The 56649-nt window shown below is 73.3% G+C and carries 48 protein-coding genes (1 of these 48 only partly in view); 29 read left to right on the forward strand and 19 right to left on the reverse strand.

Translation table 11 applies throughout. From position 1 onward, the window contains the following. From ACFV46_RS25235 to glgB, 4 genes are all read left to right on the forward strand, one after another. A partial coding sequence (locus tag ACFV46_RS25235; RefSeq protein WP_385499786.1) for an alpha-glucosidase C-terminal domain-containing protein occupies positions 1 to 505 on the forward strand: 505 nt, incomplete at its 5' end. Further along, entirely contained in the window at positions 502 to 2220 is a 1719-nt protein-coding gene (treS, locus tag ACFV46_RS25240; protein WP_361933443.1) for a maltose alpha-D-glucosyltransferase, read from the forward strand. The genes ACFV46_RS25235 and treS, both read left to right, overlap by 4 nt. A gap of 41 nt (positions 2221 to 2261) precedes the next feature. Continuing rightward, positions 2262 to 3623, forward strand: coding sequence for a maltokinase (locus tag ACFV46_RS25245; protein ID WP_151787467.1), 1362 nt, complete (start codon positions 2262 to 2264; stop codon positions 3621 to 3623). Positions 3624 to 3626: 3 nt separating this feature from the next. Beyond that, positions 3627 to 5840, forward strand: a complete 2214-nt coding sequence (glgB, locus tag ACFV46_RS25250) for a 1,4-alpha-glucan branching enzyme (RefSeq protein ID WP_385499790.1) — start codon at positions 3627 to 3629, stop codon at positions 5838 to 5840. 31 nt (positions 5841 to 5871) lie between these two features. Here the strand turns inward: glgB and ACFV46_RS25255 are convergent, their stop codons facing one another. Next, positions 5872 to 6141 (reverse strand): DUF6480 family protein, encoded by a 270-nt coding sequence (locus ACFV46_RS25255; RefSeq protein WP_283292040.1) that lies wholly within the window; start codon positions 6139 to 6141, stop codon positions 5872 to 5874. A 151-nt stretch (positions 6142 to 6292) separates the two neighbouring features. Here ACFV46_RS25255 and ACFV46_RS25260 point away from each other — a divergent pair, with 151 nt between their 5' ends. The 5 genes from ACFV46_RS25260 to ACFV46_RS25280 all read left to right on the forward strand — a co-directional run bounded on the left by ACFV46_RS25260 (position 6293) and on the right by ACFV46_RS25280 (position 13006). Next, positions 6293 to 8200 (forward strand): AMP-dependent synthetase/ligase, encoded by a 1908-nt coding sequence (locus ACFV46_RS25260; protein WP_376728072.1) that lies wholly within the window; start codon positions 6293 to 6295, stop codon positions 8198 to 8200. A 133-nt stretch (positions 8201 to 8333) separates the two neighbouring features. Continuing rightward, positions 8334 to 9716, forward strand: a complete 1383-nt coding sequence (locus ACFV46_RS25265; RefSeq protein ID WP_361933455.1) for an NAD(P)/FAD-dependent oxidoreductase — start codon at positions 8334 to 8336, stop codon at positions 9714 to 9716. A 30-nt stretch (positions 9717 to 9746) separates the two neighbouring features. Further along, positions 9747 to 11993, forward strand: a complete 2247-nt coding sequence (locus ACFV46_RS25270; RefSeq protein WP_361933458.1) for an FUSC family protein — start codon at positions 9747 to 9749, stop codon at positions 11991 to 11993. A 33-nt stretch (positions 11994 to 12026) separates the two neighbouring features. Then, positions 12027 to 12248, forward strand: coding sequence for a hypothetical protein (locus ACFV46_RS25275; RefSeq protein WP_361933461.1), 222 nt, complete (start codon positions 12027 to 12029; stop codon positions 12246 to 12248). A 302-nt stretch (positions 12249 to 12550) separates the two neighbouring features. Further along, entirely contained in the window at positions 12551 to 13006 is a 456-nt protein-coding gene (locus ACFV46_RS25280) for a cyclic nucleotide-binding domain-containing protein (protein ID WP_361933464.1), read from the forward strand. A 6-nt stretch (positions 13007 to 13012) separates the two neighbouring features. On the opposite strand, the gene ACFV46_RS25285 is transcribed toward ACFV46_RS25280, so the two are convergent. Both ACFV46_RS25285 and ACFV46_RS25290 read right to left on the reverse strand, forming a co-directional pair. Then, complete coding sequence (locus tag ACFV46_RS25285; protein ID WP_385499793.1) at positions 13013 to 14311, reverse strand: MFS transporter; 1299 nt, start codon at positions 14309 to 14311, stop codon at positions 13013 to 13015. Positions 14312 to 14389: 78 nt separating this feature from the next. Continuing rightward, positions 14390 to 15004: a LysE/ArgO family amino acid transporter gene (locus tag ACFV46_RS25290; protein WP_361933470.1), complete on the reverse strand. Its 615-nt coding sequence runs from the start codon at positions 15002 to 15004 to the stop codon at positions 14390 to 14392. A 66-nt stretch (positions 15005 to 15070) separates the two neighbouring features. On the opposite strand from ACFV46_RS25290, the gene ACFV46_RS25295 reads away from it, so the two are divergent. Next, positions 15071 to 15979 (forward strand): LysR family transcriptional regulator ArgP, encoded by a 909-nt coding sequence (locus tag ACFV46_RS25295; protein ID WP_385499794.1) that lies wholly within the window; start codon positions 15071 to 15073, stop codon positions 15977 to 15979. Between the two features lie 12 nt (positions 15980 to 15991). On the opposite strand, the gene ACFV46_RS25300 is transcribed toward ACFV46_RS25295, so the two are convergent. Further along, positions 15992 to 16699, reverse strand: coding sequence for a TetR/AcrR family transcriptional regulator (locus ACFV46_RS25300; protein ID WP_385499796.1), 708 nt, complete (start codon positions 16697 to 16699; stop codon positions 15992 to 15994). Positions 16700 to 16808: 109 nt separating this feature from the next. Between ACFV46_RS25300 and ACFV46_RS25305 the strand changes: the two genes are divergently transcribed. Beyond that, positions 16809 to 18026 (forward strand): saccharopine dehydrogenase family protein, encoded by a 1218-nt coding sequence (locus ACFV46_RS25305; protein ID WP_385499797.1) that lies wholly within the window; start codon positions 16809 to 16811, stop codon positions 18024 to 18026. Positions 18027 to 18130: 104 nt separating this feature from the next. Next, entirely contained in the window at positions 18131 to 18364 is a 234-nt protein-coding gene (locus ACFV46_RS25310; RefSeq protein ID WP_361933482.1) for a WhiB family transcriptional regulator, read from the forward strand. Between the two features lie 35 nt (positions 18365 to 18399). Here the strand turns inward: ACFV46_RS25310 and ACFV46_RS25315 are convergent, their stop codons facing one another. The 3 genes from ACFV46_RS25315 to ACFV46_RS25325 are packed head-to-tail and all read right to left on the reverse strand — an operon-like array spanning position 18400 to position 21696. Next, the gene (locus ACFV46_RS25315; RefSeq protein WP_385499798.1) at positions 18400 to 20220 is read right to left on the reverse strand and encodes a sensor histidine kinase; all 1821 of its coding nucleotides are present in this window, start codon (positions 20218 to 20220) and stop codon (positions 18400 to 18402) included. Beyond that, a complete protein-coding gene (locus ACFV46_RS25320) occupies positions 20217 to 20921 on the reverse strand; it encodes a response regulator transcription factor (RefSeq protein ID WP_385499799.1) in 705 nt (234 codons plus the stop codon). Before ACFV46_RS25320 ends, ACFV46_RS25315 begins: the two co-directional genes overlap by 4 nt. Positions 20922 to 20952: 31 nt before the next feature. Further along, complete coding sequence (locus ACFV46_RS25325) at positions 20953 to 21696, reverse strand: L,D-transpeptidase family protein (protein ID WP_385499800.1); 744 nt, start codon at positions 21694 to 21696, stop codon at positions 20953 to 20955. 87 nt (positions 21697 to 21783) lie between these two features. Between ACFV46_RS25325 and ACFV46_RS25330 the strand changes: the two genes are divergently transcribed. Continuing rightward, positions 21784 to 22134, forward strand: coding sequence for a DUF488 domain-containing protein (locus ACFV46_RS25330; RefSeq protein ID WP_385499802.1), 351 nt, complete (start codon positions 21784 to 21786; stop codon positions 22132 to 22134). A 23-nt stretch (positions 22135 to 22157) separates the two neighbouring features. On the opposite strand, the gene ACFV46_RS25335 is transcribed toward ACFV46_RS25330, so the two are convergent. Then, a complete protein-coding gene (locus ACFV46_RS25335) occupies positions 22158 to 23831 on the reverse strand; it encodes an FAD-binding dehydrogenase (RefSeq protein ID WP_361933497.1) in 1674 nt (557 codons plus the stop codon). A 15-nt stretch (positions 23832 to 23846) separates the two neighbouring features. After that, complete coding sequence (locus tag ACFV46_RS25340) at positions 23847 to 24488, reverse strand: TetR/AcrR family transcriptional regulator (RefSeq protein ID WP_361933500.1); 642 nt, start codon at positions 24486 to 24488, stop codon at positions 23847 to 23849. Positions 24489 to 24615: 127 nt separating this feature from the next. Between ACFV46_RS25340 and ACFV46_RS25345 the strand changes: the two genes are divergently transcribed. The 4 genes from ACFV46_RS25345 (at position 24616) to ACFV46_RS25360 (ending at position 28592) form a co-directional block, all read left to right on the forward strand. Next, on the forward strand, positions 24616 to 25245 hold the full coding sequence (locus tag ACFV46_RS25345; protein WP_385499804.1) for an alpha-ketoglutarate-dependent dioxygenase AlkB: 630 nt from the start codon (positions 24616 to 24618) through the stop codon (positions 25243 to 25245). Between the two features lie 109 nt (positions 25246 to 25354). Continuing rightward, on the forward strand, positions 25355 to 26539 hold the full coding sequence (locus tag ACFV46_RS25350) for an acyltransferase (RefSeq protein ID WP_385499806.1): 1185 nt from the start codon (positions 25355 to 25357) through the stop codon (positions 26537 to 26539). Between the two features lie 49 nt (positions 26540 to 26588). Further along, entirely contained in the window at positions 26589 to 27335 is a 747-nt protein-coding gene (locus ACFV46_RS25355) for an MBL fold metallo-hydrolase (protein WP_385499807.1), read from the forward strand. 33 nt (positions 27336 to 27368) lie between these two features. After that, entirely contained in the window at positions 27369 to 28592 is a 1224-nt protein-coding gene (locus ACFV46_RS25360) for a DUF4032 domain-containing protein (protein WP_361933510.1), read from the forward strand. Position 28593: 1 nt separating this feature from the next. Here ACFV46_RS25360 and ACFV46_RS25365 read toward each other — a convergent pair whose 3' ends face one another. Next, the gene (locus tag ACFV46_RS25365; protein WP_376728056.1) at positions 28594 to 29466 is read right to left on the reverse strand and encodes a universal stress protein; all 873 of its coding nucleotides are present in this window, start codon (positions 29464 to 29466) and stop codon (positions 28594 to 28596) included. Positions 29467 to 29668: 202 nt separating this feature from the next. Here ACFV46_RS25365 and ACFV46_RS25370 point away from each other — a divergent pair, with 202 nt between their 5' ends. Genes ACFV46_RS25370 through ACFV46_RS25385 form a run of 4 tightly spaced genes read left to right on the forward strand, consistent with a single transcriptional unit; the run spans position 29669 to position 36124 of the window. After that, positions 29669 to 31345: an FAD-dependent oxidoreductase gene (locus ACFV46_RS25370; RefSeq protein ID WP_385499808.1), complete on the forward strand. Its 1677-nt coding sequence runs from the start codon at positions 29669 to 29671 to the stop codon at positions 31343 to 31345. Beyond that, entirely contained in the window at positions 31342 to 32781 is a 1440-nt protein-coding gene (locus ACFV46_RS25375; protein ID WP_385499809.1) for an ATP-binding protein, read from the forward strand. Before ACFV46_RS25370 ends, ACFV46_RS25375 begins: the two co-directional genes overlap by 4 nt. Beyond that, positions 32778 to 33131 (forward strand): UBP-type zinc finger domain-containing protein, encoded by a 354-nt coding sequence (locus ACFV46_RS25380; RefSeq protein WP_361933521.1) that lies wholly within the window; start codon positions 32778 to 32780, stop codon positions 33129 to 33131. Before ACFV46_RS25375 ends, ACFV46_RS25380 begins: the two co-directional genes overlap by 4 nt. A 53-nt stretch (positions 33132 to 33184) precedes the next feature. Continuing rightward, a complete protein-coding gene (locus tag ACFV46_RS25385; protein ID WP_385499810.1) occupies positions 33185 to 36124 on the forward strand; it encodes an ATP-binding protein in 2940 nt (979 codons plus the stop codon). Between the two features lie 9 nt (positions 36125 to 36133). Here ACFV46_RS25385 and ACFV46_RS25390 read toward each other — a convergent pair whose 3' ends face one another. Genes ACFV46_RS25390 through ACFV46_RS25405 form a run of 4 tightly spaced genes read right to left on the reverse strand, consistent with a single transcriptional unit; the run spans position 36134 to position 42788 of the window. Then, complete coding sequence (locus ACFV46_RS25390) at positions 36134 to 37327, reverse strand: SGNH/GDSL hydrolase family protein (protein ID WP_385499812.1); 1194 nt, start codon at positions 37325 to 37327, stop codon at positions 36134 to 36136. Beyond that, positions 37324 to 39702, reverse strand: coding sequence for a glycoside hydrolase N-terminal domain-containing protein (locus ACFV46_RS25395; RefSeq protein WP_385499813.1), 2379 nt, complete (start codon positions 39700 to 39702; stop codon positions 37324 to 37326). Before ACFV46_RS25395 ends, ACFV46_RS25390 begins: the two co-directional genes overlap by 4 nt. A 59-nt stretch (positions 39703 to 39761) precedes the next feature. Further along, on the reverse strand, positions 39762 to 41576 hold the full coding sequence (locus ACFV46_RS25400) for an alpha-galactosidase D (protein ID WP_385499814.1): 1815 nt from the start codon (positions 41574 to 41576) through the stop codon (positions 39762 to 39764). A gap of 24 nt (positions 41577 to 41600) precedes the next feature. Continuing rightward, the gene (locus tag ACFV46_RS25405) at positions 41601 to 42788 is read right to left on the reverse strand and encodes an ROK family transcriptional regulator (RefSeq protein WP_361933535.1); all 1188 of its coding nucleotides are present in this window, start codon (positions 42786 to 42788) and stop codon (positions 41601 to 41603) included. A 214-nt stretch (positions 42789 to 43002) separates the two neighbouring features. Here ACFV46_RS25405 and ACFV46_RS25410 point away from each other — a divergent pair, with 214 nt between their 5' ends. The 5 genes from ACFV46_RS25410 to ACFV46_RS25430 all read left to right on the forward strand — a co-directional run bounded on the left by ACFV46_RS25410 (position 43003) and on the right by ACFV46_RS25430 (position 49342). After that, a complete protein-coding gene (locus ACFV46_RS25410) occupies positions 43003 to 44235 on the forward strand; it encodes a serine hydrolase domain-containing protein (RefSeq protein WP_385499815.1) in 1233 nt (410 codons plus the stop codon). Positions 44236 to 44461: 226 nt separating this feature from the next. Continuing rightward, the gene (locus ACFV46_RS25415) at positions 44462 to 45541 is read left to right on the forward strand and encodes a tetratricopeptide repeat protein (protein ID WP_385499816.1); all 1080 of its coding nucleotides are present in this window, start codon (positions 44462 to 44464) and stop codon (positions 45539 to 45541) included. Beyond that, complete coding sequence (locus ACFV46_RS25420; RefSeq protein ID WP_385499818.1) at positions 45538 to 46581, forward strand: polyprenyl synthetase family protein; 1044 nt, start codon at positions 45538 to 45540, stop codon at positions 46579 to 46581. Before ACFV46_RS25415 ends, ACFV46_RS25420 begins: the two co-directional genes overlap by 4 nt. Before the next feature lie 94 nt (positions 46582 to 46675). Beyond that, positions 46676 to 47635, forward strand: coding sequence for a pyridoxal-phosphate dependent enzyme (locus ACFV46_RS25425; RefSeq protein WP_385499820.1), 960 nt, complete (start codon positions 46676 to 46678; stop codon positions 47633 to 47635). 162 nt (positions 47636 to 47797) lie between these two features. Further along, on the forward strand, positions 47798 to 49342 hold the full coding sequence (locus ACFV46_RS25430; RefSeq protein WP_385499822.1) for a serine/threonine protein kinase: 1545 nt from the start codon (positions 47798 to 47800) through the stop codon (positions 49340 to 49342). A gap of 20 nt (positions 49343 to 49362) precedes the next feature. On the opposite strand, the gene ACFV46_RS25435 is transcribed toward ACFV46_RS25430, so the two are convergent. Continuing rightward, positions 49363 to 50790, reverse strand: a complete 1428-nt coding sequence (locus ACFV46_RS25435) for a serine hydrolase domain-containing protein (protein ID WP_385499825.1) — start codon at positions 50788 to 50790, stop codon at positions 49363 to 49365. A 113-nt stretch (positions 50791 to 50903) separates the two neighbouring features. On the opposite strand from ACFV46_RS25435, the gene ACFV46_RS25440 reads away from it, so the two are divergent. Then, positions 50904 to 51875 carry an LLM class F420-dependent oxidoreductase gene (locus ACFV46_RS25440; protein ID WP_361933553.1) on the forward strand — a complete coding sequence of 324 codons (972 nt, stop codon included), beginning with the start codon at positions 50904 to 50906 and terminating at the stop codon, positions 51873 to 51875. A gap of 24 nt (positions 51876 to 51899) precedes the next feature. Here the strand turns inward: ACFV46_RS25440 and ACFV46_RS25445 are convergent, their stop codons facing one another. From ACFV46_RS25445 to ACFV46_RS25455, 3 genes are all read right to left on the reverse strand, one after another. Next, on the reverse strand, positions 51900 to 52400 hold the full coding sequence (locus ACFV46_RS25445) for a DUF6328 family protein (RefSeq protein WP_376728044.1): 501 nt from the start codon (positions 52398 to 52400) through the stop codon (positions 51900 to 51902). Between the two features lie 104 nt (positions 52401 to 52504). Continuing rightward, positions 52505 to 53488, reverse strand: coding sequence for an aldo/keto reductase (locus ACFV46_RS25450; RefSeq protein WP_385499827.1), 984 nt, complete (start codon positions 53486 to 53488; stop codon positions 52505 to 52507). 23 nt (positions 53489 to 53511) lie between these two features. After that, positions 53512 to 54747 carry an FAD-dependent monooxygenase gene (locus tag ACFV46_RS25455; protein WP_385499897.1) on the reverse strand — a complete coding sequence of 412 codons (1236 nt, stop codon included), beginning with the start codon at positions 54745 to 54747 and terminating at the stop codon, positions 53512 to 53514. Between the two features lie 358 nt (positions 54748 to 55105). Here ACFV46_RS25455 and ACFV46_RS25460 point away from each other — a divergent pair, with 358 nt between their 5' ends. Both ACFV46_RS25460 and ACFV46_RS25465 read left to right on the forward strand, forming a co-directional pair. Next, a complete protein-coding gene (locus tag ACFV46_RS25460; protein WP_385499829.1) occupies positions 55106 to 55480 on the forward strand; it encodes a tyrosinase cofactor in 375 nt (124 codons plus the stop codon). A 34-nt stretch (positions 55481 to 55514) separates the two neighbouring features. Beyond that, a complete protein-coding gene (locus ACFV46_RS25465) occupies positions 55515 to 56339 on the forward strand; it encodes a tyrosinase family protein (protein ID WP_385499830.1) in 825 nt (274 codons plus the stop codon). A gap of 19 nt (positions 56340 to 56358) precedes the next feature. Here the strand turns inward: ACFV46_RS25465 and ACFV46_RS25470 are convergent, their stop codons facing one another. After that, a protein-coding gene (locus ACFV46_RS25470) for a ribonuclease H (RefSeq protein WP_385499831.1) crosses the window boundary here: on the reverse strand, positions 56359 to 56649 show its 3' end. 399 nt of this gene lie beyond the right edge of the window; the window shows 291 of its 690 coding nt (coding positions 400-690); the start codon falls outside the window, past its right edge; its stop codon occupies positions 56359 to 56361.

The following is a 56649-nucleotide window of genomic DNA, read 5'->3' on the forward strand; positions in this document are numbered from 1 at the left end:
CTGGGGCGTCTACAGCGGCTACGAACTCTGCGAGAACACCCCCCTGCGCGACGGCAGCGAGGAATACCTCGACAGCGAGAAGTACCAGCTGCGCCGGCGGGACTGGGCCACCGCCGAACGCGAGGGCCGCACCATCACCCCCCTCATCACCCGGCTCAACAGCATCCGCAGGTGCCACCCGGCTCTCCACCGGCTGCGCAACCTGCGCTTCCACCACACCGACAACGACGCCCTGATCGCGTACAGCAAGCGCACGGGTCCGGACACGGTGCTGGTGGTCGCCAACCTCGATCCACGCAACGCCCAGGAGGCCACGGTCTCGTTGGACATGCCGCAACTCGGCCTGGACTGGGACGCGTCCCTGTCCGTGCTCGACGAACTGACGGGTGAGACCTACCGCTGGGGCAGGACCAACTACGTACGGCTGGAGCCCGGAAGGGCCCCCGCGCACGTGTTCCACGTCCAGGCATCGCCACCGCAGATCGGAGGGTCCCCCACGTCATGACCGTCAACGAGCCCGTCCTGGACACTTTCGAGGACACCCCCGTCAAGGACCGTGATCCCGACTGGTTCAAACGTGCCGTCTTCTACGAGGTCCTGGTCCGCTCCTTCCAGGACAGCAACGGCGACGGCGTGGGCGACCTCAAGGGCCTGACCACCAAGCTCGACTACCTGCAATGGCTGGGTGTCGACTGCCTGTGGCTGCCGCCCTTCTTCAAGTCGCCGCTGCGCGACGGCGGTTACGACGTCTCGGACTACACCTCCGTGCTCCCCGAGTTCGGGAACCTCGCCGATTTCGTTGAGTTCGTGGACGCCGCCCATCAGCGCGGGATGCGGGTCATCATCGACTTCGTCATGAACCACACGAGTGATCAGCACCCGTGGTTCCAGGAGTCCCGCAAGGACCCCGACGGTCCCTACGGCGACTACTACATGTGGGCCGACGACGACCAGGCCTACCCCGACGCCCGCATCATCTTCGTGGACACCGAGGCGTCCAACTGGACCTTCGACCCGGTCCGCAAGCAGTACTACTTCCACCGCTTCTTCTCCCACCAGCCCGACCTCAACTACGAGAACCCGGCCGTGCAGGAGGAGATCCTCTCCGCGCTGAAGTTCTGGCTCGACCTCGGCATCGACGGCTTCCGCCTCGACGCCGTCCCCTACCTCTACGCCGAGGAAGGGACGAACTGCGAGAACCTCCCGGCCACGCACGCCTTCCTCAAGCGGGTGCGGCGCGAGATCGACGCCATGTACCCCGACACGGTGCTGCTGGCGGAGGCCAATCAGTGGCCGGAGGACGTGGTCGACTACTTCGGCGACTACAGCTCCGGTGGCGACGAGTGCCACATGGCGTTCCACTTCCCCGTCATGCCCCGCATCTTCATGGCGGTGCGCCGCGAATCGCGCTACCCCGTCTCGGAAATCCTGGCGAAGACCCCGGCGATCCCGTCCGGCTGCCAGTGGGGCATCTTCCTGCGCAACCACGACGAGCTGACCCTGGAGATGGTCACCGACGAGGAACGCGACTACATGTGGGCCGAGTACGCCAAGGACCCCCGCATGCGGGCCAACATCGGCATCCGCCGGCGCCTCGCCCCGCTCCTCGACAACGACCGGCACTCCATCGAGCTGTTCACCGCGCTGCTGCTGTCCCTGCCGGGCTCGCCGATCCTGTACTACGGCGACGAGATCGGCATGGGCGACAACATCTGGCTCGGCGACCGCGACGCCGTGCGCACGCCGATGCAGTGGACGCCGGACCGCAACGCCGGCTTCTCCACCTGCGACCCCGGGCGGCTCTGCCTGCCGACGATCATGGACCCGGTCTACGGCTACCAGGTCACCAACGTCGAGGCGTCGATGTCCTCGCCGTCCTCGCTGCTGCACTGGACCCGGCGCATGATCGAGATCCGCAAGCAGAACCCGGCCTTCGGACTCGGCTCCTACACCGAGCTGCACTCCTCCAACCCGGCCGTCCTCGCCTTCCTGCGCGAGTACGAGGACGACCTGGTGCTGTGCGTGCACAACTTCGCCCGCTTCTCGCAGCCCACCGAACTCGACCTGCGCGAGTTCAGCGGACGCGTCCCCGTCGAGCTGTTCGGCGGCGTGCGCTTCCCCGCCATCGGCGAGCTGCCGTATCTGCTGACGCTCGGGGGCCACGGCTTCTACTGGTTCCGGCTCACCCGAGTCGCATCCCGCATCGGCAGACGATCTTGAGCCTGAGCTTCGAGCGACTGCCGAGGAAAGGACGCGTCACCATGCAGAAGACCGCAATCGCCCGACCGGGCCGTACGGCCGACGCCGGCCCCATGGCGTCGCTCTCGGGCCTGCTGCGCGAATGGCTGCCGCGGCAGCGCTGGTTCGCCGGCAAGGACCGGCCCGTCACGGACCTCGTCCTGCTGTCCATGACCGAGCTCTTCCCGGGCTGTCTGCACCTGCTGGTGCACGCCGGCCACTCCGCCGTCCCCTCACCCGGCGGCGCCCCGCCGGCCGGCGACTGCTACCAGCTGCTGCTCGGCGTACGGCAGCATCCGTCGCCGCGGCTCGGCCGGGCCCTGATCGGCCGGGCGGAGGAAGGCCCGCTGGCCGGGATGACGGTCTTCGACGCGCTCCAGGACCCCCGCTCGGCCCAGCTGCTGCTCGAGCGGCTGCGGCACCCCGGGGAGGCGGGCCCGCTGCGGTTCGAGGGCGACCCGTCCGTGCCCGTGCCGGCCGGTCTCGTGCCCCGGCTGCTGGACGCGGAGCAGTCCAACTCCTCCCTGGTGTACGGCGACGCGTTCATCCTGAAGCTGTTCCGGCGCATCCAGCCGGGGGTCAACCCCGATCTGGAGCTGTCCGGGGCACTGGCCGGGCAGGGCTGCCGGCGGGTGCCGGCCCCGGTGGCCTGGTTCCGTACGACGAGCCCCTGGGAGGCCACGCTCGGGGTGCTCCAGCCCTTCCTGCGGGACGCCTCCGACGGCTGGACGCTGGCGCTGGCCGCGCTCGCCTCCGGTGACGACTTCACCGCCGAGGCGCGCCAGCTGGGCCGGGCGACGGCCGAGGTGCATCTGGCGCTGGCGTCGGCGTTCCCGTCCCGCGCGCACGGCGAGAACGGCCGGATGGCGGCTGCCATGACCGAGCGCCTGGAGCTCGCCGCGCACTTCGTGCCCGCGCTGCAGCCCCATGTCCCCGGGCTGCGCACGGCCTTCGGCGCGCTCGCCGGCTGCGACCCGGGCCCACCGGACCAGCGCATCCACGGTGATCTGCATCTGGGTCAGGTGCTGCGGGCCGGGCGCGAGTGGTTCGTCATCGACTTCGAGGGCGAGCCGTCCCGCCCGCTCGCCGAGCGGCGGGGCGTGCACTCCCCGGTGCGCGACATCGCCGGGATGCTGCGCTCCTTCGACTACGCCGCCCGGCAGCGCCGGCCGTGGCGCCCCGAGTGGGCGCGCCGCTGCCGCGAGGCCTACTGCGCGGGCTACGCCTCGCTCGCCGGGTGGGACCCGCGCAAGAAGCACGGACTGCTCCGTGCCTACGAGACCGACCGCGCCGTGTACGAGGTGCTGTACGAGGCCCGGCACCGACCCGACTGGTTGCCCGTACCTATGGCGGCGATCGAACGCCTCGCCGTGAGAGGAGCCTGACCGATGGCCCTGCACGAGACCTCACGTCCCGAGCCGGCCGGAGCGGGCCGGAGCACGACCGCTCCGACCCTGGATCCCGGCGACCGTGACCGCCTGCTGGCGGGCACCCACCACGATCCGCACGCCCTGCTGGGCGCGCATCCCGTCCCCGGCGGGATCGCGGTGCGGGCGCTGCGCCCGTTCGCGCGGGCGGTGAGCGTCCTGGTGGACGGCGAGCGCACCGCGCTGGTCTCGGAGGGCGGCGGTCTGTTCTCCGCGCTGCTGCCGCTGCCGGCGATCCCCGCGTACACGCTGCTGGTGTCGTACCAGGAGGACGGCGGCGACGAGCAGGAGACGCACGACCCCTACCGCTTCCTGCCGGCCCTGGGCGAGCTCGACCTGCACCTCATCCGCGAGGGCCGGCACGAGGAGCTGTGGAAGGCGCTCGGCGCCGAGCCCATGGAGCACGAGGGCGTGCGCGGCACCCGCTTCACGGTCTGGGCACCGAACGCTCAGGGCGTGCGGGTCGCCGGGGACTTCTGTCACTGGGACGGGACGGCGTTCCCGATGCGGTCCCTCGGCGCGTCCGGGGTGTGGGAGCTGTTCCTGCCCGGTATCGGCGAGGGCACCCGGTACAAGTTCGAGATCACCTCCCGCTACGGGGACCGCTTCCTGCGGGCCGACCCGATGGCGCGGTGCGCGGAGGTGCCCCCGGACACGGCCTCGGTCGTGCACGCCTCGCACTACGAGTGGGGCGACGCGCGGTGGATGGCGCACCGCGGTGACGTCCCGGTGCACGAGGCCCCGTTCTCCGTGTACGAGGTGCACCTGCCGTCCTGGCGGCCTGGCCTGACGTACCGTCAGCTGGCCGAGGAGCTGCCCGCGTACGTCGCCGATCTGGGGTTCACCCACGTCGAGTTCATGCCCGTGGCGCAGCACCCGTTCGCCGGGTCCTGGGGCTACCAGGTCACCGGGTTCTACGCCCCCATGTCCCGGCTGGGCGGTCCCGACGACTTCAAGTACCTGGTCGACTCGCTGCACCGGGCCGGCATCGGCGTGATCATGGACTGGGTCCCGGCGCACTTCCCGAAGGACGACTGGGCGCTGGCCCGGTTCGACGGGGACCCGCTGTACGAGCCCGGGGACGCCCGGCGGGCCGAGCACCCGGACTGGGGCACGCTGGAGTTCGACTTCGGACGCACAGAGGTGCGCAACTTCCTGGTCGCGAACGCCACGTACTGGTGCGAGGAGTTCCACATCGACGGGCTGCGCGTCGACGCGGTCGCCTCGATGCTCTACCTGGACTACTCGCGCGAGAACGGGCAGTGGGCGCCGAACGCCTTCGGCGGGCGGGAGGACCTGGCCGCGATGGCGTTCCTGCAGGAGATGAACGCGACGGTGTACCGGCGCAATCCGGGGGTCGTCACGATCGCGGAGGAGTCGACGGCCTGGGAGGGCGTGACCCGGCCGACGGACAGCGGCGGGCTGGGCTTCGGGCTCAAGTGGAACATGGGCTGGATGCACGACTCGCTGGAGTACATCGCCAAGGAGCCCGTGCACCGCAAGTACCATCACAACGAGATGACGTTCTCGATGGTGTACGCCTACAGCGAGAACTACGTCCTGCCGATCTCGCACGACGAGGTCGTGCACGGCAAGCAGGCGCTGGTGTCGAAGATGCCGGGCGACTGGTGGCAGCGCCGGGCGAACCACCGCGCGTACCTGGGCTTCATGTGGGCGCACCCCGGCAAGCAGCTGCTGTTCATGGGCCAGGAGTTCGCGCAGGGCGCGGAGTGGTCGCAGGAGCACGGCCCGGAGTGGTGGCTGCTCGATCCCGGGTACGCCTCGGCCGGCGACCACCGGGGCATGCGCGATCTGGTGCGCGATCTGAACACCGCGTACCAGGCGACGCCGGCGCTGTGGCAGCGCGACACCGACCCCGGCGGCTTCCAGTGGTCGCTGGGGGACGCCGCCGACGACAACGTCTTCGCGTTCCTGCGCTACGACGCCGAGGGTGTGCCGCTGTTCTGCGTCTCGAACTTCTCTCCCGTGGTCCGGCACGACTACGGTCTGTGGGTCCCGGACCACGTCACGGCGTGGCAGGAGACCCTGAACACCGACGCCGCGCGGTACGGCGGCAGCGATGTCACCAACCCCGGCCCGCTCAAGCCGGAGGACGGGCGGCTGCGGCTGACGCTGCCTCCGCTGGCCACGGTGTGGCTCACACCGGGTCTGTGACCGAGGGCCGGTCCGGTGCGAGGAGGCCGGGTCAGAAGATCAGGATGAGGGCGTAGACGAGGAAGAAAGCGGCGATCAGCGCCGTGACGACGAGGATCAGGGTCAGCGGGGCCTTCGCCCAGCCGGTGGTCGGGTTGTGGGTCTCGCGGGGGCCCGCGCCGGGCATGCTGCTCTCGGCGGGCGGGGTCTCGCCGGGCGGTACGGAACCGCCCGGTTCGAGGCCCGTGGTGCGCTCGGGCTCCGGGTCGGGGTTCGGAGGCCGGCTCGGTTCTGAGTTCGGTTGGGGGGTCGCGTGTGTCATGCGCTCCGGGTTCCCCCATCCGGCCGAGATCACCGAACGACGTCAATTGTCAGATCAGGGCACCACGCGCTCCCGGCTGGGCTAGATTCGGGCGACGCCGATAACGGAACTCATCGGTGATGTCACACCCGGTACATATCAGGAGCAGCGCATGCGCGACCTCGGCCTCGCTCCCCCGCCCGTCCGGCCTCTGACAGGAGGGCTCGCCGACAGCCTCTTCGAGACGGCCGCCGCCGACCCGACGCTCCCGTTGCTCGCGCGCCGCCCCCACCCCTCCGCCCCCACCTGGGAGGAGGTGACCGCCGTCGAGGTCCGCGACGAGGTGACCGCCCTCGCCAAGGGACTGATCGCGTCCGGCATCTCCCCCGGCCACCGCGTCGCGGTGATGGCGCGCACCCGCTACGAGTGGACGGTGTTCAGCTACGCGCTGTGGGCGGTGGGCGCCGAGGTGGTGCCGATCTACCCGACGTCGTCGCGCGACCAGGTCGAGTACATCCTGCGGGACGCCGAGTGCGTGGCGGTCGTCGTCGAGGACGAGCAGGCGATCATGACGGTCGGGTCGGTGTGCGGGACGCTGCCCCGGCTGAGGCATGTGTGGCAGCTGGACGCCGGCGGGCTCCAGCAGCTCGTCGAGGCGGGCGAGTTCGTGCCGTTCGCGACCGTCGAGTCGCTGCGCCGCATCGTGCTGCCGGACTCCACCGCGGCGATCATGTACACCTCCGGTACGACGGGCCGCCCGCTGGGCTGCGCGCTCAGCCACCGGGGTCTGGCGAGCGCCTGCGACACGCTCCTGGCGGGCTGGGGCCACACGGTCGTCCCGCCCGGTGAGCGGCAGGGCTCGGTCCTCGCCTTCCTGCCGTTCTCCCATGTGTACGGGCTGCTGGTGCAGGGGCTGTGCATCCGCGGCGGGCTGCTGATGGGGCACGAGCCGGATCTCAGCGGGGAGGCGCTCGCCGCGGCGCTGCGGACGTTCCGGCCGACGTACTTCACGGCCGTCCCGTCGATCTTCGAGAAGATCTACAAGAACTTCCTGCGCACGGCGCAGCAGTCCGGCCGCGGTGCCCTGTTCGAGCGGGCCGCGGACACCGCGCGGGACTTCGCGGCGGCGCTGGAGCGGCACCGCCTGGGCGGCGGGCCGGGCCCCGGCTTCGACCTGCGGCTGCAGCACGCCCTGTACGAGCGCACGGTGTACCGCAAGCTCCGGGAGGCGCTGGGCGGCCGGGTGTGCCGGGCGACCTCCGGCGGTTCGTCCCTCAACCGTGAACTCTCACTGTTCTACGAGGGCATCGGCATCTACGTGAACGACGGCTACGGCCTGACCGAGACCTGCGGCGGGGTGACCGCGCAGCCGCTGGGCCGGGAGATGTCGGGGACGGTGGGCCAGGCGCTGCCGGGCGTGGACATCAGGGTGGCGGACGACGGGGAGATCCTGGTGCGCGGGCCCTCGGTGTTCCAGGGCTACGTCAACAACGAGGCGGCGACGCGGGCGGCGCTGCGCGGCGGCTGGCTGGCGACGGGGGACCTCGGACGGCTGGACTCCGACGGCTATCTGACGATCACGGGCCGCAAGAAGGACGTCATCATCACGAGCAGCGGCAAGAGCGTCTCACCGGCGCTCCTGGAGCAGCGGCTGCGGCAGCATCCGCTGGTGCACCAGGCCGTGGTGGTGGGCGACAACCGGCCGTGTGTCGGGGCGCTGATCACCCTGGACCCCGAGTTCCTGGCGTTCTGGCGGGACTCCCTGGCGGCCCGCAGCGACGCGCGGGCCCGCGAGGCACGGGAGGAGAACGCGCTGCGGGAGGAGATCGGGCGGGCGGTGGCCGCCGCCAACAGCGCGGTGTCGCGCCCGGAGTCGATCCGGGTGTTCCGGGTGCTGCCGGAGCCGTTCGACGTGGCCAGCGGTCTGCTGACACCGTCGATGAAGCTGCGCCGGGACGCGATCGTGCGGCACTACGAGGCGCAGATCGACGCGATGTACCAGGCGCGGTCGCGGGTGCCGCGCGAGCAGTTGTCGGACGACGTGGCGCACTGGGACGACGGCGACAGCGTGTTCGGCTGAGCGACGGCGTTCATCTGCCTGCCGCTCCCGGCTGGCGGAAGGTCCCGGGGCGCGATGGGATCGAGGTGTGCGAAGCAGCGATTCAGGGGCAGGCGAACGACATCGAGGCAGACCGCCTGGAGCCGCAGAAGGGATGATCAGCGTGACACGACCCAGGATCCTGGTGGTTGGCGCGGGCTTCGCGGGAGTCGGATGCGTACGCCGGCTCGAACGCAGGCTCTCCCCCGACGAGGCCGAGATCACCCTGGTGACCCCGTCCTCCTACCAGCTCTACCTGCCGTTGCTGCCCCAGGTGGCCTCCGGTGTGCTGACCCCGCAGTCCATCGCCCTGTCGCTGCGCCGCAGCCGCAGGTACCGCACCCGGATCATCCCGGGCGGCGCCATCGGCGTGGACCTCGCGTCGAAGGTGTGCGTCGTGCGCACCATCACCGACCGCATCGTCAACGAGCCGTACGACTACATCGTGCTGGCGCCCGGCAGTGTCACGCGCACCTTCGACATCCCGGGGCTCGTCGACCACGCGTTCGGCATGAAGACGCTGGCGGAGGCCGCCTATCTGCGCGACCACGTCATCTCGCAGCTCGATCTCGCCGACGCCTGCCAGGACCCGGCCGAACGGGCGGCCCGGCTCCAGTTCGTCGTGGTCGGCGGCGGATATGCCGGCACCGAGACGGCGGCCTGCCTGCAGATGCTGACCCACAACGCGGTCAAGCGCTATCCGCGGCTCGACCCGCGGCTGATCAAGTGGCATCTGATCGACATCGCGCCGAAGTTGATGCCGGAACTCGGCGACAAGCTGGGCCGGGACGCGCAGGAGATCCTGCGCCGGCGCGGCATCGAGATCTCCCTCGGCGTGTCCATCGCGAAGGCCGGCCCTGACGAGGTCACCTTCACCGACGGCCGGGTGGTGCCGACGCACACGCTGATCTGGACCGCCGGTGTCGCCGCCAGCCCGCTGATCGGCACGCTCGGCGCGGAGACGGTCCGCGGGCGGCTCGCGGTGACGTCGGCCATGCGGCTGCCCGGGCACGACGGCGTCTTCGCGCTCGGCGACGCCGCCGCGGTGCCGGACGTGACCAAGGACGAGGAGGGCGCGGTGTGCCCGCCCACCGCGCAGCACGCCATGCGCCAGGGCAAGGTCGCCGCCGACAACGTCATCGCCGCCATGCGCAGCCAGCCGCTGCGGCCGTATGAGCACAAGGACCTCGGACTGGTCGTCGACCTCGGCGGCTTCGACGGTGTGTCCAAGCCGCTCGGGGTGGAGCTGAAGGGTCTGCCCGCGGTGGCGGTGGCCCGTGGCTACCACTGGTCGGCGCTGCGCACCAACGTCGCCAAGGCCCGCGTCATGACGAACTGGGTCCTGAACGCCGTCGCCGGCGACGATTTCGTGCGCACCGGGTTCCAGGCGCGCCGGCCCGCCAAGCTGAAGGACTTCGAGTTCACCCACGCGTATCTGACGTCGGAACAGCTCAAGAAGCAGGTCGCCGCGCAGGACGGGGGCGCGGGCGCCTGCTGAACGAGGAAGCGGGGAAGTGAGCGGGACGGCGTGAGGGCGGCGCAGGAGACGGTCCGGGCGCGGCCGAGGGACCGTGTCGCGGCCTCGGACCCCGGTCTGCTGAGGCTGGCGGCGGCCCTGCGGACGGTGGGGTCGATCGCCCTGACGGTCACCGTGCTCGGCGTCCTCGGCACCGATCTGCCGCACCTAGTGACCGGGGCGCTGGTGGCGATGGTCTCCACCTTCGCCATCCGCGAGAAGCAGCGCTCCAAGCAGGCCGTCACCCTGGCGCTCGGCCTGCCGGTGACGCTGGCGTCGATGTCGCTCGCGTCGCTGCTGCACCACCGGGTCGTGGGCGGCGACCTCGTCTTCGTCGCGCTGATCTTCTGTGCCGTCTACCTGCGCAGATTCGGTGACCGGGGCACCGCGCTCGGCCTGATCGGCTTCCAGACGTACTTCGTGGCGCTCTTCGTCGGGGCCACCCCCGACGGACTGCCCGAGCTGTACGCGGCGGCCGCGGTGGCCTTCGGGTGCAGTGCGCTGATGCGGTTCGCGCTGATCCCGGAGACGCCGGTCGGTGTGCTGGAGCGCCTGCGGAGCGCCTTCCGGGCCCGGATGGCGCAGTTGCTGTCGGCGCAGCTCGACCTGCTCGACGCCGGACCCGACGACGCGGACCGGGCGCTGCGGCGGGTACGGGAGGGCACCGCGCGGCTGCACGAGACGGCGCTGCTGATCCAGGGACGGCTGGCGGACGGGACGGCCGACGAGGCCGTGGCCCGGCTCGTCCAGCGGCGCATCGCGGACGCCGAGATCGCCGCCGAGCGGCTCGGTCTGGCGCTGCTGCGGGCGCGCGGCGCCGAGCGCGTGGACACGCTGGCCCTGCATCTGCCGGGTGCGCCCGTGCCGTCGGGTGGCCGGCAACCGGTGCGGGAGGAGGCGACGACGGCGCTGCGCCGGGACCTGGAGGCCCTGCGGGTGCTGGTGCTGCGCCCGGCGGAGGCGGCCGGCGGGACCGGCGTGGCCCAGCTGCGCAACCGGCTCCTCGGCTACCGCGACGAGGAGAACGTGCCGGTCGCGTCCCCTGCCGTGCAGGACGCCTTCCGGGCCGTCGGCGAGACGGCGCGGGCGGTGCTCGGGCTGCGGATCGCGCTGGGCGGTGCCCAGGACGAGTCGGACGACTCCCCGGCCACGGCGCGTTCCCGTGAGGAGCTGGACGCGGAGGACGCGGTCCTCGACGCGGAGGACGAGGAGGAGTCCAAGGAGGAGGCCACGGGGCTGGAGCGGCGCACCACGCGGGCGGCCGTACAGGTCGCGGTGGGGTCGCTGCTGGCCATCGTCGGCGGGGAGCTGCTGTCACGGGACCGCTGGTACTGGGCGGTGCTGACGTGCTGGATCGTGTTCCTGAACACCGCGTCCACGGGCGAGATCCTGATCAAGGGCTCGCGCCGGCTGGTCGGGACGGTGCTGGGGGTCCTGGCGGGCATCGTGCTGGCGGGAGCGGTCGGGCACCACACCTGGACGGCGTTCGCGCTGGTGCTGCTGTTCGTGTTCGCGATGTTCTACTCGGCACCGCTGTCGTACACGCTGTCGTCGTTCTTCGTGACGGCGGCGCTCGGGCTGCTCTACACGCTGCTGCACACCTACAGCCTGTCGGTGCTCCTGCTGCGGATCGGGGAGACGGCGCTCGGCGCGGTCTGCGGGGTGATCGCGGCGGCGTTCGTGCTGCCGGTGGGGACCGACCGGCGGACCAACGACCTGCTCGCCACGGTGCTGCGGCGGCTCGGGGAGGTCACGAACAGTGCCGTGGACCAGCTCGGCGGCGGGCCGGCCGGGGACCTGATGGACCAGGCCCGCGACCTGGACCAGGCGCTGGCCGATCTGCGGTCCGCCGTCCAGCCGCTGACGCATCCGGCGACACCGCTGCGGGCCCGCCGGGAGACCGCCCGCTATGTCGTGGCGCTGCTGGAGACGTGCGCGTACCACGCGCGCACCCTGGCCGCGACGGCCGAGCTGCTGCTCAGCCGTCCCTCGATCACGCCCGATCCCCGGCTGCGCGACGCGACGGGCCGGATCGGGCGGAACCTGGAGGCGATCACCGCGCACGTCACCGACGAGCACGCCGGCGCCACGGTCGAGACCGGTCCGAGCATCGCCTCCCTGCTGGGGCCGAGTCCGCCGGCCGTCCCGGGCAAGAGCCGGGTCACCGAGCACGTGCTGCGGCATCTGCAGCGCCTGGACGAGGCCGTGACCGGTCTGGCCCGTCCGCTGGACGTGCCCGTGAAGGCCTCGGAGGGATGAGCGCATCGGGCCCGGGCGGGGTAGGCGGTGTGCATGACCGATGTGGTGGACTCAGACGAACTGTTGCGACGGATGCAGCGCGCGCGGGCGTGGGCCCGGCAGGAGGAGCGGACGTGGCGGGGGCGGAGCGAGGAGTTGCGCGCCACCGACCCCGAGGGGGCGCGGGACGCCGCCGTACGGACCCTCACGTACGAGGCGGTGCTCACCGTGCTGGACGAGATCCTGACCCCGGGGAAGCACAGCGATCACCCGTGAGACGTCGAGTGGAGTGAAACGGGTCACGTACCCCGGTCTCGATTACCGAGACACCGAGGAAATGGTTTACGGTTCATCCATACGTGGTCACGGGGTCGACCGGAACCGTCCCCCGTGAACCACCTCTGACAGCCCTGGCTGGCTTCCCCCGTCCAGCCAGGGCTTTTTCATGCCCGCGGCGACCCGGCCGCACGGACCGCAGGCGGCGGCCACCCGCCGCCGAGGTGCCCCCGGCCGCCGCAGCCGCTCCAATGGACGCAGGGAACACCGGAATGCCTGTCGTCGGTGAGGAGCCCCGTGCCATGACCAAAGCGATCAAACTGCTGACCGCCCTTCCGCCGCCCCAGCGCCACCGTCTGATGGCGCTCGCCCGGGAGACCTCCTTCCCGGAGGACACCCGCATCTTCGAGTCCGGCGGTACGGCCGACCGCTTCTGGGTCATCCGCTCCGGGGCCGTCACCCTGCACCAGCAGGTGACGCCCACCCAGCGGATCACCGTGGCCAGCCTCGGCGCCGGTGATCTGCTCGGCTGGTCGTGGCTGTTCCCGCCGTACCGGTGGGACTTCGGCGCGGAGGCCTTCAGCCCGGTGCGGGCGTACGAGTTCGAGGCGGCCGCCGTGCTGCGGCTGTGCGACGAGGACACCGCGCTCGGGCTGACCCTGGTGCGCTACGTCGCCGAGATCCTCGCGCACCGCCTCGAGATGACCCGCGGGCAGCTCATGGAGCGGCACGCGCAGGCGCGGCGCACCGTGTACTGAGCGCCGTCAGACGCGGTAGTGGCGCAGGGCCGGCACCGCCGCGGCCAGGCCCAGCATCAGGACGACGACCAGCAGGCCGCCGCCCGTCGTCGCGGCGCGCGCGCCGAACGCCGAGCCCGCCGTGCCGTGCAGGACGTCGGCCAGGCGCGGGCCGCCCGCGACGACGACCGTGAACACGCCCTGCATCCGGCCGCGCATCTCGTCACTGGCGGCGGACAGCAGGATGGCCCCGCGGAAGACCATGGACACCATGTCGGCGACCCCGGCCAGGGCCAGGAACACCACCGCGAGCCACAGGCTGGAGCTCAGCCCGAAGGCGGCGACGGCCAGCCCCCAGGCGACGACCGAGCCGATCACCATCCAGCCGTGCCGGCGGGCCCGGGAGAAGGTGCCGGAGAACAGCCCGCCGGCCACCGCGCCGATCGGGATGGCCGCGAACAGCAGGCCGAGGGCGAGTCCTTCCCCGTAGGAGCCGTACGTCTCGCTCGCCAGCTGCGGGAACAGCGCGCGGGGCATCCCGAAGACCATCGCGATGATGTCGGCGAGGAAGGACAGCAGCAGCACCTTGTGCAGCGAGATGTACCGGAAGCCCTCCGCGATCTCCCGCACCCCGGCGCGGCGCCGGACGGCGGCGGCCAGGGGCGGCAGCGCGGGCAGCCGGTACACCGCCCACACCGTGACGCACAGCGCCAGGGCGTCGATCAGGTACAGCTCGGCCAGCCCGACCACCGGGATCAGCACTCCGGCCAGGAGGGGGCCGACGACCTGCCCGGTCTGCATGACGGTCGAGCCGAGGGCGTTGGCGGCGGCCAGCTCGTGCTCCGGCACCAGGCGTGCGATCGAGGCGTTGCGGGCCGGCGAGTTCAGGCCCCAGAAGGCCTGCTGGAGCGCGAGGAGGACCATGAGCACGGCGACCGACTCCAGTCCGGCGGCGGCCTGGAGCCAGAACAGCACCGAGGTCACGGCTATCCCGCAGTTGGTGATCAGCAGCAGCCGGCGCCGGTCCATGCTGTCGGCGATCGCGCCGCCCCACAGCGCGAACACCGTGAGCGGCACGAGACCGGCGAGGCTCGCGGCGCCCACCCACGCCGAGGAGCCGGTGATGTCGTAGACCTGCTTGGGCACGGCGACGGCGGTGAGCTGGCTGCCGACCGCCGTGACGATGGTCGACGACCACAGCCGCCGGTAGGCGGGGCGGCGCAGCGGCCGGGTGTCCATGGCCCAGCGGCGCCAGCCCCTGGGTGCGGTGGGTACCGCGGAGGGCTCCTTCTCCTGCGGTTCGGTGCTGCTCTCGCTGGTGTCCACGGTCTTCCTGGATGCTCGCTACATCTTTTTGTCCGGGGATCACTATCGCAGCACCGGCCGGGTGCCCGGACGGGCGTCTCAGGTTCCGGCGATCAGGGAGGCGCCGAGGGCGATCATCGTGACGGCGATCACCCCGTCCAGCACCCGCCACGCTCCCGGCTTGGCGAGGTGGCGGCTCAGCAGCCGCGCCCCGAATCCGAGCGCGGTGAACCAGCACAGGCTGGCCACGGCGGCGCCGAGACCGAACGTCCAGCGCAGCGGGCCCCGGTCGGCGGCGATGGTGCCGAGCAGGAAGACGGTGTCGAGGTAGACGTGCGGGTTGAGCCAGGTCATGGCGAGGCAGGTCAGCACCGCCCGCCGCCGGGAGCCCGCCGCGTCGCCGTCGGTGACCAGGGCGCCGGCCGGCCGCAGCACCCGCCGGGCGGCCAGGACGCCGTAGCCGAGCAGGAACAGCCCGCCCACCCAGGCGACCGCCGTCAGCACGCCCGGCCAGGCGACGACGACCGCGCCGACCCCGGCCACCCCGAGGGCGATCAGGACGGCGTCGGACAGGGCGCAGATGCCGACGACGGCGAGGACGGCGTCGCGGCGGACGCCCTGGCGCAGGACGAAGGCGTTCTGCGCGCCGATGGCGACGATCAGGGAGAGGCCGGTGCCGAATCCGGCGACGGCGGTGGTCAGGGCGCTGGTCATGCGGTCGACGCTAGACAAGCGATCTCCCGGCGTACAGCTAAAGATTCTTACGTATCCTTAGCCCACATGAAGACGGAGCTGACCGAGCTGCCCCTGGACCAGGTGCGGACCCTGCTGGCGGTGGTGGACGAGGGGACGTTCGACGCGGCCGCCGCCGCCCTGCATGTGACGCCGTCGGCGGTGAGCCAGCGGGTCAAGGCGCTGGAGCAGCGCACCGGGCGGGTGCTGCTCGTGCGCACCAAGCCGGTGCGGCCGACCGAGTCCGGCCAGGTCGTCGTCCGGTTCGCCCGCCAGCTGGCCCGGCTGGAACGCGACGCGCGGGCCGAGCTGGGCATGAACGGGACCGCCGAGGCGACGCGGGTGTCCATCGCGGTCAACGCCGACTCGCTGGCCACCTGGTTCCTGCCCGCCCTCACCGGGGCCCGCCAGGAGCCGCCCCTCTGCTACGAGCTGAGCCGGGAGGACGAGAGCCGGACGGCGACCCTGCTGCGGGAGGGCCTGGTGATGGCCGCGGTGACGTCCTCGGCCGAACCCGTCGCGGGCTGCTCGGTGCGGACGCTGGGCCGGATGCGCTATCTGGCCGCGGCGAGCCCGGAGTTCACCGAGCGCCATCTGACCGGTCCGCTCGCGGACGCCCTGGTGGCGGCCCCGGTGATGACGTTCGACCGCAGCGACGACCTGCAGGACGCCTTCGTGCGGGGGCTGCGGGGCGGTGCCGTGCACGCCGGTCCCGCGCGGCACCGGATGCCGACCTCGGAGGGATTCCTGTCCGCCGTGCTCGCCGGGCTCGGCTGGGGCATGATCCCCGAGGTGCAGGCGGAGCCGCTCGTGGCGGAGGGACGGCTGGTCTCCCTGGCCCCGGACCGGCCGGTCGACGTCCCCCTGTACTGGCAGCAGTGGAAGCTGCACTCGCCCGCGCTGGTCACGGTGACGGAGGCCGTGGTGGCCGCCGCCCGCGAGGCGCTGCGCGCCTGAGGGGCCCCCGATTCAGGGGCGGCGGGCGGCCAGCTGGGCCTGTGCCGCGTCCAGCAGCATCTCCAGGGCCGTCGGATAGGCGCTGGTCACCATGCGCCGGGCGAGCAGCGGCGCCGCCTCGGCGATCCGGGGGTGCGTGGTGCGGGGCAGCCGGGCGTACGTCGAGCGCCACTTCTCCTCGTCGGCGCGCAGCGACGCGCTCGGCAGCGTCAGCGAGGCAGCGTCCAGCGCGGCGAAGGCCAGCGTCTGGTCGATGAAGGCGTGGTAGAGGCGCACGGTGTCGGGCAGCGGGAAACCGGCCGTGCGCAGGATGTCCAGCACGGTCTCGTCGGCGGCGAGCTCGTTGGACCGACCGGTGACACGGCTCGTGGTCAGGACGGCGGCGTGCGGGTGGGCGACGTAGGCGGCGTGGATGCGCGTGCCGACGGTCCGCAGGTCGGCGCGCCACTCCCCCGTGGGCTGCCAGCCCTCCAGGGCACGGCCGATCAGGGCGTCGCCGATGGCCAGGGTCAGGTCGTCCATGCCCCGGAAGTAGCGGTACAGCGTGCTCGGGTCGGCGTCCAGGGCGAGGCCGAGCCGGCGGGCGGTGAGTCCGGCGCTGCCGTGCTCGGCGAGCATGCGCAGCGCCGTGTCGACTATGAGGCGCTCGGACAGCACGGTGCCGCTCTTGGTGGGGCGGCGCCTGCGCCGCTTCTCCTCCGGTACGACCGCTTTCAGCATCCCGTCCTCCATCCTTATGCCAACGGCATTGACCTTACGTGGCGGGGCGGCGTTGTATCCCACCCGGGGCCCCACCACGTCGTCCACCTTCAGCCGAGGGAGTCTTGTCATGCGTGTACTGCTCGTGGGAGCCGGCGGGGTGGGTACCGCCATCACCCGGATCGCCGCCCGGCGTCCGTTCTTCGAGGCGATGGTCGTCGCCGACTACGACCTCGCACGGGCCGAGGCCGCCGTCGCCGCGCTCGACGGCGACGCCCGCTTCCGCGCCGAGCGCGTCGACGCGGGCGACGAGCCGGCCGTGGCCGCGCTGCTGGAGCGGCACGCGTGCGACGTGCTGCTCAACGCGACCGACCCGCGTTTCGTGATGCCGCTGTTCCAGGCCGCGCGCACCGCCGGGGCCACCTATGTCGACATGGCGATGTCCCTGTCGAAGCCGCACCCCGACCGGCCGTACGAGGAGTGCGGGGTCAAGCTCGGGGACGCCCAGTTCGAGCAGGCGGCCGACTGGGAGAAGGCGGGCGCGCTCGCCCTGGTCGGCATGGGCGTGGAGCCCGGCCTGTCGGACGTCTTCGCCCGGTACGCGGCCGACGAACTCTTCGACGAGATCGAGGAGATCGGGGTGCGCGACGGCGCCGACCTCACCGTCGAGGGCTACGACTTCGCGCCCTCCTTCAGCATCTGGACCACCATCGAGGAGTGCCTCAACCCGCCGGTCGTGTACGAGAAGGACCGCGGCTGGTTCACCACCGAGCCGTTCAGCGAGCCGGAGGTGTTCGACTTCCCGGAGGGCATCGGCCCGGTCGAGTGCGTGAACGTGGAGCACGAGGAGGTGCTGCTCGTGCCGCGCTGGGTGGACGCGCGCCGGGTCACCTTCAAGTACGGCCTCGGCCAGGAGTTCGTGGACACCCTCAAGACGCTGCACCTGCTGGGGCTCGACCGGACCGAGCCGGTGACCGTGCCGGGCGCCGACGGGCCGGTGCGGGTCTCCCCGCGCGACGTCGTCGCCGCCTGCCTTCCGGACCCGGCGACGCTGGGCGAGCGGATGCACGGGAAGACCTGCGCGGGCACCTGGGTGCGGGGCGTCAAGGACGGCGCGCCGCGCGAGGTGTACCTGTACCACGTGGTCGACAACCAGTGGTCGATGGTGGAGTACGGCTCCCAGGCCGTGGTCTGGCAGACGGCCCTCAACCCGGTCGTCGCCCTCGAACTCCTGGCCACCGGTGCCTGGTCGGGGGCGGGCGTGCTCGGACCGGAGGCGTTCCCGGCCCGGCCGTTCCTGGATCTGCTCACCGCCTACGGCTCCCCGTGGGGCCTGCGCGAGCAGTGACCTGATTCCGCGGGGTGCCTCCGGGTTTCACCGCGGGTCGACAGGCGACTCGAAACCGAGTAATTCCTCCACCGAGGGCACGTCGACGATCGCAGGTGACTTTGATGGACGACTGGCGAGACCACGCCGCCTGCCGCCATGAGGACCCCGACCTCTTCTATCCGATCGGCACCTCCGGGCCGACCCTGATGCAGACCGAGGAGGCGAAGGCCGTGTGCCGGCGCTGCTCGGTACGGGAGGCGTGTCTGCGCTGGGCGCTGGACATGGACCAGTTCACCGGGGTGTGGGGCGGCACGAGCGAGGCGGAACGGCGGGCCCTGCGGCAGCGCGCCGGATGACCGAAGGCCCGGCGGGGACGACCCCGCCGGGCCTTTCACCCGGGCGCCGCCCCCGCCGGGAGCCGCAGCGTGAACACCGCGCCGCTGCCCGGCGCACCGGCCGCCTCGGCGGTGCCCCCGTGCGCGGCGGTCAGCTGCCGGACGATCGGCAGTCCGAGCCCGCTGCCCCCGGTACGGCGGCTGCGGGACTTCTCCGCACGCCAGAACCGCTCGAAGACGTGCGGCAGATCCTCGGGAGCGATCCCGGTCCCGGTGTCGGCGACCTCCAGCACGACGTCGTCGCCGTCGGGCCGGGCGGAGAGCGTGACCGTGCCGCCGGACGGGGTGTGCCGCAGCGCGTTGGAGACCAGGTTACCCAGCGCCTGCCGCATCCGGACGGGGTCGGCGTCCAGCCAGGGCACACCCTCGGCGGTGGTGCGCAGGGTGACGCCCGCGGTGTCGGCGGCGACCTGGTGGGCGGCGGCGACCTGGCCGAGGAGTTCGTCGGCGCGGACGGGCTCGCGGTGCAGGCGCAGGGTGCCCGCGTCGGCGGCGGCCAGGTCCTGCAGGTCGTCGATGACCCGCTGCAGGACCAGGGCCTCCTCGTGCAGCGAGGCCAGCAGGGCGGGGTCGGGGTCGACGACGCCGTCGCGGGTGACCTCCAGCCAGCCGCGGATGTTGGTGAGCGGGCTGCGCAGCTCGTGCGCGATGTCGCTGACCATGGCCTTGCGCTGGGCCTCCAGCCGTTCGCGGCGCTCGGTGAGTTCGTTGAAGGCGGCGGCGAGGACGCCGGTCTCGTCGCGAGTGGTGACCGGTACCCGCACATGCCGTTCGGGCGGCTGCTGGGCCGCCGCGGTCAGCGCGCGCAGCGGCCGGACCAGCCGGGTGGCGACGACGGCGGAGACCACCACCGTGACGGCGAGGACCAGGCCGGCGGCGCCGGCCACCTTGGCCTTGTTGGCCGGTGACATGTCGAAACGGACGGCGGTCGTGGCGCCGCCGCCCAGGAACAGCTCCGCCACGGGGGCGACGTACGGGTCGAGTTGGGCCCGGCGGGCCTGGGCGGTGCAGCGCTGGGCGGCGGCCGGCCCTTCGGCCCCGTCGTGCGCGGTCGGTTTGCCGCCGTAGTGGCGGGGGGTGAGGCCCAGCCGCGTGACGTCGACGCCGAGGGAGGGTGGCGCCTGCGTGACGCCCTGCTTCCCGAGGCAGGAGGCGATGCGGGAGGAGAGGTCGCCGAGCGCCTTGTCCTCGGTCGGCGTGGGGGTGTTGAGCTGTCCGTCGGCGCACTCCTCGGGGACGGCGCCGCCCGCGACGGGACCGTCGTCGTCGGTGACGACGGGCCGGCCGCTCGGCGCGCGCACGACGAAGGTGTCGTAGCCGTTGCGGGCGAAGCAGTTCTGCCGCACCACGGCGAGCTTGTCGAGCTTGGCCCGCTCGGAGGCGGTGATCCGGTACGGCCCCACGGCCCTCGGGTCGACACCGGCCCGCTGCGCCCCGTGCTCGGTGTAGGTGTCGACGCGCAGGGGGTCGACGGTGGCGGCGGCGCGCGGGGGCAGCGGGGTCCCGGGCGGGGCCGAGTCGGCGAGGACCGTACGGTCCGCGGTGGTCAGCGCGATGCGCCGCCCGGTGTGTTCGGCCAGGTCCCGTACGGTCCGTTCGGCGCCCCGCCAGTCGGCGTGGGTGGCGGCGTACCCGCTGAGCCGGGCGAGGACGTCCATGTCCTCGGCGAGGACCTGTCCTTGTTCCTCGCGCAGCGCCCGGGTGGTGGTCGCCACCGCGAGCCAGGCGGTCGCCGCCACCGAGCAGACGGCGATCAGCACGGAGGCGACCAGCAGCCGGACCAGCAGGCGTTTGCGCACCGGGATGCGCCGGTTCATGCCCGGCCCCCGCTCAGTTTGTAGCCGACGCCGAACACGGTCAGCAGGCGGGCGGGCCGGCGCGGGTCGGCCTCGATCTTCCTGCGCAGGTTCATGATGTGCACGTCGACGGCCCGTTCGGTGGAGGTCCGGTCGGTGCCGCGCGTGCACTCCAGCAACTGCCGCCTGGAGAAGACCCGTTCGGGTTCGGCGGTCATGGCGAGCAGGATCTGGAACTCGGCCGGGGTGCACTCCACGGGCTCCCCGTCGCACCGCACCTCGTGCCGTGCCGGGTCGACGCTGATCCCCGCGGCCCGTACGACGGGGTCCTCCCGGCGGCCGTCGGCCCGGCCGCTGCGCCGCAGCACGGTGCGGATGCGGGCCATCAGCTCGCGCGGGCTGTACGGCTTGGTCATGTAGTCGTCCGCGCCGAGCTCCAGGCCGAGCAGGACGTCGTCCTCGGCGGACCGGGCCGTCAGCATCAGCACCGGGATGTCCGGGTTCTCGTCGTTCCCGCGCAGCACCCGGCAGACGCCGAAGCCGTCGATCACGGGCAGCATCAGATCCAGGACGACGAGGTCGGGTCTCAGCCTGCGGGCGGCGTCGAGGGCGGCCGGCCCGTCGTGGACCACGGTCGCGGTGTGGCCCTCGGCGAGCAGGGAGCGGCGTATCAGCTCGGCCTGCATCCCGTCGTCCTCGGCCACCAGTACATGTGCGCACACGCGGCGGATCCTAGGCGGTCGGCGGGCGGGGTCAGCGGGCGAGGGAGGCGGCGTCCCCCATGACCACGACGGGGTGACGGGCCGGGTCGAGGGAGCGCAGCAGGGTGCGCATGTGCTCCAGGGAGAGGCTGACGCAGCCCTGGGTGGGGCCGCCGTGGTCGACGTGGAACCAGATGCCGCCGCCGCGTCCGGCGCCCAGGGGCCGGGTCCAGTCGAGCGGTGTGGTGCCGGGCCGCCGGTTGTAGTCGATGGCGACCACGTAGTCGAAGGAGCCGGCGAGGGGTTCGCCCTCGAAGCCGGTGCCGGTGGCGGTGAAGCCCCGGCCGTGGTCGTACGGCAGCCGGGTGCCGGGGTCGGGCCGCAGACCGCCGGCGTCGCTGAGGGTGAAGACGCCGACGGGTGAGCGCAGGTCGCCGGCGCTGTGGTGGTCGGTCCAGCCGCGCAGCGCGTTGTGGGCGGGCCAGCGCTCGCCGGCCTTCCAGCCGGTGCCGGTGCGTTCGTACAGGACGACGTCGGAGCGGGCGGAGTCCTTGCCGTGTCCGGTGACGACGACCGCCTGCCAGGTGTGCGCCGGGACGCGGGCCAGGGTCTGGGGGCCCAGTCCCGGCAGCTCCCGCGGGAGGGGGGTGGCCGTGGCGGTGGGGCGGGGCGGGGCGGTCGCCGTCCGGACGGCTGCCGCGGGCTTGTCACCGGGTGTCGCGACGGCGCCGGTGCCGCAGCCGGTGAGCAGGAGGGTGGTGGCCAGCAGGACGACGCGGGGCTTGTGCGGGATCATGTGACGACCCTGACGGACACCTGTCAGGAATTCGTCAGGTCCGGCGCGGCGTGTCCGGCGCCGCCCGTACGGGAGGAGGGCCCGGTCATGAGTGTGCGCGTCCGCCGCGTCTACGAGCCGCCCGAGCCGGGGGACGGCGTGCGGGTCCTGGTCGACCGGCTGTGGCCGCGCGGTCTGTCCAAGGACGCGGCCCGGATCGACGAGTGGCCCAAGGCCCTCACCCCGTCGACGGAGTTGCGGCGCTGGTACCACGCGGGCGAGGGCTCCTACGAGGAGTTCGCCCGCCGGTACGAGGCGGAGCTGGACGGCCCGGAGGCGGCCGGGCTCCTGGACCGGCTGCGGGAGACGGCGGACGAGGGGGACGTGACGCTGCTGACCGCGTCGAAGACCCCGGAGACCAGTCACGCCGCGGTGCTGGCCCGCCTCCTGGGGGCGTGACGCGCCAGGAGGCGGGCCGGGGCTCAGCCGATCTGCCGGGCCGCCGCGCGCCCTGCGGCGCGTCCGGAGAAGAGGCAGCCGCCGAGGAAGGTGCCCTCGAGGGCGTTGTAGCCGTGGACGCCGCCGCCGCCGAAGCCGGCGACCTCACCGGCCGCGTAGAGGCCGTCGACGGGGGTGCCGTCGGCGGCCAGGGCGCGGGAGTCCAGGTCGGTCTGGATGCCGCCGAGGGTCTTGCGGGTCAGGATGTGCAGCTTGACGCCGATGAGGGGGCCGGCCGCGGGGTCGAGGATGCGGTGCGGGGTGGCGACGCGGCCCAGGCGGTCGCCGATGTAGCGGCGGGCGTTGCGGATGCCCTGGACCTGGGCGTCCTTGCTGTAGGCGTTGGTGATCTGCAGGTCGCGGGCCTCGATCTGGCGCCGGACGGTCTCCGCGTCGAGCAGCGGCTTGTCCGTCAGCTGGTTCATCCTCTCGACCAGCTGCTCCAGGGTCGGGGCGGTGACGAAGTCCGCGCCCTCGCGCAGGAAGGCGGCCACCGGGCCCGGGGCGCCCTTGCCGAGCACCCGCTCCCTGAGGAATCCGGCGCGGTCCTTGGCGGTGATGTCCGGGTTCTGCTCGGAGCCGGAGAGGGCGAACTCCTTCTCGACGATCTTCTGGGTGAGGATGAACCAGGAGTGGTCGTGTTCGGCGATGTCGGCGTCGGTGCGCAGGTGCCGGAGGGTGCCGAGGGTGTCGTAGCCGGGCAGGCAGGGGTCGGGGAGGCGGCGCCCGAGGGCGTCGAACCACATCGAGGACGGGCCGGGGAGGATGCGGATGCCGTGGCCGGGCCAGATCGGGTCCCAGTTCTGGATGCCCTCGGTGTAGTGCCACATGCGGTCGCGGTTGACGAGGCGTACGCCGGCCTCGGCGCTGATGTCGAGCATGCGCCCGTCGACGTAGGCGGGGACGCCGGTGACCATCTCGGTGGGCGGGGTGCCCAGGCGCTCGGGCCAGTGGCGGCGGACGATGTCGTGATTCGCGCCGATGCCGCCGGTGGTGACGACGACCGCCTGGGCGGTCAGCTCGAACTCCCCGACGGCGTCCCGGTTGGAGGCGACGCCGCGCGGTGACGCGTCGTCGGCGAGGACGGTGCCCCGTACCCCGCGCGCGGAGCCGTCCTCGACGACCAGCTCGTCCACCCGGTGCCGGTGGTGGAAGGTGAGCAGCCCGTCGCGGGCGGCCTGCTCGGCGTACCGCACGAACGGCTCCACGACGCCGGTGCCGGTGCCCCAGGCGATGTGGAAGCGCGGCACCGAGTTGCCGTGGCCGTCGGCGCGCAGGTCGCCGCGCTCGGCCCAGCCGACGGTGGGCAGGAACGTGATGCCGTGCCCGTCGAGCCAGGAGCGCTTCTCGCCGGCCGCCCACTCGACGTAGGCGCGCGCCCAGCGCACCGCCCAGGAGTCCTCGTCCTCGACGCGGTCGAACTGGGCGCTGCCCTGCCAGTCGTTCCAGGCCAGGTCGAAGGAGTCCTTGATGCCCAGGCGCCGCTGTTCGGGCGAGTCGACGAGGAAGAGCCCGCCGAAGGACCAGAAGGCCTGCCCGCCGAGGTTGGCGGCGTTCTCCTGGTCGACCAGGGCGACGCGGCGGCCCCGGCTGGTCAGTTCGTGCGCGGCGACGAGGCCGGCGAGTCCCGCTCCGACGACGATGACGTCGGCGTCCATGGCGACTGTCCCTTCCTAGGCGGTGGTGCGCTGTCCGGTGGTGTCGCTGCCGTCGGTCAGCAGCGCGGTGAGCAGCCGGCCCAGCCAGGCGCGGGCGTGCCCGGTGTCGCGGTCCAGCAGCAGCTGGGTCGTGACGCCGTCGTACGCGGCGACCACGGCGTGCGCGGCGCCGTCGGTGCCGCCGAGCACGGCGGGGAGTGCGGTGTGGCCGCGGGCGCGGGCGAGCCGGTCGGCGATCGCGGCGCGCAGCCGGGCGCGGTGTTCGAGCAGGGTGGCGGCGACGTCGGGGTCCCGGGCGGCGTGCACCAGGAAGTCCGTCTTGACCAGCAGCCAGTCGCGGTCGAGGAGCAGTACGTCGGTGACCCGGTCCACGGCGGCCGGGACGTCCAGGTCGGGGCCGTCGACGGCGAGCGCCCCGGCGACCTGGTCTGCGATGAGGTCGGCGCGCTGCCGGTAGAGGGCGAAGAACAGCTCGTCCAGACTGCCGAAGTTGGAGTAGAAGGCGCCTCGGCTGTAGCCGGCGGCCTCGCAGACCTCCTCGATGGAGACACGCCCGAACCCCTTGGCGGCGAACACGGTGAACGCGGCGTCGAGCAGGTTGGCCCGGGTGCGGACGCGGCGCCTGGTGACACGCCCCGTCGTCTCCCCCACCGCCATGTCGGACCTCCGTTCGATACGGGAATGTATCCGATACACCAACGTATCCAACAGGGGTGCGGAGCGGCCGGGGAGAATCAGCCCACATATAGGAACAGATTTTCGATTCAGGGGTTACGCTGGATCCATGGCCACGCACCTCCAGGGCTCCCTGTTCGACCAGACCGACGAGCTGCGGCTCGGCTCCCTCGGCGGGATCCGCCGCACCCGGCTCACCCACGGCGCCTGGATCGACGTCCTGCCCGGCTGGCTGAGCGGGGCCGACGCCCTCTTCGAGCGGCTGGCCGCCGAGGTCCCCTGGCGCGCCGAGCGGCGCACCATGTACGACCAGGTCGTCGACGTGCCGCGGCTGCTCTCCTTCTACGGCGCCGGCGACGCCCTCCCCCACCCCGTGCTCGACGAGGCACGCGACGCGCTGACCGCGCACTACCGCGGGGAGCCGGGCGAACCGTTCACCACGGCCGGGCTCTGCTACTACCGCGACGGACGCGACAGCGTCGCCTGGCACGGCGACCGGATCGGGCGCGGCGCACGTCAGGACACCATGGTCGCCATCCTGTCCGTCGGCGCGCCCCGGGACCTGCTGCTGCGGCCCGCGCGCGGCGGCGGCGAGACGATCCGCCGCCCGCTCGGGCACGGCGACCTCATCGTGATGGGCGGCTCCTGCCAGCGGACCTGGGAGCACGCCGTCCCCAAGACGGCCCGCGCCGCGGGACCGCGCATCAGCGTGCAGTTCCGGCCGAACGGCGTGCGCTGAGCCGGTGGAGGCGGCCGGCTGACGCGCACGCGGGGGCTGCCTCCGCGGACGGTGCCGGAGGCAGCCCTTCCTCTGGGCGCGGGACGGCCGCGCCGCCACACTGGGCCGGGTGAGCGCCCCGCCGCCCGTCCCGGACACCGCCTCCCGGCGCACCGAGCTCGACACGCTCCGGGTGTGCGTCGTGCTCGGCCTGGTCTTCTTCCACTCCGCGCTCGTGTTCTCCCCGGACGACGACTTCTATGTCAAGAACGCCCGGACCACCGGCGTCGTGACCGTGCTCGCCGGGTTCGGGGTCGTGTGGGCCATGCCCATGCTGTTCCTCGTCGCCGGGCTCGGCTCCCGGCACTCGATCCGCCGGCGCGGCCCCGCCCGGTTCACCCGGGAGCGGCTGCTGCGCCTCGGTGTCCCGCTGGTCTTCGGCACGCTCGTGCTGTGCCCGCTCCCCCAGTGGCTGCGGCTGCGGGCCGCCGACGCCGGCTACGACGAGCCGTACTGGCGGTTCTGGCCGCGTTTCCTCTCCGTCGGCCCCGACGCGGCCGACTTCCCCTTCGTGCTCGACGGGGAGCACTTCGAGACCGGGCATCTGTGGTTCGTCGTGCTGCTGCTCACGTTCAGCCTGCTGCTCGCCCCGGTGGCGGTGCCCCTGGCGGCGTGGGCGGAGCGCGCGGCCCGTGCGGTGGAGCGGCGTCCGGCACTGCTCCTGCTGCCCGCCCTCGCGCTCGCCGCGATCAACGCCTTCCTCGGCATGGAGGAGGGCTTCGCGGGCTGGAACCGCTGGGCGTACCTGGTCTTCTTCGTCGCCGGTTACACGCTCGCGGACGATCCGCGGGTCCGGGCCGCCGTGCGGCGACTGGCCGTGCCGGTGGGGGTCTGCGGGCTCGTCCTGTTCGCCGGGACCGCGCCCGGATTCCTCGGTCTGGACGAGCCGTTCACCGAGGCGAGCCCGTTCGCGTGGGCGACCCGGGCGCTGTTCGGGGCGGCGGGCTGGTGCTGGGTCCTGGCCCTGCTCGGCCTGCTGGACCGGCCCCGTGCCACCCGGCCGCCGTCGCGCGCGCTGGTGTATCTGGGGGTGGCCGCGCTGCCGGTCTATGTGCTGCACCAGCCCGTGGTGGTCGCCGTCGCCTACGGCGTGGTGGGCCTGCCGGGGCCGATCGCCGTCAAGTACGCGCTGATCGTGGCCGGTTCCCTCGTGGCGGTCCTCGCCCTGTACGAGCTGCTGGTGAGACGGACGCGGCCGACACGGTTCCTCCTGGGCATGCGCGTCGCCGCCCCTCGGGCCGGTTCGTCACCTTGATCTGCTTTGCTGTGCACGTCGGTCACGGACCTCACCACGCGGGACGATCATGCGGACGGATGTACGGCACATCGCGGACGGCACCTATCTGGTGCACGGCAGCAACACCAACTGGGTCATCCTCACCGAGGGCGACGCGGTCACCCTGATCGACACCGGGTACCCCGGCGACCGGACGGCGCTTCTCGCCTCGCTCGCCGAGGTGGGCAGCGCGCCGGAGGCGGTCCAGGCGATCCTGATCACGCACGCGCACACCGATCACCTGGGCAACGCCGAGCACCTGCGCGCCACGTACGGCACTCCGGTGTATCTGCACGAGGCCGAAGTGCCGCACGCGCGCCGGGAGTTCCTGCACCAGGTCGGCGTCGGGACCGTGCTGCGCAACGGCTGGCGGCCGGGTGTGCTGCCGTGGGCCGTGCACGCGCTGCGCTCCGGCGGCACCGCGCACGTCCCGGTCGCCTCCCCCGCGCCCTTCCCGCGCTCCGGCCCGCTGGACCTGCCCGGCCGGCCGGTCCCCGTGCACACGCCCGGCCACACCGACGGCCACAGCGCCTACCACCTGCCCCAGGCGGGCGTGGTGATCTCCGGCGACGCCCTGGCCACCGGTCACCCCACCTCACGGATCGAGGGCCCGCAGCTGCTGCCCGAAATGTTCGACCGCGAGCGGTCCCGGGCGCTGGCCTCGCTGGACGTGTTCGAGAAGCTCGACGGGGACGTCCTGCTGCCGGGCCACGGCCGGGCCCACACCGGTTCCGTCCGGGACGCGGCCCTTCAGGCGCGGGAGCGGGCGCTCTAAGGTGAGGTGACGATCATCTAGCGAGGACGGTTCATGGCACTCCAGATCAGCGCGACGAATCCGGAGCACCCGGCCCTCCTGCTGGAGCTGCCGTGGCAGACGCCGCTGGAGGAGTGGCCCGAGGACCTCCTGGTCCCGCTGCCGCGCGGCATCTCCCGGCACATCGTGCGCTACGCGCGCGCCGGCGACGAGGTGATCGCCGTCAAGGAGCTCGCCCAGCGCCCCGCCCTGCGCGAGTACGAACTCCTGCGTGACCTGGACCGGCTGGGCATCCCGGCGGTCGATCCGCTGGCCGTGGTCACAGGCCGCACCGACGGCGCGGGCGGCCCGCTGGAGTCCGTGCTGGTCACCCGGCACCTGGGCGGATCCCAGCCGTACCGGTCGATGTTCGAGACGACGATGCGCCCGGCCACCATGCACCGGCTGATGGACGCGCTGGCCGTCCTGCTGGTCCGGCTCCATCTGGCCGGGTTCGCCTGGGGCGACTGCTCGCTGTCCAACACGCTGTTCCGGCGGGACGCGGGCGCCTACGCGGCGTACCTGGTGGACGCCGAGACCGGCGAGCTGCACGCGCGGCTGAGCGACGGGCAACGCGACTACGACCTGGACCTGGCCCGCGTCAACATCAGCGGCGAGCTGCTGGACCTGGAGGCGTCCGGGGCGCTGCACCCCTCCGTCGACCCGATCGAGTTCGGCGCCGAGATCTGCGCCCGCTACCGGACCCTGTGGGAGGAGCTGACCCGCACGTCGGTGTACCCGGCGGGCAAGTACCACTACATCGAGCGCCGGATACGCCGGCTGAACGACCTCGGGTTCGACGTGGCCGAGATGCAGATCGGGGAGACCGGCGACGGCGCCTCGGTCACCTTCGTGCCCAAGGTCGTCGACGCCGGTCACCACCAGCGGCAGCTGCTGCGCCTGACGGGCCTGGACGCCGAGGAGAACCAGGCCCGCCGGCTGCTGAACGACCTGGAGTCCTGGATGGCCACCCAGGACGACCACGCCGCCGGCGCCCGGCCCGAGGTCCTCGCCCACCGCTGGGTGCGCGACGTCTTCCGGCCCACCGTGCGGTCCGTGCCGCCGGAGCTGCGCGGCCCCATGGACCCGGCGGAGATCTACCACGAGCTGCTGGAGCACCGCTGGTACCTGTCCGAGCGGGCGCAGAGCGACCTGGACTGGGACACCGTCGTCCAGGACTACATCGCCACGATCCTGCCCAGGGCCCGCGAGACGCTCCAGCCGACCAGCGCCGACTGACTCATCCGTGCGGCACCACGGCCACCGGGCACGGCGCGTGGTGCAGGACACCGGACGCCACCGAGCCGATCCGGGCGCCGACGGCCGTACGCCGGGCCCGCCGGCCCACGACGACGAGCTGGGCACGGGACGCCACCGAGAGCAGCACCTGCCCGGCGCTGCCCATCTCCACATGCTCGACGACATGCACGTCCGGGAACCGCTCCCGCCACGGCAGCAGCGCCTCGGCCAGCGCCTTCTTCTCGTACGGCTCCAGGCCCCCGGCGTCGTCGAGGAGCTTCAGGGAGGCCGGGCTGTAGGCGAACAGCGGCGGCAGCGTCCAGGCGCGTACGGCACGGACGGCCGCGCCCCGCGCCGCCGCCGTCTCGAAGGCGAACCGCAGAACCTCGGCGTCGTCCTCGGCGTCGCCCTGCTGGCCCACGACGATGTCGTGCCCGGCGACCTCCGCCGACGCCCGGTCGCCGGCCCGCACCAGGACGACGGGCCGCTCCGCCCCGGCGACGACCTGCTGCCCGACCGAGCCCAGCAGGAAGCCGACGACCGCCGCGTGCCCGCGCGAGCCCAGCACCAGCATCTCGGACTCCGCCGTGGCCGCGAGCAGCGTCTCGACGGCTCCCCCGTCCACGACCTCGGTGGTGACCTCCAGCGCCGGGTGCCGTTCGGTGACCGACCGCACGGCCCGCGCCAGCCCGTCCCGCACCCACCCGGCCTGCGTGTCCGCGTCCACGGCGGCCATCGCCTCGTGCTCCTGGAACCGCCATGCGTGCACCACGCGCAGGGCGAGCCCCCGGCGGACGGCCTCCCGGGCGGCCCAGGCCAGCCCCGCGAGACTCTCCTCCGATCCGTCCACCCCTGCCGTGATCGGGCGCGTCATTGCAGCTGCCTCCTTGTGTCGCGGTGACGTCCGTCGGGCCCAGTCTTCACCACCCCTCCACCGCCACGGCCCGGCGGGGCGTCCTCCGCGTACCTGAGCGAAGCGCGCGGATCGAACATACGATGGCCGGGAGTCGACTCGGCGGCAGCGCCTCGCGGCCGCTCGCCGCCTCGTCGAGAACGACGCCCGGGGTGGGAGACGTATGACTCAGGCTGCCGAAGCGGCGCGGACCGTCATCCTGACCGTGGACGACGACCCCGGGGTCTCCCGGGCCGTCGCCCGTGATCTGCGGCGGCGCTACGGCGAGTCGCACCGGATCGTGCGCGCGGAGTCCGGCGCGTCCGCGCTGGAGGCGCTGCGCGAGCTGAAGCTGCGCGGCGACCTGGTGGCCGTGATCCTGGCCGACTACCGGATGCCGCAGATGAACGGCATCGAGTTCCTCGAACAGGCCCTGGACGTGTACCCGGGGGCGCGGCGGGTGCTGCTGACCGCGTACGCGGACACCAGCGCGGCGATCGACGCGATCAACGTCGTGGACCTCGACCACTATCTGCTCAAGCCGTGGGACCCGCCGGAGGAGAAGCTCTACCCGGTCCTGGACGACCTGCTGGAGGCGTGGCGGCGCAGCGACTACCGTCCGGTGCCCAGCACCAAGGTGGTCGGGCACCGCTGGTCGGCGCGGTCGTCGGAGGTGCGGGAGTTCCTGGCCCGCAACCAGGTGCCGTACCGCTGGTACTCGGCGGACGGCCCGGAGGGGCAGCGGCTGCTCGCGGCGGCGGAGCAGGACGGGCAGCGGCTGCCGCTGGTGGTGACCCCGGACGGCACCCCGCTGGTGGCCCCGGAGGCGCCCGAGCTGGCGGCGAAGGTCGGGCTCGCGACCACACCGACCGCCGACTTCTACGACCTCGTCGTCATCGGCGGCGGCCCGGCCGGGCTGGGCGCGGCCGTGTACGGGGCGTCGGAGGGGCTGCGGACGGTGCTGGTGGAGCGGTCCGCGACCGGCGGGCAGGCCGGGCAGAGCTCCCGCATCGAGAACTACCTGGGCTTCCCGGACGGCGTGTCGGGCGCCCAGCTGACCGACCGGGCCCGCCGGCAGGCGGCGCGGTTCGGCGCGGAGATCCTCACCGCGCGCGAGGTGACGGGCCTGGAGGTGTGCGGCGCGGCGCGGGTGGTGCGCTTCTCGGACGGGTCGGCGGTGTCCGCGCACAGCGTGATCCTGGCGACCGGCGTCTCCTACCGGCAGCTGATGGCGCCGGGCTGCGACGACCTGACCGGGTGCGGGGTGTACTACGGGTCCGCGCTGACGGAGGCACCGGCCTGCCAGGGCCAGGACGTGTACATCGTGGGCGGCGCCAACTCGGCCGGGCAGGCGGCGATGTACCTGGCGCGGGGCGCGAAGTCGGTGACGCTGCTGGTGCGCGGGGAGTCGCTGGCGGCGTCCATGTCGTACTACCTGATCCAGCAGATCGAGGAGGCGCCGAACATCTCGGTGCGGACCCGGACGGTCGTCGACGAGGCGCACGGCTCCGACCATCTGGAGCAGCTGACGCTGCGGGACCTCGACAGCGGACAGACCGACCGTGTGGACGCGCAGTGGATGTTCGTGTTCATCGGCGCGGCCCCGCTGACGGACTGGCTGGACGGGACGGTGCTGCGCGACGGGCGCGGGTTCATCCTGGCCGGGCCGGACCTGACGTCCGACGGACGGCCGCCCGCGGGCTGGGAGCTGGACCGGCCGCCGTACCACCTGGAGACCAACGTGCCCGGGGTGTTCGTGGCGGGCGACGCCCGCTCGGAGTCCGCGAAACGGGTCGCGTCCGCCGTCGGAGAGGGAGCCATGGCCGTGATGCTCGTCCACCGGTACCTGGAGCAGTCATGAGCGAGACGTGCCTGCCGTGCGAGCCCGCGGAGATCGGCTCCCTGTTCCTGTTCGAGAAGCTGACGCCGGAGCAGCTCGGCCGGCTGTGCGAGGCGGGACGGGTGGAGCGGTTCCAGCCCGGCCCGGTGTACGCCGAGGGCGACCCGGCCACCTGCTTCTACGTGATGATCGAGGGCACGGTGGTGCTGTCCCGCCGGGTCGGCGGGGACGACGTGGAGGTCACCCGCACCTCGCAGCGCGGCGTGTACGCCGGGTCCATGCAGGCGTACCTCGGCGACCGGGTGCGGCAGGTCTACAACAACTCGCTGCGCGTCACCGAGCCGACGCGGTTCTTCGTGCTGCCCGCCGACACGTTCTCGGCCATCATGCAGGAGTGGTTCCCGATGGCCGTGCATCTGCTGGAAGGGCTGTTCTTCGGTTCGAAGAGCGCCCAGCAGGCCATCGGGCAGCGGGAACGCCTGCTCGCGCTGGGCTCGTTGTCGGCGGGGCTCACCCACGAGCTCAACAACCCGGCCGCCGCGGCCGTCCGGGCGACGGAGACGCTGCGGGAGCGGGTCGGCAAGATGCGGCGCAAGCTCGGCATCATCGCGCAGGGCACCTACTCCCCCGAGGTGATGGCGAACCTGATCGAGATGCAGGAGCGCACCGCCGAGCGGGTCGCCAAGGCCCCCGCGCTCAGCCCGCTGGAGGCCGCCGACCGGGAGGACGCGCTCACCGACTGGCTGGACGACCACGACATCCCCGAGGGCTGGCGGATCGCCCCGACCTTCGTGCAGGCCGGTGTCGACGCGGACTGGCTGGACCAGGTCGCGGCGGCGGTGGACGAGGACATCCTGCCGAACGCCATCGGCTGGCTGAACTACACCGCCGAGACCGAGCTGCTGATGGACGAGATCAAGGACTCCACCGCCCGGATCTCGCACCTCGTGGACGCCGCCAAGCAGTACTCCCAGCTGGACCGGGCGCCCTTCCAGAACGCCGACGTGCACGAACTCCTCGACAGCACGCTGCTGATGCTGTCCGGGAAGCTCGGCTCGCGGATCGAGGTCGTCAAGGAGTACGACCGGACGCTTCCGAAGATCCCGGCGTACCCGGCGGAGCTCAACCAGGTGTGGACGAACCTCGTCGACAACGCGGTCTCCGCGATCAACAGCGCGGGCGGTGAGGGGACGCTGACCGTGCGGACGGCGCGGGAGAACGAATCACTGCTCGTGGAGTTCCGGGACACGGGGATCGGCATCCCGGCGGAGATCCGCGAGCGGATCTTCGACCCGTTCTTCACGACGAAACCCGTGGGCGAGGGCACCGGGCTCGGCCTGGACATCTCCTGGCGGATCGTGGTCGACAAGCACCACGGCAGCATCCAGGTGCAGTCCGAGCCGGGTGACACACGCTTCCAGGTGCTGCTGCCGCTCACCACCGAGGAGGTCTCATGACCGGCATCGACGGCGTCGACCCGAGCGTGCCGCCGAGCGGCAGCGGCTGCGGCGAGTGCGACGCGGCGGGCGGCTGGTGGTTCCATCTGCGGCGGTGCGCGCAGTGCGGGCACGTGGGGTGCTGCGACAGCTCGCCCGCGCAGCACGCCACCGCGCACTACCGGGAGACCGGGCACCCACTGGTGCAGAGCTTCGAGCCCGGCGAGAGCTGGTACTGGAACTACGCGACGGACGAACTGTTCGAGACGGGGCCGGATCTGGCGCCCCCGGCGAGCCATCCGGAGGCGCAGCCCGCGCCGGGTCCCGAGGGGCGGGTGCCGGCGGACTGGACGCGGACCCTGCGCGGCTGAGCCTCCGCGAAAAGGGAGGGGGCCCGGGCCGGGGCGAGTGGCAGGATGTGTGCGTGTCGCAGCCCTCCTTCAGCACGCCGTTGATCGGCCGGAACCCCGAACTCGCCCGGCTCTCCGGAGTCCTGGAACGCGCCCGCGCCGGGGACGCCCGCGCCGTCCTGGTCGCCGGTGACGCCGGGGTCGGCAAGAGCCGGGTGCTGGGCGAGGCGGCGGGGCTGGCCGCCGGGGCCGGGATGACGGTGCTCAACGGGCACTGCGTCGACCTCGGTGACGTCGGGCTGCCGTATCTGCCGTTCACGGAGGTGGTGGGGACGCTCGCCGCCGACGAGCGGTTCGCGGACGTCCTCGCCGCCCATCCCGTGGTGGGCGGGCTGCTGGGCGGCGGCTCGGACGCCGTGCGGGACCGGCTGCGGCTGTTCGAGGGCTTCGCGGGGCTGCTCACCGACCTGGCGGACCGGGCGCCGGTGCTGCTGGTCCTGGAGGACCTGCACTGGGCGGACCAGTCGTCCCGGGACCTGCTGCGGTTCCTGCTGAGCCGGGGCACGCTCCAGCGGGCCGCGGGCGGCGCTGCCGGGCACCGGCTCGCCGTGCTGGCCTCGTACCGGGCGGACGACCTGCACCGCCGTCATCCGCTGCGCCCGCTGCTGGCCGAACTCGTACGGCTGCCCGCCGTGGAGCGGCTCGAACTGCGGCCGCTGGCCGACGCCGAGGTGACCGAGCTGGTCCGTCATGTGCAGGACCGGCCGCTGCCGGACAGCACCGTGCGGCGGATCGTGGAGCGGGCCGAGGGCAACGCCTTCTACGCGGAGGAACTGGTCGCCGCCACCGACACCGGGGGCGACGGGGTGCCGAGCGGTCTCGCCGACGTCCTGCTGATCCGGTTCGAGCAGCTGTCCGACACCGCCCAGCAGGTGCTGCGCACGGCGGCCGTCGCCGGGCGCCGCGTCGGACACGACCTGCTGCGGGGCGCCGTGGGCCTGCCGGAGGACGAGCTGGAGGCGGCGCTGCGCGAGGCCGTCGGACGGCAGCTGCTGCTGCCCGGCGACGGCGACACGTACGCGTTCCGGCACGCACTCGCCCGCGAGGCGGTGTACGCGGACCTGCTCCCCGGCGAACGCGCCCGGCTGCACGGCGCGTTCGCCCGGCTCCTCGCGGCGCGCGGCCGTTCCCGGGAGACGGCCGCCGAGCGCGCCCACCACTCCCGGGAGAGCCACGACCTCGCCGAGGCGCTGGCCGCCTCGCTGGAGGCCGCCGAGCACGCGCACCAGGTCGGGGCGCCCGCCGAGGAACTGCGGCATCTGGAGACCGCGCTGGACCTGTGGGCGTCGGTGGAGCCGTCCGCGCGGCCCTCGGGCGAGGGCGTCGACCGGGTGACGCTGACGCTGCGCGCGTCGGCGGCTGCCGCGCACGCCGGGGCCGCGCACCGGGCCGTCGCGCTGACCCGTTCCGCGCTCGCCGGCGTGCGGGACTCCGACCACGAGCTCGCCGCCCGGGTCCGGTACACGCTCGCGGGCAATCTGCTCGGCGTCGACAGCCTGACGGCGGCGTTCTCCTACAGCAGTGAGGCGCTGGCCCTGATCCCGGCCGACCCTCCGTCGCGGACCTGGGTGTGGGCGGCGGCCACCCATGTGCTGGCGGCCCGTCAGGTCGGGGAGTACGGGACGGCGCTGCGGGTGGCGTACGAGGCCCTGGCCGTCGCCGAACGGCTCCAGGTGCCGGACGCCCGCGCGGACCTGCTGATCTCACTGGCCGTGCTGGAGAGCGGCGGGCGCGGTACGCCCGAGGGGCGCGCCCGGCTGCGGGAGGCCCGCGAGGTGGCGCGCGGCGCGGGGAACGCGCCGGTGGAGCTGCGGGCGCTGTTCAACCTGGCCATCGGCTGCTTCGAGTCCGGTGAGCTGGAGGAGAGCGTGTCCTGGCTGAAGGAGGGCCTGGAGCGGGCCCGGCGCGCCGGGCTGTCGTCGTCGCCGTACCCGCTGGAGATGCGGTATCTGCACCTGCTGGTGCTGTACACGCTGGGCCGCTGGGACGAGTGCGTGGCCTGCGCGGCCGAGGACGCGGCCGTGCTGCCGGCGGCGGGCGCGTTCGCGACGGGCCCGGCGCTGTACGTCGGTCTCGCGCGCGGCGACGCGGACATCGTGGAGCGGACCCGTCCGCTCACGGAGGGGCCGTTCGACTGGATGGGCCGGCTGGTGGCGAGCATCGTGCTCACCGACGAGGCGGCCCTGCGCGGCGACCCGGAGGCGGCGGTGGAGCGGATGCGCTCCGGGGTGGCCGCCCTCACCGACGACGCGGGAACCCTGCCCGACGCCACGGTCCGGCTGGCCGCCCTCGCCCTCGCGGCCGTCGCCGACCGGGCCGCCGCGCTGCGCGCGGCCGGTGACGCGGAGGAGCTGCGCCGCTGGACGGACACGGCGGGTGAACTGGTGGAGCTGGCGCGGGTGACGGCCGGACGCGGCGCCGACGGCTCCTCGCAGGGCCCGGAGGGCAGGGCGTGGCTGGCCCGCGCGGAGGCGGAGTGGACGTGGGCGGTGTCCGGGCCGGACGCCGGGGCGTGGGCGGCGGCGGTCGAGGCGTTCGCGTCCGGCGACGGGTACGAGCGGGCGCGCTGCCGGCTGCGGCTCGCGGAGGCGCTGCTGGTGGCGGACGACCGGGAGGGCGCCGCGGCCGAGGCCGCGGCCGCCCGCCGGACGGCGGCGCGGCTCGGGGCCGGCCCGCTGCTGGAGCGGGTGGACGCCCTGATCCGCCGGGGCCGGCTCGCCGAGCAGCGCGCGCCGGGCTCGTCGCCGCTGACGGCCCGGGAGCAGGACGTGCTGCGGCTCCTCGCCGCCGGCCGCACCAACCGGCAGATCGGCGAGGAGCTGTACATCACCGGCAAGACGGCGAGCGTCCACGTTTCCAACATCCTCGCCAAACTGGGCGCGGCGAGCCGTACGGAGGCGGTGGCGATCGCCTACCGGGAGGGGCTGATCGGCCGTGCGGAGGCCGTGGGCTGACCGTCCCCGTCAGGGCGTGCGGTCGCAGTCGAGCGTCGTCAGGTCGACGGCGTCGGCCATGGCCTGCATGCCCTTGTCGTTGGGGTGGAGGTGGTCGCCGCCGTCGAAGGTGGGCAGCATCCGCTCGGGGTCGTAGGGGCTGCGCAGGACGCGGTCGAAGTCGGTGACGGCGTCGAACAACCCGCCGTCCCGCACGAACGCGTTGACCTCCCGGCGGACGGCCTCGGCGGCCGCGTCCCATTCGCCCCAGCCCTTGAAGGGGGCGACGGTCGCGCCGACGACGCACTTCCCGGCCGCGTGCGCCCGGGCGACGATCGTGCGGTAGCCCTCGATCATGTCCTCGGCCGTGACGCCCGAGTGCGCCTTGATGTCGTTGACGCCCTCGAACAGGAACACGGTCCGCACCCCCGGCAGGGACAGGACGTCCCGGTCCAGGCGGTTGAGCGCGCTCTGCCCGGCACCGTCGGCGAGGAGCTTGTTGCCGGAGATCCCCTCGTCGGCGACACCTTGGACGGGCGTGTCCATACGGTGCAGCCGGCGGGCGAGGTAGTCGGGCCAGCGGCGGTTCAGGTCGGAGCTGGACTGCCAGCCGTCGGTGATGGAGTCGCCGAGCGCCGCGACCGCGCCGGTACCGGGCCGGGGGCGTACCGAGACGGCGTCGAGGTACGCCCAGGATCCGGTCGGCGTCGTCCAGGCGGCGCCGCTCTCCTCGGCGGTGTGGTCGCCGTCGGCGGCGTACGAGGTCTGCATCGCCATGCCGTGGCCGGTGGCGGGTCCGGCGGCGTCCGGGCTGTGCAGGCTGACGACGAGGTCGGTGGCGGCGGGCAGCGTGCCGGGCAGCGGATCGCTCCACACGGTGGCGCCGGCCGGCACGGTGACGGTGGGCGCGCCACCGAAGGTGAGCCGCCGGTTGCTGCCCCGGCGCAGCTCGGCGCCCTGCTCGCGGACGCCCGCCCGGACACTGTCGAAGGTGATCGGCCGGTCCCCGAAGGCGTTGGTCAGCCGGACGCGGACGCCGGTGCCGCCGACGCTGGTGTGGACGACGAGCCGGTGGCTGCGGCCCGCCACCCCGGTGCCGAGGACGTCGGCGCTCGCCGCCCAGGTGACGACGTCGTGCGGGGCGGTGCCCGCCCCGGCGGGCGGGGCCGCGCAGACGAGCACGGTCAGCAGCGCAGCGGCCGCCGCGGGGACCGCGGCCCTCATCGGCCGAACCCCTTCAGCGTGACGGAGGCGCCGGGCCGCAGGGTGATCTGCCGGGTCGTGGAGCCGTGGGCGACCGTGGTGGTGCGCCCGCCGACGCTGCGGACGGTGACGTGGGTGGGTCGTCCGTCCCGCCAGCGCAGGTCCACCTCGAAGCCGCCGCGTGCGGGGACGCCCTCGAGGTGGCCGGAGGCCGCCCAGGCGTCCGGGAGCGCGGGCAGCAGTTCGATGTGCCCGGGCCGGGAGTACAGCAGCATCTCGACCATGGCGGCGGGGGTGCCGAAGTTGGCGTCGATCTGGAAGATGCCCCGGCCCCGTTCGGCCTCGTAGATGTCGAAGAGGTTGGACGCCGTGCCATTGCGGCCGTCGGTCGAGGGACGCAAATTGTTCACGATCGACCGGTAGGCGTTCCCGGCGTTCTTCAAACGCGCCCAGCACGCGGCGCGCCACGCGTTGGCCCAGCCGAAGTTCTCCATGCCGCGCGCGGTGAGCAGGGCGGTGGCGCCGGCGACCACGTCCTTCGGGGTGGAGCCGTCGGGGCGGATGCGGTCGCCGGGGAACAGGTTGATCAGCGGGGAGAGATGGCGGTGCTCGGTCTCACCGAGGTTGTCGGGGGACATCCACTCCTGGAGCCATCCGGTGGTGGGGCTGACCTCCGGCAGGTACAGCTTGCGGCGCAGGGCGGCGACGGTGTCCGCGTACAGGGTGTCGCGGCCGAGTGCGGCGGCGGCCGTGCAGTAGGCGCCGAACAGCGTCCACACGACCTCCTGGGCGTAGGTGATGCCCCGGGCGTCCTGCGGGCCGTGTTCCGGGGACCAGTCGTGGTCGTCGACCAGCACCTCCTTCGAGGTGCCCGGGAGGGTCACCGGCAGCAGCCGCGCCTCCCAGAACTCGCAGGCCCCCTTGAGCAGCGGGTAGATCTTCTCCAGGTACTCCCGGGAGCCGGTGTACTCGTAGTGCTCCCAGAGGGTGGCGCACAGCCAGGCGTTGCCGGCCGGGTGCCACCACCAGCCGCTGCCGCCGTAGGGGTTGGTGGAGAAGGCGACGGCCCAGCCGGCGGTCCTCCCGCTGGTGTTGCGGAAGCGGTTGCGCGGGTCGTCGAACCGGCGCCGGGTGACGTCGGTCCAGGCGGGCAGCTGGGCGAGGCAGTAGTCGGCGAGGGCGTCGAAGCAGGCGGACAGGCCTGTGCGGTCGGCCATCCAGTAGTTCATCTGGATGTTGATGTCGGTGTGGTAGTCGCCCATCCAGTCCGGGTCGTTGCCGTCCAGCCAGAGGCCCTGCAGACCGAGGGGCAGGCTGTCGCGCGAGCCGCTGATCATGAGGTAGCGGCCGAACTGGAGGTAGGCGGCCTCCAGTTCGGGGTCGGGTTCCCCGTCTCGGGCGCGGGCGTGCAGCCGCTCCCAGGTGTCGAGGGCGCGCTGGCCGGCGGTGGAGGTGCCGAGGGAGAGCCCGAGCCGGCCGTACAGGGCGCGGTAGTCGGCGACATGGGTACGCCGCAGGGCGTCGGCCGGTACCGCCGCGGCGGCACGGGCCTTGGTGCGGGCGAGACGTTCGGGGTCGAGGGAGGCGTCGCGGAAGCCGGCGGCGGCGTCGGGGGCGTAGTCGGTGCCCGCGCAGACGACGACGGTGAGCTCCTGGCAGCCGGTGAAGTCGATACGGGTGCCGTGGACGGTGACCTTGCCGCCGGTGCCGCGGGCCTGGACGGCGGCGCCGTAGCGCAGCCCGTTGGGCAGGGCGGCCCCGAAGGAGTCGGCGGTGTCCGGCTGCTCGCCGTGGGTGCCGGTGAGGGTGATGCTGCCGGTGTGGCGGCCGCCCCCGCTCTGGGTGAGGTGCAGGACGATCACGTCGTCGGGGTGGCTGGCGTACAGCTCGCGCCGGTAGGTGACGCCGGAGCGGACGTAGGAGCAGCCGGCCACGCCCTGCGCGAGGTCGAGGGTGCGGCGGTAGTCGTGGACGGAGCCGAGGTCGTGGTCGGGTATGTCGACGGTGAGCCGGGCGAGCAGGGTGAAGGAGCCGAAGTCGGCGCGCCCGTACGGGAACTGGCCGTCCTGGTCGAGGGTGTCGTTGAGGCCGCCGGTCCACATGGTGGCGTCGGTGATGAGCAGCAGTTCGCGGCCGGGGTCGTTGCCGGCGAGGGCGCCGATCCGGCCGTTGCCGACGGGCAGTCCCTGTTCGATCAGGGAGCCCTCGTCGCCGGGGGCCCGCCACCACAGCCGTTCGCGGGCCGCGCCGGCGGGGAGGGGCACGTCCGCGGGCCGGTCCGCGGGGGCGGCGGAGGCGGTGAAGGCGGGCAGGGCGCCGAGGGCGGCGGTGAGGCCCGCGGTGGTGGCCAGGGAGAGGACGCCGCGTCTGCTCGGGTCGTGGGGGCTGGGGTTCATGGGGGCTCCGGGGTACGTCCGGGCCGGGGCCCGGCGCGCGGCCGGGCCCCGGCGGGGGGTCAGAGGGAGGTCGGTACGTCGATCCGGTCGATGTCCGGCGCGTAGCCGGTCCCGCTGTCGAACGTGATCGTGTTGGTGCCGGCCTTCAGCCTCACCGGCACGTGCACGCTGTCGACGGTCCCCCAGTCGCCGGTGGAGGCGAACCGGTGGGAGGTGCCGCCGCCCCCGTTCGCGGAGACGAGGACGGACCTCGGGTCGCCGCTGACGTACGCGACCCTGACCTGGTAGGTGCCGCTCTTCGGGACGACCACGTCCTCGACGGTGACCTTGCCGCCGGTGTAGAGGTTGCCGACCTTGTGGCCGTCGGAGCAGGCGGAGCAGCCGGCCACGACGGCGTTCCCGGCGAGAGTGCCCGCCTCGGCCTCGTGGGCGGTCCAGGCGAGCCGGGTGCCGTGCGGGGTGACGGTGAACAGGCGGGAGCCGTGCGCCGGCAGCGCCTCGGTGATCCTGTCGGTACGGTTGCCGAGGTTCTCCTTGTTCCACACGTCGCGCACCGAGGCGCGGCCCTTGAAGCCGAGGGTGGCCCAGTCGGCGGTGACGGCGGCGGGCGCGTCGGCGAGGTTGAACAGGGCGACGGTGTAGGTGCCGTCGGGGTTCCTCGCCGCCCAGACCTGCTGCGCGTCGGAGGCGGTGACGGGCTCGGCGGGTGGGGCGTCGCCCTGGTTGATCGCGATGACCTCGCGGTCGGTGAGCAGCTTCAGCCCGTAGGAGTCGAGCCGGGTGAGGTCGTCACCGGTGAACAGGGGGGACTTGGCGATGGCCCACAGGGTGGCGTAGCTCTGGCGTTCGGCCTTGGTGAGGCCGTCCATCTCGCCGTTGCCGACGTTGAGGGAGTCGAGGTCGTTCCAGCCGCCCGGTCCGGCGTGCGCGGTCCAGGCGGGGGCGTCGTCCCAGCGGTCGTCGACGGAGTTCTCCCAGGAGACCAGCGTGTTGCAGTAGCACTCGACGTCGGTGTCGATGCGCCAGCCGTTGGAGTACTTCTTCCAGTCGGCGACGTGTCCGTAGTCCAGGGACCAGGACAGCTCCAGGTGGATGGGGCGGCCGGTGGACTCGATCGCCTGGTGCCAGGCGGCGACGTCGGGGACGTTGTCGTAGTTGTCGCCGCTCTTGAAGGAGCCGGGGCCCACACCGTCGAGTTTGAGGAAGTCGTAGCCCCAGTCGGCGAACATCCGTGCCTGGGAGTCGATGTACTTCTGCGCGCAGGGGTCCGAGAAGTCGATCTTGTAGGCGCTGTCCCAGCCGTTGGTGGTGCGCAGGTCGTCGTACACGATGTCGCCGGTGGTGCAGCCCTCGGCGTTCCAGATCGGGTTCTTCCCGTCGCCGTACGCGCCCTTCTCCAGGCCCACCGGCAGATAGATGCCGGCCTTGAGGCCCTTGGCGTGGATGTGGTCGGCGACGGCCTTCATGCCGCTGGGGAAGCGCACCGGGTCGGCCTTCTGCCGGCCGTACTCGTCGAACTGCGGCTTCCACGACCAGTCCATCCACCAGCCGGCATCGATGTTGACGTACTCGTAGCCGTACTTCTTCAGCTTGGCGGCCATGGCGTCGGTCTGCTTGAGGACGTTCGCCTCGGAGAGATAGCTGTAGTCGCCCTTCGGGTTGAGGCCCGGGTACTTCGACGACTGCATGGTCCAACTGGTCCAGCCCATATAGGGCTTGGCGGCGACGGCGGGCGCGGCCGGGGCGGGCGGGGGCGCGGCGGCGGTGTCGGCCCGGGCGGCGGGGACGGCGGCGGTGACACCGGCGGTGAGCGCCAGCACCACGAGGGCTCTGAGGGCGCGTGCGGGCAGGGCGGAGTACGAGGATGACCGCATGGGTCGTACCTCCAGGGGGTCGGTTCAGCGGCTCGGGGGCTGGTCGTCGGCTCGGATGAAGGACTGGATGGCGGTGGCCGCGGCCCCGCGTGCCCATTCCTCGAAGGGCAGGGGGCGGGTTTTGAGGTCGCACCGGGCGGCGGAGCCGAACGCGGCCGCGGCGAAGGCGTCGCGGATCTGTTCGGCGAACAGGTCGTAGGCGGCGAGACCCTCGCCGGAGATGATCACGCGTTCGGGACCGAGCAGGTTGGCGACGGTGGCGATGCCGCGGCCGATGGCCTCGCCGGCCCGGGCGTAGGCGTCGCGTGCCGCGGGGTCACCGGCGTGCGCCAGGGCGACGGCCCCGGCGACGTCGGCGACCTCGGTGCCGGTGGTCTCGCGGATACGGCGCAAGATCGCCGCGTCGCCCGCGATGGCCTCCACGCAGCCGCGGTTGCCGCAGTGGCAGGGCGGGCCGGCCGGGTCGACGGTCACATGGCCGATCTCCCCGGCGACCCCGTGGGCCCCGGCGACGACCCGGCCGTGCACGACGAGGCCGCAGCCGATGCCGGCGCCGACCGTGACCACGGCGAAGTCGGACAGCCCGACGCCGGCGCCGAACCACTGCTCGGCGACGGTGAGCGCCCGGACATCGTTGTCCACGGTGGCGGGCAACCCGGTGCCCGTGGCGACGAGGCCGGCGAGGGGCACCTCCCGCCACTCCAGGAACGGCGAGTAACGGACCACGCCCGCGGCGCGGTCCACGTCACCGGAGACGGCGACACCGAGGCCGAGGACGGGGGTGCCGGACGCCTCGGCCTCCGTGCGCAGGCCGTCCACCAGGTCGGCGATCCGGGCCAGGACGTCCCCGGGTTCCCGTCCGGGCAGCGGGGCGTGCCGGGCGGCGCGGATACGGCAGCACAGGTCGGTGAGGACGGCGATGATCTCGTCGCCGGTCACCTTGACGCCGATGAACAGGGCCCGGTCGCCGTCCACCCGCACCGGGTTGGCGGGCCGGCCGAGCGCGGGGCGGGTCGTCTCCTCCGTGTCCTCGACCAGGTAGCCGGCCTCGATGAGCGGCCGGACCGCCTTGGTGACGGCGGCCGGGGACAGTCCGGCGCGGCGGGCCACCTCCAGGCGGGTGACGGGCCCGTGGCAGAGGACCGTGGTGAAGATCTGCGAGGCGGCCGGCGTGTGCGCCGGGAACGTCTCGGCGCCGCGGATCGAGGACATGCGGGGAACCTAGAGCCCTTATTTTCCGCCGTCAATAAAAGTCCCAGGATTGGTCCGGGGCGGTCCGCCCCGGCCGGGGACTCCCTCCTGGTGACGGAACATCTGTCCAACTGTGCGTCGTGCGCGGCGATCTGACGGCATACGGGAAAGTTGTGCCGCACGCACAGGATGATCGACGTCCGCCGCCCCGGGGCGGCGACGGGAGGAGCACCGGATGGTCTCAGCGACGGTGGCGAGGGCGACGGCGGCAGCGGCGGCCCTCGCGACGCTCATGGCCGTACCCGCCCACGCGGCGGTGCCCGGCGCACGGGCGGACACCTTGCCCGCGCCGGACAGCGCGGGCGTGTGGAACGTGCTGCGCGCGGCGCAGCGGCAGGGGGCGCCCGGCGCGATCGCCCGGCTGGACGACGGGAGCACCGCCCGCTGGGCGGCCGTCGGCGTGGCCGACCGCGGCACCGGGCGGGCCATCGGCAACGCCGACCGGTTCCGCATCGGCAGTGTCACCAAGACCTTCTCGGCGGTCGTGCTGCTCCAGCTGGCCGACGAGGGGAGGCTGTCGCTCGACGCGCCGGTCACCCGTTACCTGCCGGGGCTGCTGCCCGACGACCGCATCACGGTGCGGCATGTGCTCGGCCACCGCAGCGGCCTGTACGACTACACCAACGACATGTTCGCGAAGACGGTGCCCGGCTTCGAGGCGGTCCGCACCAAGGTCTTCACCTACCGCCAGCTGGTGAAGCGCTCGCTGGCCAAGCCGCGTACGACCGCGCCGGGCGGCGCGTACTCCTATTCGAACACCAACTTCGTGGTCGCGGGCCTGCTCATCGAGAAGCTGACGGGGCACTCCGTGCGGACCGCGTACCAGGACCGGATCATCGGGCCGCTGGGACTGAAGGACACCCTCTACGTGCACCCGGGCACGAAGATCCCCGGCCGGCACACCCGTGGCTACCTCACGCCGGACACGGCGGGGGCGCCGCTCGTGGACGCCACCGAGCAGACGGTGTCCTGGGCGCAGAGCGCGGGCGCGGTCATCTCCACCACCAAGGACCTGCACACCTTCCTGTCGGCCCTGCTGGGCGGCCGGCTCATGTCCAGGGCCGGGCTGGCCGAGATGCGCCGCTGGGTGCCGGCGGGCACCGGCCAGGCGTACGGGCTGGGGCTGCGGCGCCGCGATCTGTCGTGCGGGGTGTCGGTGTACGGGCACACGGGCGCCGTCCAGGGCTACTACACCGTCGCGTTCGCGTCGAAGGACGGCGGGCGCAGCCTCACCGCGCTCGCCAACACCTCCAACAACGGCACGGTCCTCACCACCATGCTGGGCGCGCTGGAGTCGGCGTTCTGCGGCAAGAGGACCAAGGCGCGGCAGCGCACCCTCCCCGTCGAGCGGTACGAGGACGTGGCGCCCTCGGTGCCCGTGAACCGCCCGGCGGGGAAGGCCCGATGAGGGTCACGCCACGACGGAACCGACCGCGCCCCGGGGTGACTTGCGCCTCACGAGCAACCCCGCCCGAGCCATCGACGTCTTGATCGACGACAAGTGAAGCCCTGGCCTCCCCTTTGGGCCAGGGCTGGTTCTTCACGCTCTATACACACCATGTATACCCGTCACGTATACGCTCCGCGTATACACAGAGCGTATAGATGGTGCGTATGCCGATCGAAAGGCATCGATGTACGGCAAGGCATTCGCCCCGGAGTACCAGGGCGCTCTGACCACCCTGTCCGTGAACGCGTCCCTCACGGACGTACTGGCCGCCGGCACCGAGCAGTTGAGAGCCGCCGAACGGGCCGGCGAGCACGGCGAGGCGGCCCGTTCGGGCCTCGCGGTCGCCGAGGCGCACCGCAGGCTCGGGCAGGTCGCGGACGCCGAGCGGGCCTGGAAGGCCAGCTACCGCTCCGCCCGCGCGGCCGGTGACGGGGCGGCGATGGCCTGGGCCCTGTGGAGCGGCGGCACCCTGGCCCGTCAGCGCGGCGCGTTCCGGCTGGCCTTCCGGCTGCTCCAGCTCGCGGCGGACCTCGGCGAACGCGCCGGTGACGTCGTCGTCCGCGGCTACTCGCTGGCCGGGCTCGCCGAGACCGGGCGCATCCAGGGCGACTACGACGCCGTCCACCGGCTGCACGAGCAGTTGCTCGCGGAGGCGAGGCGGCGCGGGGAGGCCCGGCACACGGTGTGGGCGCTGGAGGGCATCGCGCAGATCCACCGCAACACCGGCTCCTACGACACGGCGTACGCCCTGTTCGAGGAGGCGGCCGGCATCGCCGCGCGGGCCGAGGACCGCCGTGGGCACGCCTGGGCGCTGCGCGGTCTCGCCGACGTCGTGTCCGTGCGCGACGGCGACACCGAGCGGGCCCTCGCGCTGCTGTCCGAGGCCGAGGCGACCTGCCGGGAGATGCGGCTGACCAGCGCGCTGGCCTACAACCACAAGATGCGCGGCAACGTCCTCTACCGTGCGCGCCGGCACGCGGAGGCCCTCGAGCGCTACGAGGAGGCGCTCGCGGAGTTCCGCGCGATGGGCGAGCCGCGAGGCGAGGCGCTGTCACGGCTGGGCCGCGCCAAGGCGCTGGCCCGACTGGGTCGCGACCGCGCCGGGACGGCGGCCGAACTCGCCGAGCTGGCCGATGTCATGGACCGGATAGGGCTGCGGCACGCCCGCGCGATGGTGGCCGAGGCGCAGCGGGAGTTCTGCTCGGGCGAGGCCGCCGCGGCGAGCGCGGGGACGGTCGCCGCGGGAACGGCGGAGGTTCGGTGAGCGCCCTTCCCACGCCCGTCCGGACACCCGGGGACACCCGGCCCGCCACCGGCGTCCAGCACACCCTCGCCCGGTGCCGCGCCCTGGTGACGCCCGCGCTGCGGGAGACCGTGGCGGGCACGCACCCGTGGATCGGCGAGATGGCCGCCTACTCCTTCGGCTGGTGCGAGGTGGGCGGGGCGCCGACCGGCTCCGCCGGCGGGAAGGGCGTACGGCAGGCCCTGGCCGTGCTCGGCGCGGAGGCGGCCGGGGCGCCCGGCGGGGCCGCGGTCCCGGGCGCCGTCGCGGTGGAACTGGTGCACGCCTTCTCGCTGCTGCACGACGACATCATGGACGGCGACGAGGCGCGCCGCCGCCGGCCCACGGTGTGGAAGGCGTACGGCACCGGGCCCGCCGTGCTCACCGGGGACGCGCTGTTCGGGCTGGCCGTCGAGGCGCTCGCCGACGCCGGGGCACCGGCCGTGCGGCCGCTGGCGCGGGCGCTGGGGGACCTGGTGCGGGGGCAGGCGGACGACCTGCTGTTCGCGTCGCGCCCCTGGACCGGCCCGGACCGGGTGCGCCCGCGGGAGTACCGGGCGATGGCCGAGCACAAGACCGGTGCGCTGCTGGGCTGTGCGGCCGCGCTGGGCGCCGTCCTCGGCGGGGCGCCGCCCGCGACCGTGGCCGCCCTCGACCGGGCCGGACGGCATCTGGGCGTCGCGTTCCAGGCGGTGGACGACGTCCTCGGCATCTGGGGCGACCCGGCCGTCACCGGCAAGCCCGTGCACGGCGACCTGCGCGAGCGCAAGAAGACCCTCCCGGTGCTGGCCGCACTGGACTCCCCCGCCGCCGGGGAGCTGTCCGCGCTGCTGGAGTCGGAAGCCGGCCCGGCGAGGATCGCGGACCTGATCGACCGGGCCGGCGGGCGCACGGCCGCGCTCACCGAGGCACGGCACCAGGTGACGGCCGCCCGCGCCGCCCTGGAGAGCGTGCCCCTGGCCGCCGGCCCCGCCGCCGAGCTGCGGTCGCTGCTGGACTTCGTGGTGCGGCGGGAGGTCTGAGCGCGGTGCCGTCGGTCCCGGCTTGACCGGCGGCATTCCGCGAGCGAGGGTGCAGACGGCGTGGGAGACGCCCCGCGCCGGAAAGGTGAGTGTCTTGATCGGGATCTCCGAGGTCGAAGCCGCGGCCGGACTCGTCGCCGGGCATGTCGTCCGTACGCCGACGGTGTCCAGTCCCGGCCTCTCGGCCCTGCTCGGCGTGCCGGTGACGGCGAAGCTCGAACTCCTGCAGCGCACCGGCTCGTTCAAGGCGCGCGGCGCCACGGCGAAACTGCTGTCGCTCGACGAGGCCGAGCGCGCGGCCGGGGTGGTGGCCGTCAGCGGCGGCAACCACGGGATCGCCCTCGCGATGACGGCGGCCGTCCTCGATGTGAAGGCGACCGTGGTCATGCCGCGCACGGCACCCGCGCGGGCCGTCGAGATCGCCCGGGACGCCGGGGCGTCGGTGCGGCTGACGGACGACATGGACGGCGCCTTCGCGCTCGTCACCCGGCTGCGGGACGAGGGCCTGACCCTGGTGCACCCCTTCGACGATCCGCTGGTCGTCGCCGGTCAGGGCACGGTCGGACTCGAACTCGCCGATGACGCCGACGACCTGACGGACGTGGTGGTGAGCGTCGGGGGCGGCGGGCTGATCGCCGGGGTCGCGGTGGCACTGCGGGCCCGGCGCCCGGACGTGCGGATCTGGGGGGTGGAGACGGAGGGTGCCGAGGCGATGTCGGCGGCGCTCTCGGCGGGCGGGCCGGTGCCGGTGAAGCTGTCGTCGATCGTGTCCACGCTGAGCGCGCCCAGCGTCTCCCGGCTGACGTACGACCATGTGTCCGCGCTCGTGGACGACGTGCTGGTGGTGCCGGACCGGGAGGCGGTGCGCGGGGTGCTCGAGCTCGCCGAGCACGCCAAGGTGTGGACCGAGCCCGCGGCCGGTGCCCTGCTGCCGGCCGCGCGGCGCGTGCTGGAGCGGGTCGGGGACGGCGCCCGCCTCGGCCTCGTGGTGTGCGGCGGCAACGCGACGACCGCGGATGTCGGGCGCTGGGCGGCGGATTTCGGCCTTCACTGAGCATTCCCGGCGGAATTCCCCCGCCCTTTTCCGTTGCTTACTCCGGCGTCAGGAGCAAAGGAAAAGAAACGCCCTTGCTCCGCGCTTTCGTTGAACGGATCGGGTGACGGCTCCCGTACTTCCTGTGAGATATGGGAGTCAGGTGTTCAGCGAGGGATGGCCATGGTCAAGGCACACGTCTCCACTTCCGAGTTGGTCGCCGGGCGGTACCGCCTCGTCGATGTCGTGCATCGCGAGACGAACCGGGTGAGCTATTCCGGTGAGGACCTGGAAACCGAACACGCGTGCCTTCTGACCCAGATCGGCCTGCCCCTCGGCCAGGACCCGGACACCGCGCGGCGGGCCACCTCCCGCATTCGGCGGACGTCGGAACGCATGGCGCTGCTGCGGCCCGGCCGGGTGGCCACCGTCCTGGACGCCGTGGAGGACGCCGGGAGCCTGTGGGTCGTGACCGAGTGGATCGACGGGGCGCCCCTGGGTGAACTCCTCACGCGGCAGGGCACGTTCGACTACACCCGCACCGCCCGGATCGGCCTGGAGCTGCTGGACGTGCTGGAGGCCGCGCATGTCGCGGGCATCACCCACGGCGAGCTGAGCCCGGGTCAGGTGTTCGTCGGCGAGGAGGACGCCGTGGTGGTCACCGGCTTCGGCCTGGCCGGCGCCACCCTGTCGCCCCGCCTCGCGGCACCGTCGTACGCCTCACCCGAGCAGGCTCGCGACGAGCGCGTCGGGCCGGCGTCCGACCTGTGGGCGCTCGGCGCGATCCTCTACTCGATGTCCGAGGGCCGCCCGCCGTACCGGGAGCGGGACCGGCCCGAGGCGACCCTGAAAGGCGTGGACCGGCTGCCGCTGCGCGCCCCCGTCCGCTCGGGGCCGCTCACCCAGGCCGTACAGGGGCTGCTGCGCAAGGAGTCCCGGGAGCGGCTGGGCAGGTCCGCGGTCCGTGACGCCCTCGTCCGCGTCCTGCGGGACGATCACGGCACGGCCGTCGAGGAGGCGCCGCACCCCGGGCCGCTCGACCGGTTCCGCGCCGGTCCCGTCCGGGGCAGACGGGCCCTGCTCCTCGGCACGGCCCTGGCCGTGGTCACCGTCGCCGCCGCCGTCCTCGTCGCGACGGGCGGCCAGGACGCCGGTACCCCGGAGGCCGCCCGGAGTCTGACCCCGCCCGCCGGGGCGGGCGGCCCCTCCTCCCCCGAGCCCAGCGCCCCGGCGTCGGACGCGGCGACGCCGGGCACCGGACTCCCCGACGGCTACCGGACGTACACCTCGCCGGACGGCTTCTCCGTCGCCCTGCCCCGGGGCTGGAAGCCGGTGTCCACGACCCGGGCCGCGGATCTGGCGTACCGGGTCTTCCTGGGCACCGAGGGCGATCCGCGCCGGCTCGCCATCACCTACAGCGAGCGTCTGGACCCCGACCCGGTGGCCGTATGGCGCGACGACGTGCAGCCCCGGCTGGCCCGGTCGGACGGCTTCCGCCGGATCGGCGAGATCGAGGCCACCACGTATCAGGGGTACGAGGCCGCGGACATGGAATGGCTGTCGCGCAGCGGCGGCACCCAGGTGCACACCTTCGGCCGGGGCTTCCTGCTGGACGACCACCGCGGCTTCTCGCTGCGCTGGTCCACCCCGGCCGCGGACTGGGAGGCCCCGGGCAACCGGGAGGCCCTGGACGTGTTCCTGCGGACCTTCCGGGTGCCCGGGGACTGACGGATGGCCCGGGGACCGGGTCAGGAGGCCGGGGCGGCCATCCTGCGCAGGCGCATGCCGTGCAGCGGCTCGGTGCGCCAGCGCGCGGCGAAGGTCCGCTCCTTGAGGGAGCAGGTCACCTCCAGGTGGTGCGGGGTCTCCAGGAAGGCGACGTCCAGGGCCAGGGTGCCGGCGTCGGTCCAGCCGCCGCTCACCGCGGTGGGCACCGGGCCCTCGGTGACGGTCCAGCCGGGGCCGCCGAGCCGCACGCGCAGCGGCTCGCCGTCCTCGGTGAAGGTCAGGTCCCAGCCGCCGTCCCGCTCGGCGAGGTCGACGGCGCTCACCTTGGGCAGCGCCGCGTGGACCTCGTCGTCGGGGGTGAAGGCGCCGGACCAGGACGCGGCCTCTGCGGTGGGGGCCGGTTCGCCGGCCGCGGGCGGCACGGCGAGGCCGGCCAGACGGCGGGCGAGGGCCGCGTCGGCCTCCTCGCCGCCCGTCCGCGGAGCGTCGCCGAAGGCGGGCAGCAGATGCTCCCAGACGAGGTTCAGCAGGCCCGGCATGTCCCAGGTGTCGGCGGTGGTCACCACCACCGCGTCGTGCTCGGGCAGCACCACGCAGAACTGGCCGAGGGCCCCGTCGCCGCGGAAGCCGTGCCGGGACATCCAGAACGAGAAGCCGTACCCCCGCTGCCAGTCGTCGCCCGGCATCCCGCCGGACGACGGGATCTGGGCGCGGGTGGCCTCGGCGACCCACTCCTCGGGCAGCAGCCGCACGCCCTCCCAGACGCCGCCGCGCAGATACAGCAGGCCGAGACGGGCGACGGCGTCGGTGGTGGCGTGCAGTCCGCTGAAGCCGAGCTCGCGGCCGTCGCGGTGACGCAGCCAGGCCACGTCCCCGATGCCGAGCGGGTCCAGCAGCCGCGGCCGGAGGTACTCGGTCAGCGACTGCCCGCTCACCCGCTGGACGAGGGCGGAGAGCGTGAAGGTGGCGGGCTGGTTGTACGCGAACACGGTCCCCGGGTCGTGCGGCGGGGGTTCGAGCAGGAACCCCCGGACCAGGTCGTCGCGGTCACGCTCACGGGCCGCGAAGATCATGTCGCCGTCGTGCCCGGTGGCCATCGAGGCCAGGTGCCGCACCCGGAGGGCCCGGCTGCGCGGGTCCGTGATCTCGGCGTCGAGCTCCGGGAAGTACGAGATCACCGGGTCGTCGAGCCGGATCAGCCCCTCGCCGGCGGCGATCGCGGCCGCCGTCGCCGTGAAGCTCTTGCTGATCGAGTAGAGCAGGTGCCGGCGCTCGGCGGTGTACGGCGCCCACCATCCGGCGGCGACGACATGGCCGTGCCGCAGGATCATCAGGCTGTGCGGTTCGATGCCGGGGGCGGCGGCGACGGCGTCGAGGAAGGCGAGGACACCAAAGGCGTCGACGCCCTGCGCGGAGGGCGGGCTCGAGGGCAGGGGGCGAACAGACATAGGTGCATCCTGCACCGGCGCCCCGGCGGGAGCGAAGGGTTCGCGCCCCCGCTTCCGTCACTCCCGTGACCGGTGGTCCGTTTTCGGTCACGGTGTCCGGGGACTCGGGACCCATGGTGCAGATCGGATACACGATGATGACCGAGCAGGCCGGCCCCCGTGAGCTGGTCGACCACGTGGTCCGCGCCGAGGAGGCCGGCTTCGACTTCTCCGTCACCTCGGACCACTACTTCCCCTGGCTGCGTTCGCAGGGGCACTCGCCGTACGCGTGGAGCGTGCTGGGCGCCGCCGCGCAGGCCACCTCCCGGATCCCGCTGATGACGTACGTGACCTGCCCGACGTTCCGCTACCACCCGGCCGTCGTGGCGCAGAAGGCGGCGACCCTCCAGCTGCTGTCCGAGGGCCGGTTCCGGCTGGGGCTCGGCTCGGGCGAGAACCTGAACGAACATGTCGTGGGCGGCGGCTGGCCGTCGGTGGACGTGCGGCACGAGATGCTCGAGGAGGCCGTGGAGATCATCCGCGCGCTCTTCGAGGGCGGGCACGTCACCCATCGGGGCACGCACTTCGACGTGGAGTCGGCCCGGCTGTGGGACCTGCCCGACCAGCCCGTGCCCATCGGCATCGCGGTCTCCGGGGAGCGGTCCTGCCGGCTGGCGGGCCGGCTCGCCGACCTCGTGATCGCCACGGAGCCCAAGGCTGACCTGCTGGCCTCCTTCGACCGGCACGGCGGCTCCGGCAAGCCCCGCGTGGGCCAGCTCCCCGTGTGCTACGACCGCGACCGGGACGCCGCGGTCAAGCGCGCCCACGACCAGTTCCGCTGGTTCGGCAGCGGCTGGAAGGTCAACTCCGAGCTGCCGCACCCGGACTCCTTCGAGGGGGCCACCCAGTTCGTCACCCCGGAGGACGTGGCCGAGTCGATTCCGTGCGGCGACGACCCGGAGGCGTTCGTCGAGGCGGTCCGCCCGTACGCCGAGGCCGGGTTCACCGAGATCGCCCTGGTCCAGATCGGCGGCGACGCGCAGCTGCCCTATCTGGACTGGGCGCGCGAGACGCTGCTGCCGGCGCTGCGGAACGCCTTCGGCTGACCGGCCGCCCCCGTCCGCCGCCGCTCACTCGGTGTCGGTGTAGCGGCGGCGGGTCCACAGCGGCAGGACGAACCAGCACACGACGTACCAGACGACGATGGCGGTGACCAGCCAGGGGACGTAGTCGTCGTGCGTGGCGACCCGCAGGATCAGCAGCAGCGAGGACGCCATGGTGACGAGGAGCAGCACCAGGCCGACCAGGGTGAGCCGGGAGGCCCACTCGACCGCCTGGGGTTTGATACGGCGGCCGGACACCAGCCGGTGCAGCGACACGGGCCCGATCAGGGCGCCGGTGGCGGCGGCGCCCACCACCACGGTGAAGATGTAGATCGACTGGTCCGTGCTCCGCAGGTCGTCGTACTTCGACGTGAACACGACGGTCAGCAGGAAACCGAAGAGGATCTGCACGCCCATCTGGGCCACGCGTACCTCTTGGAGGAGCTCGACCCACATGCGGTCGGCCCGCTCGTCCTCGGTCTCGTTGCGTCCCCTGCGCCGCTTCGTGCCGTCCTCGTCGTCCGCCACCGTGTCCTCCCGCCTCCTGAAGGAGCGCGTCCTGGGCAGACGCGCCCTCAGCAGTGCGGGTACCCGCTGGGCGGGGTCCTGTCCCCGTCACCCCGCCCGGCGGTTCACCAGCGGCTCTCGACCTGGTCCTTGATCCGGCGGTCGTAGAGGTCCCGGATCGCGGCGAGGGTGTCCTCGGAGAGGTCCGGGAGCGCGGCGGCGGCCGCGTTGGCGCGGGCCTGCTCGGGCGAGCGGGCGCCCGGGATGACGGTGGTCACGCCGGGCTGCTGGACGATCCAGCGCAGCGCCAGCTGGGCCGGGGTCCAGCCCTCCGGGGCGAGCGCGGAGAACTCGGCCGCGGCCTCCACCCCGGTGGCGTAGTCGACGCCGGAGAAGGTCTCGCCCTGGTCGAACGCCTCGCCGTGCCGGTTGTAGGTGCGGTGGTCGTTCTCGGGGAAGACGGTGTCCTTGGTGTAGCGGCCGGACAGCAGGCCGGAGGCCAGAGGCACACGGACGATGACGCCCACGCCGGCCTCGCGGGCGGCCGGAAGCACCTCCAGGAGGGGCTTCATCCGGAAGGCGTTGAGGATGATCTGCACGCTGGCCACATGGGGGCGGGCGATCGCCGTGAGGGCCTCGGCACAGGTCTCGACGCTGACGCCGTAGTGGGCGATGCGCTCCTCCGCCACCAGGGTGTCGAGGGCGTCGAACACCTCGTCGGTGGAGTAGACGGGGGTCGGCGGGCAGTGCAGCTGGACCAGGTCGATACGGTCCGTGCCGAGGTTGCGCCGCGACCGGTCGTTCCAGGCGCGGAAGTTGTCCAGGACGTAGTTCTCGGGGATCTGGTCGACGCGGCGGCCCATCTTGGTCGCGACGAGGATGTCCAGGCCGGGCCGGTCGCGCAGGAACCGGGCGATGGTCTGCTCGCTGCGTCCGTCGCCGTAGACGTCGGCGGTGTCGAAGAAGGTCACGCCGGACTCGGCCGCCGCCTCCAGGACGCCCTCGGCCTGCCGGTCGTCGACATCTCCCCAGTCCGCGCCGAGCTGCCAGGTCCCGAGGCCGATGACGGACGCCCGCAGGCCCGCCCTGTCGAATGCACGCTGTTCCATGGCGCCAGTGTGTCATTCAGGATTCAAGTACGCGGAACGGACCCCTCCGAGTACGGCCGGACGGTCCTCGCCTGGACGGTGCGCGCGACCCTCGGGCCGAGCCAGCGCTTGAGCCGCCGCAGGGTCTCCACCTGCCCGGCGGCCCGGTCGATCCGGTAGTACAGCTGCGGCGGGACGTGCGGCAGCAGGGGTGAGTGGCGCTGGCCGAGCAGGGCGAACATCTGCTGCGGCGGCAGCTGCATGTACCGGGGCAGGTTCTCGTACCACAGGGCGCTGTAGCGGGCGGCGCTCTGCACGGACAGCAGGGCCCGCCGGCGCTCGTCCTCGTAGCGGGCGAGGGCGCGCGGGAGCGAGGGCTCCTCGTGCAGGGCGGCGGCCAGGGCCATGGCGTCCTCCAGGGCGAGGGTGGTGCCGGCGCCGATGGAGTAGTGGGTGGTGTGGGCGGCGTCGCCGATCAGGACGAGGTTGCCGCGGTGCCAGGTGCGGTTGGTGAGGGTGCGGAAGTGCAGCCACTGGGCGCCGCCGACGGCGCCGGACGGGCGGCCGTGCAGGGGGTGCCCGTCGAGGACGTCGGCGAAGAGCTTCTCCAGCAGGGCGAGCCCGTCGGCCTCGCTCGCGCGGTGCAGACCGAGGCCGGTGAAGGTCTCGGGGGAGCACTCGACGACGCAGGTGCTCGCCTCGGGTCCGAAGCCGTAGCCGTAGCACCAGATCCAGCCGTGGTCCGTCTCCACGAAGGCGAAGGTGAAGGCGTCGAAGACCTTGCTGGTGCCGAGCCAGACGTAGCGGTTGCGGCCCATGGTGATCTGCGTGCCGAAGTGGCCCGCGTGGTGGGCGCGCAGGGTGCTGCGCACGCCGTCGCCCGCCACGACCAGATCGGCGGCGGGCAGGGCGTCCGGGGTGATCTCGTGCTCGAAGTCCAGGTGGACGCCGAGCGAGCGGGCGCGGTCGGCCAGGATCTCGAGGAGCCGGTGCCGGCCGATGCCGTGGCCCTCGTCGCCGGGCTGGCGGGCCGTCAGGTCCCGTACATGGGCGACGCCCTGGTTCCAGCGGACGGAGCTCGCCTCGATGGCGCGGGCGGTCACGGGGTCGTGCGCGTGGAGCCGGTCGAGCAGGGCGCGCCAGTAGGTGACGCCCCAGCCGTAGGTGGTGCCCTCCGGGTTGCGTTCGTGGACGGTGACGTCGTGGGACGGGTCCCGCAGCTTGAGCAGGATCGACAGATACAGCCCGGCGGGTCCGCCGCCGACGCACGCGACCTTCACACTCACCCCTGAAAATCCACTAATCGGTCATTTCGGACCGCAGAGTAGCAGGCGGCGCGCCGGATTCCGCGCTGCTCGCGGATCGCGCCAGCTTCCCGGCGGGAGACAGCCCGCCGATACCGGCGCCCCACGCGAGGGATCACCGCCAAAGGGTGCCGACGGAGAAGGAATTACCCGTTCCGCCCGCCCGGGGCCTCGCCGCGAGCAAGATCATCTTGGTTCAACTCTGTATGACATGTGCGCACTTGTCCGGATCGCGCCCAACCACCGATGCGCGGTTTCTCCCGGTCCCGTCCGGCCCGATAGGCATACGGAGTCACCACCCGAACGCACCATCGAACACACCCGGGAGATCCGTATGCCCGCACTCAGCAGACGGCAGGCGCTCACCACCGCCGCCGCCCTCGCCACCGCGGCGGCCGGTGTCGCCGCCGCCCCGGCCACCGCCGCGACGGCGAGCGCACACCACGACGCGCACTCCCCCGCCCCCTTCGACGAGGTCTACCGGGGCCGCCGGATACAGGGCCGCCCGGCGACGGGCGCCCACGCGCACCACGGCACCGGCTATACCGTGCTCGTCGACGGCGTGGAGCTGCACCTGATGCGCAACGCCGACGGCACCTGGATCAGCGTCGTCAGCCACTACGACCCGGTGCCCACCCCACGCGCCGCCGCCCGTGCCGCCGTGGACGAGCTCCAGGGCGCGGCCCTGCTGCCCTTCCCCGCCAACTGACCCGCCGCACCCACACCGTGGAGCACCAGCCGACATGACCGTCCGCAAGAACCAGGCCGCCCTGACCTCCGACGAGAAGCGCCGTTTCACCGACGCCCTCCTGGAGCTGAAGCGCACCGGACGCTACGACGCGTTCGTCACCACCCACAACGCCTTCATCCTCGGCGACACCGACCAGGGCGAGCGCACCGGGCACCGCTCACCGTCGTTCCTGCCCTGGCACCGCAGATTCCTGCTCGAGTTCGAACGCGCGCTGCAGGAGGTGGACTCCTCGGTCGCACTGCCGTACTGGGACTGGACCGCCGACCGCTCCCCGCGTTCCTCGCTGTGGGCGCCCGACTTCCTCGGCGGCACCGGGCGCGGCCTCGACGGACGGGTCATGGACGGGCCGTTCGCCTCCGGCACGGGCGCGTGGCAGATCACCGTCCGCGTGGACGGCCGTACGTTCCTGCGCCGCTCGCTGGGGACCGCCGTACGCGAGCTGCCCACGCGGGCCGAGGTCGAGTCGGTGCTGGCCCTGCCGACGTACGACATGGCGCCGTGGAACAGCGCGTCCGACGGGTTCCGCAACCACCTGGAGGGCTGGCGCGGCCCGAACCTGCACAACCGGGTCCACGTCTGGGTCGGCGGGCACATGGCGACCGGGGCGTCCCCCAACGACCCGGTGTTCTGGCTGCACCACGCCTACGTGGACAAGCTGTGGGCGCAGTGGCAGCGGCGGCACCCCGGCTCCGGCTACCTCCCGTCGGCCGGGACCCCGGACGTCGTCGATCTCCACGAGACGATGAAGCCGTGGAACGACACGCGTCCGGCCGATCTGCTCGACCACACCCCGCACTACACCTTCGACACGGACTGAGGGCCCCGCGCCCGGCCGGTCAGGCGTCGGCGGTACGGCACTCCGGGTGACCCCAGCCCTGCGCGTTCTTGGCGATCTGCTCCCCCGCCGCGTAGCCGCGCCCGCAGACGCAGCGGCCGGGGAACTTGGCCTTGATCGTGCGCGCCGCGGAGCCGTTCCTCCGGGCGGGCGCGGCCTTGCGGCGCGGCGCCTTCTGCGGGACGTCCGGGGAGGGCGGCGGCTCGGGCGAGCCGAGCGCGCTGCCCGCGGGCTCCTGCGCGGTGGCGGCCTGGCTGGCGGCCCGGTCGGCGAAGTCGTTGAGCGGGTCGCC

This window comes from Streptomyces sp. NPDC059852, from assembly GCF_042731455.1.
GTDB lineage: Bacteria > Actinomycetota > Actinomycetes > Streptomycetales > Streptomycetaceae > Streptomyces.

What these genes read in the sequence shown, in the direction of transcription:
- ACFV46_RS25460 (WP_385499829.1), top strand. Translation starts at nt 55,106, where the DNA reads ATGCCCGCACTCAGCAGACGGCAGGCGCTCACCACCGCCGCCGCCCTC.
- ACFV46_RS25260 (WP_376728072.1), top strand. Translation starts at nt 6,293, where the DNA reads ATGCGCGACCTCGGCCTCGCTCCCCCGCCCGTCCGGCCTCTGACAGGA.
- ACFV46_RS25325 (WP_385499800.1), bottom strand. Translation starts at nt 21,696, where the DNA reads ATGATCCCGCACAAGCCCCGCGTCGTCCTGCTGGCCACCACCCTCCTG.
- ACFV46_RS25355 (WP_385499807.1), top strand. Translation starts at nt 26,589, where the DNA reads ATGCGGACGGATGTACGGCACATCGCGGACGGCACCTATCTGGTGCAC.
- ACFV46_RS25255 (WP_283292040.1), bottom strand. Translation starts at nt 6,141, where the DNA reads ATGACACACGCGACCCCCCAACCGAACTCAGAACCGAGCCGGCCTCCG.
- ACFV46_RS25395 (WP_385499813.1), bottom strand. Translation starts at nt 39,702, where the DNA reads ATGAACCCCAGCCCCCACGACCCGAGCAGACGCGGCGTCCTCTCCCTG.
- ACFV46_RS25415 (WP_385499816.1), top strand. Translation starts at nt 44,462, where the DNA reads ATGTACGGCAAGGCATTCGCCCCGGAGTACCAGGGCGCTCTGACCACC.
- ACFV46_RS25315 (WP_385499798.1), bottom strand. Translation starts at nt 20,220, where the DNA reads ATGAACCGGCGCATCCCGGTGCGCAAACGCCTGCTGGTCCGGCTGCTG.
- ACFV46_RS25345 (WP_385499804.1), top strand. Translation starts at nt 24,616, where the DNA reads ATGGCCACGCACCTCCAGGGCTCCCTGTTCGACCAGACCGACGAGCTG.
- ACFV46_RS25265 (WP_361933455.1), top strand. Translation starts at nt 8,334, where the DNA reads ATGATCAGCGTGACACGACCCAGGATCCTGGTGGTTGGCGCGGGCTTC.
- ACFV46_RS25450 (WP_385499827.1), bottom strand. Translation starts at nt 53,488, where the DNA reads ATGGAACAGCGTGCATTCGACAGGGCGGGCCTGCGGGCGTCCGTCATC.
- ACFV46_RS25440 (WP_361933553.1), top strand. Translation starts at nt 50,904, where the DNA reads ATGGTGCAGATCGGATACACGATGATGACCGAGCAGGCCGGCCCCCGT.
- ACFV46_RS25370 (WP_385499808.1), top strand. Translation starts at nt 29,669, where the DNA reads ATGACTCAGGCTGCCGAAGCGGCGCGGACCGTCATCCTGACCGTGGAC.
- ACFV46_RS25430 (WP_385499822.1), top strand. Translation starts at nt 47,798, where the DNA reads ATGGTCAAGGCACACGTCTCCACTTCCGAGTTGGTCGCCGGGCGGTAC.
- ACFV46_RS25290 (WP_361933470.1), bottom strand. Translation starts at nt 15,004, where the DNA reads ATGACCAGCGCCCTGACCACCGCCGTCGCCGGATTCGGCACCGGCCTC.
- ACFV46_RS25330 (WP_385499802.1), top strand. Translation starts at nt 21,784, where the DNA reads ATGAGTGTGCGCGTCCGCCGCGTCTACGAGCCGCCCGAGCCGGGGGAC.
- ACFV46_RS25380 (WP_361933521.1), top strand. Translation starts at nt 32,778, where the DNA reads ATGACCGGCATCGACGGCGTCGACCCGAGCGTGCCGCCGAGCGGCAGC.
- ACFV46_RS25360 (WP_361933510.1), top strand. Translation starts at nt 27,369, where the DNA reads ATGGCACTCCAGATCAGCGCGACGAATCCGGAGCACCCGGCCCTCCTG.
- ACFV46_RS25275 (WP_361933461.1), top strand. Translation starts at nt 12,027, where the DNA reads ATGACCGATGTGGTGGACTCAGACGAACTGTTGCGACGGATGCAGCGC.
- ACFV46_RS25310 (WP_361933482.1), top strand. Translation starts at nt 18,131, where the DNA reads ATGGACGACTGGCGAGACCACGCCGCCTGCCGCCATGAGGACCCCGAC.
- ACFV46_RS25305 (WP_385499797.1), top strand. Translation starts at nt 16,809, where the DNA reads ATGCGTGTACTGCTCGTGGGAGCCGGCGGGGTGGGTACCGCCATCACC.
- ACFV46_RS25390 (WP_385499812.1), bottom strand. Translation starts at nt 37,327, where the DNA reads ATGAGGGCCGCGGTCCCCGCGGCGGCCGCTGCGCTGCTGACCGTGCTC.
- ACFV46_RS25245 (WP_151787467.1), top strand. Translation starts at nt 2,262, where the DNA reads ATGCAGAAGACCGCAATCGCCCGACCGGGCCGTACGGCCGACGCCGGC.
- ACFV46_RS25375 (WP_385499809.1), top strand. Translation starts at nt 31,342, where the DNA reads ATGAGCGAGACGTGCCTGCCGTGCGAGCCCGCGGAGATCGGCTCCCTG.
- ACFV46_RS25465 (WP_385499830.1), top strand. Translation starts at nt 55,515, where the DNA reads ATGACCGTCCGCAAGAACCAGGCCGCCCTGACCTCCGACGAGAAGCGC.
- glgB (WP_385499790.1), top strand. Translation starts at nt 3,627, where the DNA reads ATGGCCCTGCACGAGACCTCACGTCCCGAGCCGGCCGGAGCGGGCCGG.
- ACFV46_RS25300 (WP_385499796.1), bottom strand. Translation starts at nt 16,699, where the DNA reads ATGCTGAAAGCGGTCGTACCGGAGGAGAAGCGGCGCAGGCGCCGCCCC.
- ACFV46_RS25335 (WP_361933497.1), bottom strand. Translation starts at nt 23,831, where the DNA reads ATGGACGCCGACGTCATCGTCGTCGGAGCGGGACTCGCCGGCCTCGTC.
- ACFV46_RS25340 (WP_361933500.1), bottom strand. Translation starts at nt 24,488, where the DNA reads ATGGCGGTGGGGGAGACGACGGGGCGTGTCACCAGGCGCCGCGTCCGC.
- ACFV46_RS25405 (WP_361933535.1), bottom strand. Translation starts at nt 42,788, where the DNA reads ATGTCCTCGATCCGCGGCGCCGAGACGTTCCCGGCGCACACGCCGGCC.
- ACFV46_RS25365 (WP_376728056.1), bottom strand. Translation starts at nt 29,466, where the DNA reads ATGACGCGCCCGATCACGGCAGGGGTGGACGGATCGGAGGAGAGTCTC.
- ACFV46_RS25435 (WP_385499825.1), bottom strand. Translation starts at nt 50,790, where the DNA reads ATGTCTGTTCGCCCCCTGCCCTCGAGCCCGCCCTCCGCGCAGGGCGTC.
- ACFV46_RS25400 (WP_385499814.1), bottom strand. Translation starts at nt 41,576, where the DNA reads ATGCGGTCATCCTCGTACTCCGCCCTGCCCGCACGCGCCCTCAGAGCC.
- treS (WP_361933443.1), top strand. Translation starts at nt 502, where the DNA reads ATGACCGTCAACGAGCCCGTCCTGGACACTTTCGAGGACACCCCCGTC.
- ACFV46_RS25280 (WP_361933464.1), top strand. Translation starts at nt 12,551, where the DNA reads ATGACCAAAGCGATCAAACTGCTGACCGCCCTTCCGCCGCCCCAGCGC.
- ACFV46_RS25295 (WP_385499794.1), top strand. Translation starts at nt 15,071, where the DNA reads ATGAAGACGGAGCTGACCGAGCTGCCCCTGGACCAGGTGCGGACCCTG.
- ACFV46_RS25410 (WP_385499815.1), top strand. Translation starts at nt 43,003, where the DNA reads ATGGTCTCAGCGACGGTGGCGAGGGCGACGGCGGCAGCGGCGGCCCTC.